Annotated in this window: 43 protein-coding genes and 14 pseudogenes (2 of these 57 cut by a window edge); 55 read left to right on the forward strand and 2 right to left on the reverse strand. The window is 32.0% G+C overall.

From position 1 onward, the window contains the following. The 6 genes and pseudogenes from DYE57_RS01210 to DYE57_RS01235 form a co-directional block, all read left to right on the forward strand. Positions 1-436, forward strand: partial view of an Ig-like domain-containing protein gene (locus tag DYE57_RS01210; protein ID WP_115312568.1) — the 3' portion only. Its footprint begins 332 nt before the window's first position; the window shows 436 of its 768 coding nt (coding positions 333-768); its start codon lies beyond the left edge, outside the window; it ends in the stop codon at positions 434-436. A 35-nt stretch (positions 437-471) separates the two neighbouring features. Beyond that, on the forward strand, positions 472-555 hold the full coding sequence (locus DYE57_RS12775) for a fibrinogen-binding adhesin SdrG C-terminal domain-containing protein (protein WP_420802093.1): 84 nt from the start codon (positions 472-474) through the stop codon (positions 553-555). Positions 556-618: 63 nt separating this feature from the next. After that, positions 619-1,044 (forward strand): hypothetical protein, encoded by a 426-nt coding sequence (locus DYE57_RS01220; protein ID WP_115312569.1) that lies wholly within the window; start codon positions 619-621, stop codon positions 1,042-1,044. Between the two features lie 106 nt (positions 1,045-1,150). Beyond that, a complete protein-coding gene (locus DYE57_RS01225) occupies positions 1,151-1,909 on the forward strand; it encodes an alpha/beta hydrolase (RefSeq protein WP_115312570.1) in 759 nt (252 codons plus the stop codon). A gap of 281 nt (positions 1,910-2,190) precedes the next feature. Next, positions 2,191-3,353 (forward strand): annotated as a pseudogene (locus tag DYE57_RS01230) (CapA family protein). A 346-nt stretch (positions 3,354-3,699) separates the two neighbouring features. Then, on the forward strand, positions 3,700-4,089 hold the full coding sequence (locus DYE57_RS01235; protein ID WP_238394097.1) for a serine O-acetyltransferase: 390 nt from the start codon (positions 3,700-3,702) through the stop codon (positions 4,087-4,089). 63 nt (positions 4,090-4,152) lie between these two features. On the opposite strand, the gene DYE57_RS01240 is transcribed toward DYE57_RS01235, so the two are convergent. After that, positions 4,153-5,796: an alpha-keto acid decarboxylase family protein gene (locus DYE57_RS01240; protein ID WP_115312572.1), complete on the reverse strand. Its 1,644-nt coding sequence runs from the start codon at positions 5,794-5,796 to the stop codon at positions 4,153-4,155. A 173-nt stretch (positions 5,797-5,969) separates the two neighbouring features. On the opposite strand from DYE57_RS01240, the gene DYE57_RS01245 reads away from it, so the two are divergent. The 22 genes and pseudogenes from DYE57_RS01245 to DYE57_RS01350 all read left to right on the forward strand — a co-directional run bounded on the left by DYE57_RS01245 (position 5,970) and on the right by DYE57_RS01350 (position 27,645). Beyond that, positions 5,970-6,416, forward strand: a complete 447-nt coding sequence (locus tag DYE57_RS01245) for a MarR family winged helix-turn-helix transcriptional regulator (protein ID WP_115312573.1) — start codon at positions 5,970-5,972, stop codon at positions 6,414-6,416. 208 nt (positions 6,417-6,624) lie between these two features. Further along, positions 6,625-7,954: pseudogene (locus tag DYE57_RS01250) on the forward strand (poly-gamma-glutamate hydrolase family protein). Positions 7,955-8,200: 246 nt separating this feature from the next. Beyond that, positions 8,201-8,728, forward strand: coding sequence for a poly-gamma-glutamate hydrolase family protein (locus DYE57_RS12145; protein WP_232619703.1), 528 nt, complete (start codon positions 8,201-8,203; stop codon positions 8,726-8,728). Beyond that, positions 8,722-9,060, forward strand: coding sequence for a poly-gamma-glutamate hydrolase family protein (locus DYE57_RS12150; RefSeq protein WP_232619702.1), 339 nt, complete (start codon positions 8,722-8,724; stop codon positions 9,058-9,060). The genes DYE57_RS12145 and DYE57_RS12150 overlap by 7 nt, the downstream gene beginning before the upstream one ends. Before the next feature lie 291 nt (positions 9,061-9,351). Then, positions 9,352-9,453, forward strand: coding sequence for an SE2200 family small protein (locus tag DYE57_RS01260; RefSeq protein ID WP_115312574.1), 102 nt, complete (start codon positions 9,352-9,354; stop codon positions 9,451-9,453). Between the two features lie 194 nt (positions 9,454-9,647). Then, positions 9,648-11,117, forward strand: a pseudogene (locus tag DYE57_RS01265) (NAD(P)H-binding protein). Positions 11,118-11,504: 387 nt separating this feature from the next. Next, complete coding sequence (locus DYE57_RS01275) at positions 11,505-12,167, forward strand: Wzz/FepE/Etk N-terminal domain-containing protein (RefSeq protein WP_115312576.1); 663 nt, start codon at positions 11,505-11,507, stop codon at positions 12,165-12,167. Positions 12,168-12,179: 12 nt separating this feature from the next. Then, on the forward strand, positions 12,180-12,872 hold the full coding sequence (locus DYE57_RS01280; protein ID WP_115312577.1) for a polysaccharide biosynthesis tyrosine autokinase: 693 nt from the start codon (positions 12,180-12,182) through the stop codon (positions 12,870-12,872). A gap of 2 nt (positions 12,873-12,874) precedes the next feature. Continuing rightward, the gene (locus tag DYE57_RS01285; RefSeq protein WP_115312578.1) at positions 12,875-13,642 is read left to right on the forward strand and encodes a tyrosine-protein phosphatase; all 768 of its coding nucleotides are present in this window, start codon (positions 12,875-12,877) and stop codon (positions 13,640-13,642) included. Positions 13,643-13,669: 27 nt separating this feature from the next. Continuing rightward, positions 13,670-15,481 carry a polysaccharide biosynthesis protein gene (locus DYE57_RS01290; RefSeq protein ID WP_115312579.1) on the forward strand — a complete coding sequence of 604 codons (1,812 nt, stop codon included), beginning with the start codon at positions 13,670-13,672 and terminating at the stop codon, positions 15,479-15,481. 1 nt (position 15,482) lies between these two features. Beyond that, on the forward strand, positions 15,483-16,856 hold the full coding sequence (locus tag DYE57_RS01295) for a hypothetical protein (RefSeq protein ID WP_115312580.1): 1,374 nt from the start codon (positions 15,483-15,485) through the stop codon (positions 16,854-16,856). A gap of 3 nt (positions 16,857-16,859) precedes the next feature. After that, positions 16,860-18,230, forward strand: a complete 1,371-nt coding sequence (gene wzx, locus DYE57_RS01300; RefSeq protein WP_115312581.1) for an O-unit flippase-like protein — start codon at positions 16,860-16,862, stop codon at positions 18,228-18,230. 29 nt (positions 18,231-18,259) lie between these two features. Then, positions 18,260-19,444 carry a glycosyltransferase gene (locus DYE57_RS01305; protein ID WP_115312582.1) on the forward strand — a complete coding sequence of 395 codons (1,185 nt, stop codon included), beginning with the start codon at positions 18,260-18,262 and terminating at the stop codon, positions 19,442-19,444. Positions 19,445-19,446: 2 nt separating this feature from the next. Further along, positions 19,447-20,325 carry a glycosyltransferase family 2 protein gene (locus DYE57_RS01310; protein ID WP_115312583.1) on the forward strand — a complete coding sequence of 293 codons (879 nt, stop codon included), beginning with the start codon at positions 19,447-19,449 and terminating at the stop codon, positions 20,323-20,325. A gap of 3 nt (positions 20,326-20,328) precedes the next feature. Further along, on the forward strand, positions 20,329-20,832 hold the full coding sequence (locus tag DYE57_RS01315) for an acyltransferase (RefSeq protein WP_115312584.1): 504 nt from the start codon (positions 20,329-20,331) through the stop codon (positions 20,830-20,832). A gap of 45 nt (positions 20,833-20,877) precedes the next feature. Next, positions 20,878-21,879 carry an NAD-dependent epimerase gene (locus DYE57_RS01320; protein WP_115312585.1) on the forward strand — a complete coding sequence of 334 codons (1,002 nt, stop codon included), beginning with the start codon at positions 20,878-20,880 and terminating at the stop codon, positions 21,877-21,879. Positions 21,880-21,893: 14 nt separating this feature from the next. Further along, a complete protein-coding gene (locus DYE57_RS01325) occupies positions 21,894-23,168 on the forward strand; it encodes a nucleotide sugar dehydrogenase (RefSeq protein ID WP_115312586.1) in 1,275 nt (424 codons plus the stop codon). A gap of 17 nt (positions 23,169-23,185) precedes the next feature. Continuing rightward, the gene (locus tag DYE57_RS01330) at positions 23,186-24,322 is read left to right on the forward strand and encodes a glycosyltransferase family 4 protein (RefSeq protein WP_238994482.1); all 1,137 of its coding nucleotides are present in this window, start codon (positions 23,186-23,188) and stop codon (positions 24,320-24,322) included. A gap of 16 nt (positions 24,323-24,338) precedes the next feature. Further along, the gene (locus DYE57_RS01335; protein WP_115312588.1) at positions 24,339-24,935 is read left to right on the forward strand and encodes a sugar transferase; all 597 of its coding nucleotides are present in this window, start codon (positions 24,339-24,341) and stop codon (positions 24,933-24,935) included. Next, positions 24,932-25,552, forward strand: coding sequence for an acetyltransferase (locus tag DYE57_RS01340; protein ID WP_115312589.1), 621 nt, complete (start codon positions 24,932-24,934; stop codon positions 25,550-25,552). Before DYE57_RS01335 ends, DYE57_RS01340 begins: the two co-directional genes overlap by 4 nt. A 5-nt stretch (positions 25,553-25,557) precedes the next feature. Further along, positions 25,558-26,700: a DegT/DnrJ/EryC1/StrS family aminotransferase gene (locus DYE57_RS01345; protein WP_269780153.1), complete on the forward strand. Its 1,143-nt coding sequence runs from the start codon at positions 25,558-25,560 to the stop codon at positions 26,698-26,700. 3 nt (positions 26,701-26,703) lie between these two features. After that, positions 26,704-27,645 carry an LCP family glycopolymer transferase gene (locus DYE57_RS01350; protein WP_115312590.1) on the forward strand — a complete coding sequence of 314 codons (942 nt, stop codon included), beginning with the start codon at positions 26,704-26,706 and terminating at the stop codon, positions 27,643-27,645. Between the two features lie 251 nt (positions 27,646-27,896). Here the strand turns inward: DYE57_RS01350 and DYE57_RS01355 are convergent, their stop codons facing one another. Next, positions 27,897-29,381, reverse strand: a complete 1,485-nt coding sequence (locus DYE57_RS01355) for an alkaline phosphatase (RefSeq protein ID WP_115312591.1) — start codon at positions 29,379-29,381, stop codon at positions 27,897-27,899. 321 nt (positions 29,382-29,702) lie between these two features. On the opposite strand from DYE57_RS01355, the gene DYE57_RS11790 reads away from it, so the two are divergent. The 27 genes and pseudogenes from DYE57_RS11790 to DYE57_RS01490 form a co-directional block, all read left to right on the forward strand. Beyond that, a complete protein-coding gene (locus DYE57_RS11790) occupies positions 29,703-29,858 on the forward strand; it encodes a hypothetical protein (RefSeq protein ID WP_165417837.1) in 156 nt (51 codons plus the stop codon). Positions 29,859-29,885: 27 nt separating this feature from the next. Continuing rightward, positions 29,886-30,551 (forward strand): response regulator transcription factor, encoded by a 666-nt coding sequence (locus tag DYE57_RS01360; protein ID WP_115312592.1) that lies wholly within the window; start codon positions 29,886-29,888, stop codon positions 30,549-30,551. 5 nt (positions 30,552-30,556) lie between these two features. Beyond that, the gene (locus tag DYE57_RS01365) at positions 30,557-31,450 is read left to right on the forward strand and encodes a sensor histidine kinase (RefSeq protein WP_115312593.1); all 894 of its coding nucleotides are present in this window, start codon (positions 30,557-30,559) and stop codon (positions 31,448-31,450) included. Between the two features lie 110 nt (positions 31,451-31,560). Next, positions 31,561-32,310 (forward strand): ABC transporter ATP-binding protein, encoded by a 750-nt coding sequence (locus tag DYE57_RS01370; protein ID WP_115312594.1) that lies wholly within the window; start codon positions 31,561-31,563, stop codon positions 32,308-32,310. A 1-nt stretch (position 32,311) separates the two neighbouring features. Beyond that, complete coding sequence (locus tag DYE57_RS01375; protein ID WP_115312595.1) at positions 32,312-34,324, forward strand: FtsX-like permease family protein; 2,013 nt, start codon at positions 32,312-32,314, stop codon at positions 34,322-34,324. 107 nt (positions 34,325-34,431) lie between these two features. Continuing rightward, positions 34,432-34,841, forward strand: a pseudogene (locus DYE57_RS01380) (DUF4064 domain-containing protein); the annotation flags it as partial. 476 nt (positions 34,842-35,317) lie between these two features. Then, a complete protein-coding gene (locus tag DYE57_RS01385; protein ID WP_115312597.1) occupies positions 35,318-36,910 on the forward strand; it encodes a solute:sodium symporter family transporter in 1,593 nt (530 codons plus the stop codon). Between the two features lie 135 nt (positions 36,911-37,045). After that, positions 37,046-38,226 (forward strand): annotated as a pseudogene (locus tag DYE57_RS01390) (5,10-methylene-tetrahydrofolate dehydrogenase). Next, on the forward strand, positions 38,226-39,335 hold the full coding sequence (locus DYE57_RS01395) for a 5,10-methylene-tetrahydrofolate dehydrogenase (RefSeq protein WP_115312598.1): 1,110 nt from the start codon (positions 38,226-38,228) through the stop codon (positions 39,333-39,335). The pseudogene DYE57_RS01390 and the gene DYE57_RS01395 overlap by 1 nt, the downstream one beginning before the upstream one ends. A gap of 176 nt (positions 39,336-39,511) precedes the next feature. After that, a pseudogene (locus DYE57_RS01400) lies at positions 39,512-40,813 on the forward strand (PrsW family glutamic-type intramembrane protease). Between the two features lie 5 nt (positions 40,814-40,818). Then, a pseudogene (locus DYE57_RS01410) lies at positions 40,819-41,591 on the forward strand (zinc-ribbon domain-containing protein). A gap of 147 nt (positions 41,592-41,738) precedes the next feature. Beyond that, positions 41,739-42,164 carry a MarR family winged helix-turn-helix transcriptional regulator gene (locus tag DYE57_RS01415; RefSeq protein WP_238394118.1) on the forward strand — a complete coding sequence of 142 codons (426 nt, stop codon included), beginning with the start codon at positions 41,739-41,741 and terminating at the stop codon, positions 42,162-42,164. A gap of 25 nt (positions 42,165-42,189) precedes the next feature. Then, positions 42,190-43,527 (forward strand): annotated as a pseudogene (locus tag DYE57_RS01420) (dihydrolipoyl dehydrogenase family protein); the annotation flags it as partial. Between the two features lie 18 nt (positions 43,528-43,545). Continuing rightward, positions 43,546-44,019, forward strand: a complete 474-nt coding sequence (locus DYE57_RS01425; protein WP_115314107.1) for a glutathione peroxidase — start codon at positions 43,546-43,548, stop codon at positions 44,017-44,019. Positions 44,020-44,206: 187 nt separating this feature from the next. Further along, positions 44,207-44,943 (forward strand): annotated as a pseudogene (locus DYE57_RS01430) (phosphoadenylyl-sulfate reductase). Between the two features lie 319 nt (positions 44,944-45,262). After that, a complete protein-coding gene (locus DYE57_RS01435) occupies positions 45,263-47,122 on the forward strand; it encodes an assimilatory sulfite reductase (NADPH) flavoprotein subunit (protein ID WP_115312602.1) in 1,860 nt (619 codons plus the stop codon). Between the two features lie 19 nt (positions 47,123-47,141). Beyond that, a pseudogene (locus tag DYE57_RS01440) lies at positions 47,142-48,751 on the forward strand (NADPH-dependent assimilatory sulfite reductase hemoprotein subunit). 20 nt (positions 48,752-48,771) lie between these two features. After that, positions 48,772-49,549: pseudogene (gene cobA, locus DYE57_RS01445) on the forward strand (uroporphyrinogen-III C-methyltransferase). A 92-nt stretch (positions 49,550-49,641) separates the two neighbouring features. Further along, the gene (locus tag DYE57_RS01450) at positions 49,642-50,253 is read left to right on the forward strand and encodes an NAD(P)-binding protein (protein WP_115312603.1); all 612 of its coding nucleotides are present in this window, start codon (positions 49,642-49,644) and stop codon (positions 50,251-50,253) included. A gap of 19 nt (positions 50,254-50,272) precedes the next feature. Next, positions 50,273-51,101: pseudogene (locus DYE57_RS01455) on the forward strand (sulfite exporter TauE/SafE family protein). Positions 51,102-51,143: 42 nt separating this feature from the next. Continuing rightward, a pseudogene (sat, locus tag DYE57_RS01460) lies at positions 51,144-52,303 on the forward strand (sulfate adenylyltransferase). A gap of 15 nt (positions 52,304-52,318) precedes the next feature. Beyond that, a pseudogene (cysC, locus tag DYE57_RS01465) lies at positions 52,319-52,918 on the forward strand (adenylyl-sulfate kinase). A gap of 364 nt (positions 52,919-53,282) precedes the next feature. Beyond that, positions 53,283-54,038, forward strand: a complete 756-nt coding sequence (locus DYE57_RS01470; RefSeq protein ID WP_115312604.1) for a CHAP domain-containing protein — start codon at positions 53,283-53,285, stop codon at positions 54,036-54,038. Positions 54,039-54,236: 198 nt separating this feature from the next. Continuing rightward, positions 54,237-54,542: a hypothetical protein gene (locus DYE57_RS01475; protein WP_115312605.1), complete on the forward strand. Its 306-nt coding sequence runs from the start codon at positions 54,237-54,239 to the stop codon at positions 54,540-54,542. A gap of 219 nt (positions 54,543-54,761) precedes the next feature. Beyond that, complete coding sequence (gene nrdD, locus DYE57_RS01480; RefSeq protein WP_115312606.1) at positions 54,762-56,612, forward strand: anaerobic ribonucleoside-triphosphate reductase; 1,851 nt, start codon at positions 54,762-54,764, stop codon at positions 56,610-56,612. Further along, on the forward strand, positions 56,609-57,142 hold the full coding sequence (gene nrdG / locus DYE57_RS01485) for an anaerobic ribonucleoside-triphosphate reductase activating protein (RefSeq protein WP_115312607.1): 534 nt from the start codon (positions 56,609-56,611) through the stop codon (positions 57,140-57,142). Before nrdD ends, nrdG begins: the two co-directional genes overlap by 4 nt. A gap of 351 nt (positions 57,143-57,493) precedes the next feature. Beyond that, positions 57,494-57,671: the 5' end (the start) of an anaerobic C4-dicarboxylate transporter family protein gene (locus tag DYE57_RS01490; protein ID WP_115312608.1), read on the forward strand. 1,121 nt of this gene lie beyond the right edge of the window; the window shows 178 of its 1,299 coding nt (coding positions 1-178); it begins with the start codon at positions 57,494-57,496; the stop codon falls past the right edge of the window.

The raw sequence follows: 57,671 nt of genomic DNA on the forward strand, positions 1-57,671 counted from the left end.
TGTAACGGTCAATGGTGATGTAAACTATGAAAAGTTAGGTAATTTAATGAAATTAAAGCCATTAACTAACGCAGACGGGGACGTAGTAGCTACCGGTGTATATGATGTTAATAGTAAAATAGTGAAATACACCTTTACTAATTATGTGAATGATAGAAATAATATTAAAGGTAATTTTAGGCTACCAATTTTTACCGATAGAAAGACTACACCTAATAGTGGTAATTATTATAGTTCCTTTAATGTAGCTGGAAAAGACTATTCAGAGACATTAAATATTAATTATGATTCTCCTGTACAAGGTATTTCTGATGACAATGGTCCTAATATAAGTTCATTTATTACTGATGTTGATCTTCATTCAGGTAGTAATGATTTAAAACAGAGGGTATATGTTAATCCTATGCAACATGATTTATATAATTCAATAGTTTAAACCTTGTCGATGTAACTAACGATTTCAACGGATGGATTACTTATAATGATAATCATTCAGTAAATATTCAGTTTGGCGATATCGATAATGCATATATCATTCAAGTTGAAGGTAAGTAAGAGGCTGAAAGTGGACAGAATGTAAAAACAAGAGTATCCGAAACAAATGAAACTGCTGATGGCGTGGTACGTCAATTCTATTGGGATAACGAAAATATCGTTAAACCTACTGGTGGTTCGGCAGATGGAGATTTAGACCCTGGTAGTGATTCAGGCTCAGATAGTAGTTCAGATTCCGACAGTGATTATGATTCAGCCAGTGACTCTGATTCAGAAAGTGGTTCAGAATCGGACAGCGACTCAGACTCAGAAAGTGATTCCGATTCAATAGGAGTAACGCCACATCATGATAATCATACTCCAAACTCTCAACAATCAGTACGAAATCATGGTGAGCAAGCACATCACAATCAAAATCATAGACAAAATCTTCCTGATACTGGTGATAGTAACGACATAGCTCATAATGGTACACTATTTGGCGGTTTGCTAGCGCTTCTAGGATTGTTATTTCTCTACAGAAACAGACGAAAAAACAAAAATGATTAACTCGAATTTTAGTCATTAGCCCAAGCATACTAAGCTCGGTTTTTTCTATGAAAAAATAAAGAGTAAAGGTAAAATAAGAGGTAACACTATAAAGGAGTGAAGCAATATGGCTTTAATGACATTAAATTATAGTTCACCAACGATAGGTATGCATCAAAATTTAACGGTCATCTTACCAGAAGATGCTACGTATTTTGATAGTTCAAAACCTTCTAAACAACTTAAATCGCTCTTACTATTGCATGGTTTATCTAGTGATGAAACAACGTACGTAAGATATACCAGTATTGAACGTTATGCGAATGAGCATCAACTCGCTATTATCATGCCTAATGTTAATCATAGCGGTTATTCCAATATGGCGTATGGTCATAGTTACTATGATTATATTCTTGAAATTTATGAATATGTGCATCAAATTTTTCCACTATCAAAAAATAGAGAAGACAATTTTATTGCTGGTCACTCAATGGGAGGCTATGGCACTATTAAATTTGCGCTTACTCAAAGTGATAAATTTGCTAAAGCTGCGCCACTTTCTGCTGTATTCCAGGCCCAACATTTTATAGATTTAGACTGGATTGATTTTTCAGCCCAATCTATTACAGGCGAAAACACTAATATTAATGGAACAGAACTAGATACATATCATCTGCTTAATAAAGCGGTTGAAAATCAAGTAGAAATTCCTAAATTACTTATAATGTGTGGTAAAGAAGACTTCCTTTACGAAGATAATATAGAATTCATTCGTAATTTAGATGAAAAGAAAATACCGTATACATTTGAAGATAGCTCAGGCGAGCACAACTATGCCTATTGGGATAAGGCGATAAAAAGAGCTATTGAATGGTTTGTAGAATAAAAAATTTTTAATGAAAAGGGTAAGATATAAAGCTTTTATTTATGACACTAAGCAACAGTGTTCTAAAATCATAAGCTCTTTCGTCTTACCCATGTTATTTTAAGATTTGAGGCTATTATATTTTCATACATTATATTACTCTTGATTTCATAATTTATTAATATTATTGAGTGAATAAATGTTTTTAAGAAACTAAAAAATAAAATTTTACTTTTTTAAAAAATATAAATAAAGATATGATTGGGATAAATAGTTATATTAAGGGAACTTAACTCAACGGAGTGATAGCAGTGTTTAAATATTATGTTTATTCAATCTTATTATTTTTGGTTTTGTTGATTATTGGTGGATGTTCGTTTAATCAAAATTATGGGAGTAATAAAAATTTAAGTCAAACAGTGAACGTCGTTGCAGTGGGAGATAACTTGATTCATCCAGAATTTTATGAAGATGCTCAAACAGGTGAGAATAGCTATAATTTTAAACCCATGTATCAACCTATTAAAACGGATATCCAGAAAGCTGATGTTGCTTTTGTTAATCAAGAGTCCCCTTTAGGTGGTGATGACCGACCATATTCAGGTTTTAGAAATTTCAATACACCTAGTAGTATTGCACATGACTTAGTGGATACAGGTTTTAACTTTGTGAATGGTGCTAATAATCATGCATTTGAATCAGGGAGAAGAAGGCGTTAAAAATCATATTCATACTTGGGATAAATTTAGAAATAAAGTTTTATTTACGGGCGTTTATTTATCTACAAAGGAACAAACAAGGTTCCAACTATGACAGTTAATGGGGTCAAAATTGCTTTATTAAGCTATACATTTGGTTTAAATAATATGACTACTAATAACTACACCGTAAACACCTTTAATGAAAGTAAGATAAAAAAGATGTTAAAAGAGCTAAGCAACAATCCGATGTAGTCTTTGTTTGCGCGCATTGGGGAAATGAAGGAAGCCATCAACCTAATCCTACTCAAAAAAAGTATGCGCAAATTTTTGCAGATGCTGGGGTAGATGTGGTGTTTGGCACGCACCCGCATGTGATTGAGTCAGTTAAATGGGTTAAAGGAAAAGAGGGAAATCAAACACTTGTCGCTTATTCGTTAGGCAATTTCTTGAATGGTCAATCAACAGGAAATGAAAGTAATGACCTTTTGGGACGTATAGATTTTCAGCTAGTAAAAAAACCTACAGGTGTACATGTTCAAAATGTGAAATGGAGAAGCATGGTTAATCATTATGAGTTAGCAAATCCTTACAATAAACATTCTAAAACTAAATTTAAAGTAAAATTGTTAAATGATTATACAGACAAAGAAATTCAAAAACATGGTCGACGTTATATTAATGGTATGAATATGACTAAAAAACGATTACGAGATATCACTCAATCAGTGATTGACCCACAATTTTTAGATGATAAAAGTTTTTAACATAGTCAATTTATTCAGACTTGAAAATAAAATACAGATTTCAGTGGTAAATAATACTAAAGTGTTTCACGCGAAACTGAAATATGAATTCTAAGATAATTGTTTTTAGATCAGTATTTATTGAAATAATCATAAAGTTTGTGAGAGGAAGACTTGTCAAACAAGATGAGGGAGAACAAATTTTAGAAGATATTAATTAGTTTGGTGTGTAAATTTTTATAATAGAAATAAATTTGAAACTCGATATAACTTTAAGGTAAATTTTAAATGAATACGATAAAGTGTAGTTGAAAATATACTGTAGAGGAATGAGAATATGTCACTAATGAATAAATCTGTTTTTTTAATGACCAAATTATACTCTAAGAATGTGCCTTTCGTTCCTAGATTTATGCAGCAGTTAAATCGATTGATATTTGCCACAGATATACCTAGATCAGTTCAGATTGGGCAAGGTACAAAATTTGCTCATAGTGGTTTAGGATGCGTGATACACGAAAAAGCTGTTATTGGAAAAAATTGTAAATTACTACAAAATGTAACTGTTGGGGGAAGAGGTAAGCATGGTACGCCAGTTATAGGTGATAATGTTCTTATAGGCGCTAATGCCACCATAGCAGGAGGCATAAAAGTAGGTAATAATGCTACAATTGGAGCTATGAGTTTAGTTATAGAAGATGTTCCAGAAGGTGCTACTGTGGTAGGTATACCTGCTAAACCAATTCAAACTAGATAAAATTCATAAATAAAAATTCCATTTAAGTGACATAATCATTTAAATGGAATCTTTTTGAAATAATTATTTATTTTGTGACGCGAATGCTTTAGCGATATTATTTAATTTAGCAGGGGCGTCTTTAACATCCATTTTTACTTCTACAAAGCGCATGCAATCATTATTAGATTTAATAGATTCAAATGCATGCATTAACTCTTCTGAAGTATTTACATCGTGAATTTCTACATGATCTCCGCCGAAAACAGAAGGTAACGCTTTGTAATTCCACATGCGAATATCATTATAAGGTTCTTTCATCCCATGAATCATTCTTTCAACCGTATAACCATCATTATTAATAACGAAAATAACTGGTTTTAAATTTTGACGAATAATTGTTGATAGTGATTGAACTGTTAATTGTAATGAACCATCACCAATGAGTAAGACATTTCTACGTTTTGGATTGGCAATTTGTGTACCTAAAGTTGCAGGTAGAGTGTAACCAATTGAACCCCATAATGGCTGACCAATAAATGTGTTGTCTTTATATAGCGCTAAATCATATGCACCAAAGAATGATGTACCTTGCTCTGCAAGTAGAACATCATCAAGTTGTAAGAAATCTTGCATCATATTAAAGTATGTTTCTTGAGTTAGAGGTTTATCATTTAATTCATAGTTATGTGCTTGCGGTCTTTGATATTGAGGATAATCATTTTCATTAATGTAATGAATTCCATCCTTTAATCCATTTAACATATCCGGTAGTGAGATATCGTTAACGACTGTATCATTTATTTTAAATTGTTTGTGATTAATCATGATAACGTCGTCAATATCAAAATTGTATGAGAATCCAGCTGTTGCTGAGTCAGTTAATTTAGCACCAATATTTAAAATGACATCACTTTGGTTAACATAATCTTTAATGTGAGGTTCGGCAATTTCGCCATCAAATATACCTATATAGTGTGGGTTTTCTTCGTTAAAAGCACCTTTCCCCAATGATAATTGCGCCACTGGAATGTTTGTTTGATTAACGAAAGTTTCAAGTTCCTTATGCAACATAAAGCTATTAATCTCATGACCTGTAATAATGAGTGGTTGAGAAGCTGTTTTTAATTTTTCTTCTAACATATCTCCATATTGTTGAACATCTTCATGTTGTTTTTCTTCTGGTTTAAATGATTCAGAAACTTCTATTTCTGCTAGTGCTACATCAATAGGTAAGTGAATATGCACAGGTCGACGTTCAGCAAGTGCTGCATTGATTACTCTTGGAATTTCTATTGTAGCATTTTCAGTTGTGATATAGGCTTGAGCTGTAGTAATGGGTTCAAACATTTTTCTATAATCATCAAATGAACCTTCGCCAAGTGAATGGTGAACAAATTTGCCTGCTTTTTCAACAGCACGAGTCGGTGCACCAGTAATCGCAATAACAGGGACTCTTTCAGCATAAGAACCAGCAATTCCATTAACTGCACTTAGTTCTCCAACTCCGAATGTAGTAACCATAGCACCTATCCCATTGACACGTGCATAACCATCAGTGGCATAACTTGCGTTTAATTCGTTAGTATTTCCGATCCATTCGATATGATCATGTGAAATTATATCGTCTAAAAAGGGTAGGTTAAAATCGCCTGGTACACCGAAAACTTTGTCGGCACCTGCCACATATACCGCGTCCATTAAATATTGTCCTACGCGTTGTTTCATAGTCTAACTCCACCTTTATCTTTTTATTGATATTACATTTACGATCATATACCTATTTGAAAATAAAGTCAATTAACTTGACCTAATTTAAAAGTGAAACCTTTCTGAAATGGATGACTAATAGTAGAAAGTTTATTATAATGACAGTATTGAACGGAAAAGGAAAGTGTCATATGTCAAAGAATAAAAATGATTATGAACATATGTTGTTTTACTTCGCATATAAGACTTTTATTACTACTGCTGATGAAATTATTGAACAATACGGAATGAGTCGTCAGCACCATCGTTTTTTATTTTTTATCAATAAATTGCCAGGCATTACAATTAAAGAACTTTTAATCACATTAGAAATTTCGAAACAAGGATCTCATGGGACTTTACGTAAATTGAAAGAAGAGGGCTTAATTATTGAACAAACCTCAGAAAAGGATCGACGTGTGAAAAAGTTGTACCCTACAGAAAGAGGGAATACACTGATTCTTAAACTGAATAAAGCTCAAGATGAATTGATTCAACATACCCAACAAAAAGTAGGAAACGATTGGTATGCCATAATGGAAGAATTAGCTAATTATCGCGAAGGATTTAAAACAATTGAACATTTGAAAGAAGACTAACAAAGAGTCGATACTCAAAGTATCGGCTCTTTATTAATGTTTATAAAATATCTCTTTAGTGTAAATGATGAGTGACATCAATATTCCAACATCATTAATATTATGTAAAAAATTAAATAGTGTCTCACAACTTAATAAAAAACTGTTGATTTTTTTCATAAATGAGTTAGTATAGTTTTTATATTAATAATTCATAAGGGGAAATGATATGAAAGTTAAAAGTAGTTCACGTTTCTTTTCGATGAAGAAAGTGACGCTAAGCTTCGTTACTGTATTTATTGGAATAGGGACAATAGGTTCATTAAATCAGTATGCTGATGCAAGTACGAAAACACAACAAACACATGTAACTACGTCATCGCCAACTAAGAAGACGACGCACACTGTTAAACGTTCAGTTAAATCGACAACTGTTAAATCTAGAACAATATCAACGAAAAGAGTTAAGTCACCTACAACTCAATCAACGAAAAAAGCCACAACGACTAAGAAACCCACAACTTTAAATAAAACTCGCACAGCAACTAAGACTCTGCCTACCACTCGCAAGATTTCATCAACATCAACACGTTCTAAAACAACACCTACTTCTGTGAAACGTACAACTTCTCATAAAATAATTACTGTGTCGCCAATCTCTAAAGCGAAAGCATCAACAAAATCGCAACAACCAACGAAAAGTCGTACAACTTCAGTTAAGAAAAGTACTACAAAACCAAGCAAGATAAAATCTACGTCAACATCAACACGACCTAAAACCGTTCAACCCTCTAAGACAAAGACTCAACCTACTTCATCGACTCAAATTAATACAACAACAACTAAAGCAAAGCAACTTTCAACGCAAACAACTTCTAAAATTGATAGTAGTAAAGAATTAGTAGGTGTGGCACCTGCAGAACGTAAAACAGATAAATACCAATCAATGACGCAATTAGAAAAAGAAACAACTGAAGGTGTAGATTGGAGAAAAGGTACTAAAGATACTGGAAATCAAGTGCTTATTGTGGGCTCCGTATGGCGGAAGTATTGAACAAGGCACAACAGAATTAACTAAAGCATTAGCCAATAAAGGTAATTATGATTATTATTCATTTGAAGGAATTCAACCTAAAAACAACTCTGAATTACATGTCACTTCTACGCATTATGATGATCCAACATTAAATTAAATGATTAAAAATCGCACTGCCACTGTTTCGATTCACGGAGCATCAGGTAGTGAGGAGATTGTCTACCTTGGTGGACCTCGTTCAGATTTAAGAAATGAAATAGAGAAGCAACTTGTTGGACGTGGATTTACTGTAAAAGTACCACCTGAATATCTTGGAGGACAAAATAATAATAACTTTATTAATAGAGAAGATAATAACATTGGCGTTCAGTTAGAATTAACAACTGCATTAAGAAAAGCTTTCTTTACGAATGGTGATATAAGCACTAAAAATCGTACAAATGAGAAAAATTGGACATCTAAAATGTACTCATTTATTAATGGATTATATGCTGGCATACGCAATACGTATTCGAGTAAATAATTTTTATTAAAATGAATTACTACCAATTTAATATTTTTGAAACCTAACAATATTGTTATAGTTGTCATAATAGGGCTAAAGGATGATTCCGTTAGCCCTTATTATTTTTTATATTAATAAAGATAGAATAGAGAGATGTTACGTATAGTCGTTAGATTTTAAGTATCATATGTACGATTGTCCCCTTAACTCTATTTAAAAAATAGCTATCAAATTCATTAATAAGTAAGAAGGGAACTGTTTGATTTGAAAGATAAACAATCACTGAGTTCCTCTAGAAAAAAGAAATCATTGTTGATTATTGCTAGTTTAATAACATTCATAGGAATTGGAAGCGGATATGAATATGTACATTCAAATGAAGAACCTACTAATGAAATCTCCAGTCACCGTCATTTATTTTCGCATTTAATTCCAGGTTTCAATCTTAATACAGACAAAGAAGGGTCATCATATGTCAATTTAGAATCGTCCGATACAGTACAAGAGGATATCCATCATAAAGATTATTTTAAATCAATGACTCAATTGTTGATGCACATAACACAAGGTGTAGATTGGAAAAAAGAAATAAAAAAAGTTGGTAGTCATGTGCTTATTATTGCTCCTCATGGTGGTAATTTAGAAGCAGGAACAACAGAACTAACAAAATATATTTCCAACCATCATCATTATGATTATTACTCATTTACAGTGTTAAGAAAACACCATGTTGAAGGTTTACATGTTACTTCAGGACATTATATAACGATCCGCAACTTCTTAATATGGTAAAGTCAAAAGATTTTGCAGTGTCAATTCATGGTGCTAAAGGGAGTCGTCCTATTGTTTATATTGGTGGCTTATATGTATCTCTCAAAGATGCACTTAAACAACAACTGACGCGTCACCATTTTGTAGTGAAAAATGCACCTTCTTATTTAGGGGGAGATTTAAAAAAGAATTTTATTAATAGAGACCTTAAAAGTAAAGGTGTACAACTTGAACTAACAACGGCTTTAAGAAAATCAATGTTTGTGAATGAGAACTTATCACATCAGTCAAGGAAAGATAAAAGTAATTGGTCATCGCCGGTAATGTATCGATTTTCAGATGCGATTCATTAAGCGATTAAAGAAGTAGATGATTCTGGTAAAGACAGATAAATATCTCAATGATTAGCGTCACTAAATTTAAGAATTTAAGGTGATTGTTAAAAGGAAAATATCTTAAATCAAAATGTGTAGACTTAGTGTCCTTATCATAAAAGTGAATAATAAGTATTAGAAAATATGAAAAAATTACGTTATTTTGAAATTCAAGTTTTTAAAAATATCTATAAAACGTGTATAATAGTAATTAACTATTGAACAAGTTAGATGTTCATAATATATCATCTTAGAAAGGAGTGTTATAAGATGAAAAAATTTGCAATTATTTTTGCATTAGCTGGTGCAGCATTTTATGGTTTCAAAAAATACCAAAATCATGTTAACCAAGCACCAAACATTGAATACTAAGATTGACAACTTGACTACTAAAGTGAGCATCAAATAGTTAAGACAAGGTCTGTTAAGATCTTGTCTTATTTTTTTATTTTCGGGTAAATAAAGTGGTATATGAGGAGGTTAGGTAGAGATAAGCTAGATTAAATATAGTCTTTATTTAAAAACGACTCTATGGTGAATAAGTATGTAAACTAGGGGTGTAACAAATGTCTAAAATATTATTAACTGGTGCATCGGGATATATTGGTGGTCACCTTAAGGATAAATTAAAAAAAGAACACGAAATTATTGCAATTTCTAGAAATATAAGTAACAAGGACAATGAGCAAAATGTGACATGGAAAGCTGCTGACTTATTCGATTTAGATGAAATTACCAAGGTTATGGAAGGGATTGATACGGCTATTTATTTAGTTCACTCAAAGATGCCTTCAGCTAAACTAACTCAAGCTAATTTTGAAGATATGGATGCATTGTTAGCAGATAACTTTGCACGAGTTGCAAAACAACAAGGAGTTAAACATATCGTGTTTATGAGGGGCCTTATACCAATTGTTGATCGATTGTCAGCTCATTTAAGAAGTCGTCTCGAATGTGAAAAAATCCTTGGAGATTAAGGAATACCTGTAAGTACATTACGCGCTGGTTTGATTATTGGGGCTAAAGGTAGTTCTTATCCTATTCTTAAACGTTTAGTTGAACGTTTGCCAGCAATGATTTTACCTAGTTGGGCTTATAACAGAATTTCTCCTGTAGCGATTGAAGATGTGATAAATGGTTTAGTAGCAATGGTTGATTGTTCTCCAACAGAAAATGAAGCCATCGATATCAGTGGGCCTGAAACAATGAACTATAAGGAATTAATCCTAAGAACTGCTCAAGTTTTAGATAAACCACTACCCATGCTCGATTTACCAATCATACCTATTATAGTCAGCCGTTATTGGGTACAATTGATTTCAAATGTGCCGAAAGAGATGGTATATCCATTAATGAATAGTTTAATTCATAATATGGTATCTCATGAACAACGTATTGTTCCAGAAATATCGATGGATCGTATTACTTTTGAAGATAGTGCTCAAAGGGCACTTGATGAAGAGTAGAACGTAGCTAAGAAAAAAGAAGGGCCATCTGCTCATCGATCGTCTTCAGCGAAGGCAAAGCAACCAGAAATTAAAGATGTACGTGCCATTACGCGTTTTGATATACTAAAAAGTCATACAAATTAATGATGTGACAAAAGAGTATGCAAAATTTATTAACAATATAACCTTACATTTAGTTAAAGGTACGATGAATGAACAAGAATTCAATATGAACTTACCTTTGATAAATAAATTTATTTTAAAAATGCAACGTGATGAAAGGGATTCAACAGATGAAATGGTAGTATACAGAATAGTTGGTGGAGGTTTAGCTCATGCTAATAATGGCGGAAATGCACGTTTTGAATTCCGCAGGCGAAAGCGCATAAAATGGTTATGAATATCTTTAAAAACAAAATGGCGCATTTAGCTTTCAAAGAGAGTGAGAGTGGTAGACGACGTAAGTCTAAGAACATTTTTATCGGCGTTTCAGTTGTAGGAGCGACTGTCACAGCAGGATTAATAGGGCTTAAACGCATCAAGCGTAATCAAATTAAAAAGCATAGTATGTCAAATGCAGAATTATAGGAAAAGTATAATCTTCCAAGCTTTTCTAATAGCAGAAATAATAAATAAATTAACTTTTCCTTATACAAAACTTTTTTAAAGTATTATATAATGTCATCAATAAGCCGAGTTAATCTTTTTTGATTAATTGGGCTATTTTGTGAAAACCTTTACACAAATAATCTTTTATATTGTAATACTACAAAAATTTACATGCTTTTTACATTAAATTAAAAGCAAATTCTAAAAAGAGGTTTATTATGAATTAAATAGGTTGATAATGTAAAAAATTAACAGAAATTTAAACATTACATTTTAACTTATGATAAATATTTGTTAATTAAGGTGTTATTTTGTTAACCACCATCAACTTTAATAGATAAATTAATTGCATTTTTGGAGGGAAATATGGAAAATTCAGTAGATTTAACAAAAATATGGGAGATTATTAAAAAGAATTGGAAACTCTTAGTCATCATTCCAATAATTTTCATACTAATAAGCACTTTATTAACGTTCTTAGTGTTTAAACCTAAATATGAAGCAACGACACAGATATTAGTTAGTCAGAAAGAAAAAGAATCGAAAATGATGGCGCAAGAAGTCCAAAGTAATATTCAATTAGTTAATACATATGCGGAAATTATCACTAGTCCTAGAATTTTAGACGATGTTTCAAAAAAGAATAAAAAGTATTCTTCAGAAAAATTATCAAAAATGATAACCGTCAATACTGAAGCGGACTCTCAACTACTAAATGTTGGCGTGAAAAGTAAAAATAAAAAAAAATCTGAAAAAATAGCTAATGATGTTGCAAAAGTATTTAGCAAAGATGTGCCAGATATTATGAGTGTAGATAATGTTTCTGTGTTATCAAAAGCAGATGGTACAGCTGAAAAGGTATCTCCAAGAACAATGATGAATTTACTAGCGGGATTGATTTTAGGACTAATCGTTGCGATTTTAATTATTACATTTAAAGAAATTTTTGATAAACGTATTAGAACTGAAGAAGACGTAGAAAAAGAACTAGGTATTCCAGTTTTAGGTTCAATACAAAAAATTAAATAAAGGAGAACGACGATGGCTAAGAAAAGAAAAAAACTTGAAAATCCACTTTTTGTTAATGATAAACCGAAGTCAATTATTAGTGAGAAATTTAGAGGTATAAGGTCCAACATAATGTTTTCAAGAGCTAATGATGAAATTACTAGTATTATAGTTACTTCAGAAAAGTCCGCTGCAGGTAAAAGTGTCGTTTCGGCAAATATAGCTACAACATATGCACAAGCAGGATATAAAACATTAATTATTGATGGAGATATGAGAAAACCGACTCAAAATTATTTATTTGAAGAAGCAAATTATGATGGATTATCAAATTTAATTATAGGTAAGTCTGATTATGATAAGGCAATTAGAACTACAAGAGTGAATAATTTAGACTTGTTAACCTCTGGTCCCATTCCACCTAATCCGTCTGAATTAATCGATTCTGAAAGATTTTATGAAATTTATAATGAGTTAGTTCAAAGATATGACTTTGTTTTAATTGATACACCACCGGTTAATACCGTAACTGATGCACAAGTGTTTATTCAATACGTGGGAGATACAATCATAGTTATTGATTCTGAGGATAATAATAAAAATGAAGTGAAAAGAGCAAAATCTTTAATTGATAAAGCTGGTGGTAAAGTAATTGGAGCAGTTTTAAATAAAACACCTAAAGATAAATCTTCAAGTTATTATTCTTATTATGGAGAAGATGAATAGTTATGATAGATATCCACAATCACATACTTATTAATGTCGATGATGGCCCGAAGAGTAGGGAAGAGATGCTTAATTTATTAAAACAAGCTAAATCTGAGGGTGTAACCGAAATTATCGCGACACCTCACCACTTAAGTTCTGCTTATGATAATGACAAACAACAAGTGCTTTCGAAAGTTGAAGAGTTACTGTCTATGAATGAAGTTCAGGAAATAGGCATCAAAATGTATCCTGGACAAGAAATTAGAATCACTGATCAAATTCTTCCAGGCTTGGAAGATGGCAGTATATTAAGCTTAAACAACTCAAAATATTTATTAATAGAGCTTCCTTCAGGTGGTGTTCCACATTATACTGAAAGATTGTTTTACGAATTATTATCAAAAGGGTATGTACCAATTATTGCGCATCCAGAAAGAAATAAGGGCATTTCTCAAGATTTGGATAAGTTATATCAATTGGTTAAAGCAGGTGCTTTAAGTCAATTAACGACATCATCACTTTTAGGTGAAAATGGTAAAAAAATTCAGAAGTTATCAATTCAGATGCTTGAGAATAATTTAACACATTTTATAGCTTCAGATGCACATCATAGTGAAATTAGGCCGTTTAAGATGAATAGTTTATTTAAGGATAAAAAATTAAATAAATTTGAAAAAGATTTAGAAAGCTTTTTGAAGAATGCCGAATCTGTAGTTAACAATACAGATATAGCTAAAAAACAACCAACTCAGAATTACAAAAATAAGAAGTTTTTTGGACTATTTTAGTATTTTGAGAATGTGAGGGATTAAGACGTGGACAAACTAAATGCAAGAAAACGTCTGATTATTTTATTGATTATAGATTCTTTAATTGTCTTCTTTTCAGTGTTTATGTGTTATGAAATCTTGGAACCTTATTTTAAAGGCTATTCAATAGATATTTTGATTGTTTCTGCTATCGTGTTGCTCGTGTCACATCATGTTTTTGCATATCTGTTTAATCTTTATCACCGTGCCTGGGAATATGCTAGTGTGGACGAGCTTTTCCTTATTGTAGAATCTGTAACATGTTCTATATTAGCTACAGTTCTAATTGTTCCTATTTTTACAGGACGCCCATCATTTTTAAGATTGTATTTAATCACATGGATGATGCATTTAATATTAATAGGTGGTTCTAGAATTTTTTGGAGAGTAAGTAGAAGATTCTTAACAAATGGCAATAAACCTAAGAAAAGACCGACGTTAATTGTTGGCGCCGGTAGAGGTGGCTCTCTATTAATAAGACAAATGCTACGAAGTGACATGGGGCTTGAGCCTGTTTTAGCAGTTGATGATGATCCAGATAAAAGAAAATTAGTTATTGCTGAGGGCGTCAAAGTTCAAGGGACAATTGAAGATATTCCTAACCTTGCAAATAAGTATAAAATCAAACGAATTATAATTGCTATTCCAACATTGAACCCCTCAAGATATAAAGAAATTAATGATATCTGTAATAGTATAGGGATTGAATTATTTAAGATGCCGAGCATAGAAGATGTGTTATCAGGAGAGTTGGAAGTAAATCAACTCAAAAGAGTTGAAGTAGAAGATTTACTTGGACGAGAACCAGTTGAATTAGATATGGCGATGATTTCTAAAGAATTAACTCATAAAACCATTTTAGTTACCGGTGCGGGTGGTTCAATCGGTTCTGAAATTTGTAGACAAGTATGCAAATTTGAACCTGATAGAATTGTCTTACTAGGGCATGGAGAAAATAGTATCTATTTAATTAACCAGGAATTATCTAATATTTATAAAGATAAAATAGATATTATACCAGTTATCGCCGATGTGCAGAATAAAGACCGTATTGAGAAGATAATGAAACAGTATAAACCGTATGCGGTTTATCATGCAGCTGCTCACAAACATGTTCCGTTAATGGAATATAATCCTGAAGAAGCTTTTAATAACAATGTTATAGGGACACAAAATGTAGCTAGAGCAGCTAAAAGTGCAGAAGTTCAAAAGTTTGTAATGATTTCTACTGATAAAGCTGTGAACCCACCAAATGTGATGGGAGCCTCTAAACGTGTTGCTGAAATGATTATCCAAAGTCTAAATGATGAAGATGGTAAAACTGATTTCGTTGCAGTAAGATTTGGAAATGTACTTGGGTCGCGTGGTTCTGTTATCCCATTATTTAAGAAGCAAATTGAAGCAGGGGGGCCAGTTACTGTTACACATCCTGATATGACAAGATACTTTATGACTATACCTGAAGCTTCAAGATTAGTACTACAAGCTGGTGCATTAGCACATGGAGGAGAGGTTTTTGTTTTAGATATGGGTGAACCTGTAAAAATAGTCGACTTAGCACGAAACCTAATACGGTTAAGTGGTAAGAGTGAAGAAGAAATAGGTATTAAATTCTCGGGAATAAGACCTGGTGAAAAGCTCTATGAAGAGTTACTCAATGAAAATGAAGTACATCCTGAACAGGTTTATCAAAAAATATATATAGGAAAAACTTCATTTATTTCTCAAGAAGAGCTAGACTCTACAATTAAAGATTTACTTATCAATACGGAAAAAATAAGAGATGCTTTATTAAATTTAGCTAACAGGAAGTTTTAAAATGACACTATTTTATAGAATTGTTGTGGTATCTTTATCTATTGTTGCAATCATATTAGATATGATCAGCGTCAAAAATGTGCCAGGAAACTTAGTTTTAGTTCCATTTGTATATTTAATTTTATTTATATTCATCCCTTCATTTAGTAAATACATGTTTAGTAATTTAGGGATAACAATATTTAATTTTACAACGTTACTGAGATATATAATCTCACCTCTACTAATGGCACTGTATGGCACTAACCTTCAAATTGGTTCAAATGTGCCATTAGAAATTGAAAAAAATTCTGTAAATCTCATGGTTTATGAGATGGTTGCAGTTTTTGTTACTTTTGGAGTTTTTCATAAATATTTTTACTCAGATAAATTTAAAATTCAAAGCATTAAAGCTAAATCAAATATATTTGGTTGGTTGTTCGTTGGATTTGCTATATTAATTATTCTAACGCAGCCGTCAGTTTTAGAAAGATATTCATTTATTTGGTCTGCTAGTCAACTTAAATCTGATTCTGTAAATGAAGATGTGACGTTATTTGCATTGTTTATACAATTAGCCCAAATTGTTTTTACTGTAGGGATTCTAAATATTATTTATAGATTTTACGAAAAAAGACCGAATATTATTTATCTTTTTTTATCTATAGCTGTCATTATTGTTTCAGCATCATTTATAACCGGTACAAGTCGATCAAGTATAATTATTCCATTAGTTACTGGTTTGTTTACAATTCTAGTATTGTATAAAAACTATAGAAAATTGATATTAGGTGCATCGGCTATTTTGAGTGTACTAGTAATAATTATTTCTACTGTATTAAAACAACAAACTAATATGTCAGTTTCAACACATTCACTTTACCATTCAGCAGGACCGTTAGAAAACTTTAATACTGACATTCAGATTTACTTTTCTGGTTTAACAAATGTTGGACATGCATTAGAAGAAGCGTTCGTATTTAAATCGTTTGATTTGAGTTCGATTATGAGCGATTTAACACATTCGGTCGTATTTATTAACGGTTTTTTTCAAGACCGTCACAGTGCTTTAACTTTATTTAATAATATGTTTTATAAATCAACAGGATTGAATGACCAAATTATACCAATGATAGGTCAAGGATATTTATACTTTGGTCCAATATTAGCTCCTATCCTATCTGTAATAGGAATTTTAATTATCATGTACTTAGACAGAATGATATTTAACACAAAATCGGTGTTTAGTTTATATATTTTATCTTATTTTTGTCTAAAATTTTCACTATTCTTTATGTCAAACGCGACGATACTTATTTCTTTCTTTACTAACTTTATATTAATTCTATTACTTATTGCTTATTTAAATAATAAAGTAAGTTATAAAAAGGAGTAAATTATGAATATAGGTAGAAAAGATGTTGCTTGGAGTTATTTAAGTTTATTAATGGTTCAAGGTATTAATATCATATTACTCCCAGTAATCGTCAGATATTTAAATACTATAGAACTAGGTTTATGGTATACGTTTACATCGCTTTATGGATTAGCAATGTTAATAGACTTCGGTTTTCAAACGATTATTTCTCGAAATGTGAGTTACTTATGGTCTGGTGCGCAAAGTATTAAAAGCAAAGGATATGAACTAGCGACAAGTAAAGATTCACAAATGAATATTCCTTACTTTGCTAGAGTCTTATCAACAGTTAGGTTTATATACACTTCAATGGGAACAATCATATTTTTATTATTTAGTACATTTGGCACGTGGTATATGTTTAGTATCAATGATAATCAAATTGATATTAAAATTATGTTGATTGCATGGGTTTTTTACATGCTTTCAATTGTTTTAAACATTAGTTACTCATATTGGAACTCGATCCTAAAAGGCATTGGAGCAATCAAAACATACAATCAAATCTTAGTTGTAACTAAATTAACTCAACTCATCTTATCTATTATTTTACTCATACTTGGTTTTGGACTGATTGGGGTTTCTGTAGCATATTTTATTTCTGTTATTGTTAATAGATTAATGCAATCCATTAGTTATTATAATTACTCAAATGAAACTAAAAAGACAAAACATCAACTTAAAGTTAAATATGACAAAGAAATATTTGGAGCAATTATTCCTAATACATTACGAACGGGCTCTATATCTTTATCAAACTATTTAATTATTAATTTCCCTATTATTTTAAGCTCTTATTTCTTATCTTTAGAAGTTTCAGGGAGATTTGGTTTTATTAATCAGATAGTAACTTTAATATTAATGCTTTCTAACTCATATTATAATACCTATCTTTCAAAATTTAACTATTTTAGAGTTAAAAATAAATATAATGAGCTAATCAAATTATTTAGAAAAGCTATTATTACAAGTTATGTGTTTAATATAGTCTCCTTTATTTTATTTTTACTGTTAGGTAATTATATTTTAGAAATTATAGGGGCAAACTATAGATTATTTAGTCTAATAACTATGATAATTATTTTGTTATATAGATTTTTATATAATAATCAAATTTTATTCACCAACTTTTTATCAACAAAGAATCTCATACCTCATCATAAATCTTTTTTAATTTCAGCAATTACTACTGTACTTGTACAAATAGTGATTTTAAAATTTTATAGCCCAAAACTAATGTGGCTTATATTACCATTACTATTTGTTCAATTAGCTCATAATAATTGGTATTGGGTTGCATATGTAATTAAAGATATTAAAAAAGATAAAATTGCTTTTCAAGCAAATCAATAAAATCAAATTGTTTGAGTAAGGGGTAAGATATGAAAATTTTATTTGTAGTTAACAATTTTAATTTTGGTGGACCTCAAAAGAGTTTGCTAAATTTATTATATGAATTAGAGGAAACAGACATTGAAATAGATTTAATGATTTTGAATCAACAAGATGAATTGACTAAGTATCTACCTTCTTATGTGAACGTTAAACCGGTTGATAGTAAGTTTTCAGTACTAATGTTAAATAAAAGCAATTTAATTCGTTCTATTTTTAAAAATTTGAATCATCCAATTCTTGTATGGAAAGCGTTAACTTTTGTTTTGAAAAGTAAATTAAATCTTCATGATAATACTAAAGCAAAACAGCAATTCTGGGTAAAGAACAAGTGGAAAAACAATAAAATAAAGAAACATTATGATTATGCAATCGGTGTTTCAGGAGGGCATTCAGTTTATTTTATAGAAGACTATATTAATGCAGATTATAAAATAGGCTGGATACGAACAGATTATAGAGTTTTAAAACGAAATCATAAAATCGATCAAAAATATTTTAATAAAATGACCGGAATGTTAGCTGTATCATCTATGTGTGCAAATATATTTAAAGATATATTTAATATAGAACCCCTTGTATTTTATAACAGTTTGCCGATTAAATTGTATGCCAACTTACCTGATGAGAATTTTATTATTAATTCAAAAACGTTAAACATAGCTACGATATGTAGACTTGATAATGGCAAAGGTTTAGATTTACTTATCGAAACGGCAACTATATTGAAAAAAAGAGGTCTCCAATTTAACTGGTATGTAGTTGGAGATGGAAAGTTAAAAGATTGGTTAGACAATGCTATCAAGGATAAAGAACTTGAAAACAATGTCATTCCACTAGGTTTTCGATTTAACACTGGAAGTATTGTACAAAAAATGGATATATTAGTTCATCCTTCAAGATTTGAAGGGAAATCTAATACCATTGATGAAGCATTGTATTACAACATACCTGTAGTGGCCACGAATTTTGAAACGGTTTATGAGCAAATCACTGATGGTCAGACTGGATTTATTGTAGAAATGAAACCAGAGTTTATTGCGTCAAAAATTGAAATGCTTAGCCAACATCGTGCTAAATTAATAGAGATTAAAAATAATTTAAGTGGTCAAAGTAAAGATCAGGTTAGTAAAGGACAAGAATTTATAAGTACGATTAATAAGGTGGGGAATTAATAATGTTAACAATTTTTACACCTACATATAACCGCGCGCATACTTTACCAAGATTATATCAATCTTTGGTAGCACAGACAGATTTTAATTTTGAATGGTTAATTGTAGATGATGGCTCTCAAGATGAAACCGAATCAGTAGTAAAAAGTTTTAATCAAAAACATTTTAATATTCGTTATATAAAACAACAAAACAGTGGTAAACATATTGCTACAAATGTAGGTTTAAAGGCTGCTAATGGTGAATTATTTACTGTTTTAGATAGTGATGATTGGTTTTATTCAGATGCAGTAGAGTTTTTTAATACTCAATTTAGAAAGAATAAAGATATGAAGGCACTCATCACATTAGATACATATGAAGATGGAACAGTGATAGGAGAAACATTGCCGACATTAACTAAAGTTAATTGGGTAGATCTAAGATATAAATATAAGGTAAGACATGATAAATGTTATGTATTTAGTTCACATGAGATAAGTCATATGACTTTTCCACAACATGGGAAATCAAGACATATGCCACCATCATATCAATGGTTTGAATTTAGTCAATTATATGATTGTCACTTAGCTAATAAAAGTACTAAATACGTGGAATATCAATCTGACGGTATTAGTAGTAAAGTTAAATCTAATTATTTTAAATCAGCAGAGAATTATTGTGAATATCGTAAAATTGCTCATAAACAATTACCTACATTAAAAGATAAAGTAATTAATTTTATGCTGTATGATATATCATGGATTCACACTAAGCTAAATCCTAAATATAGGTTTAAGGATTCTGAATTATTTTTAAATTCATTAATCTTTTTGCCTCCATCTTTGATTCTTTACATGTTTTATAAATTATCCTTTAAAAGGAAAGGATGGATATAATATATGAAGCTTACTCATAGATTAATTAATTTAATGCAAATACCATACAATAAGTTATCCAAAAAAATGAACGACTTATTATGGACTATCTTTTCAATAAGTGACTCTAAGATAGCCCTAACGACTAGGTATATGTATTTAAATAAATACGCAAGATTTTTAGGCAATAATATTTATATAGGTAAATATGTTTGCATTAAAAATATTAATAGATTATCTATTGGAGAAAATGTTAGTATTCATTCTTTTTCATATATCGATGCATTTGGGGATATAGACATAGGGAATAACGTATCAATTGCTAATCATTGCACACTTATATCATCAGATCATACATGGGAAGATAGTTTAAAATCTATAAAATGCAACAAAGTGGCTCCTAAACAAATAGTGATAGAAGATGATGTATGGATTGTTGCTGGAGTAAGAGTACTTGGAGGCACAACGATAAGTAGGCGCAATGTTATTGGTGCTGGGGCCGTATTAAAAAAATACACAACCAAATAAATTATACGTGGGTGTTCCTGCTAAAAAAATTAAGGAGGTTTAACTATGAAGGTTTTGATTACTGGAGTAGCTGGTTTTATTGGCTCGCACTTAGCCAAAAAATTAATCAGTCAAGGATATGAAGTTGTAGGTATTGATAATATTAATGATTATTATTCAATTCAACTCAAAGAAGATAGATTAAAGTCAATTGGTAAAGATAATTTTACTTTTTATAAAACTGATTTAGAAAATACTAATAAGGTTAATGAGATTTTTAGTAATGAAAAACCAGAAGTAGTTGTTAACTTAGCAGCACAGGCTGGAGTAAGATATAGCATTGATAATCCTAGAGCATATATCTATTCAAATATTGTAGGTTTTCTCAATGTTCTAGAAGGCTGTAGGCATCATAAAGTACATAATTTAATATATGCTTCATCAAGTTCAGTTTACGGTGCGAATACAAATAAGCCGTTTAAAACAGTTGATAATATCGACCATCCGTTAAGTTTATATGCAGCAACAAAAAAATCAAATGAATTGATGGCGCATACATACAGTGATTTGTATAACCTACCGACTACGGGACTTAGATTTTTTACAGTATATGGACCATGGGGTAGACCTGATATGGCATTATTCAAATTTACTAAAGCTGTAGTTAATGATGAAACTATTGATGTGTATAATCATGGCAAAATGATGCGCGATTTTACTTATGTGGATGATATTGTAGAGGCTATAAGCCGTTTAATTAAAAAGCCAGCTAGACCGAATCCAGATTGGTCTGGAGACAATCCAGATCCAAGTTCATCATATGCACCGTATAAAATCTACAATATCGGAAACAACAGTCCTGTGCGTTTAATGGAGTTTGTAGAAGCAATTGAAAATAAATTAGGAAAACCTGCGAAGAAAAACTATATGGATTTACAGCCAGGAGACGTTCCAGAAACATATGCAAATGTTGATGATTTATATAGAGACATCGATTTTAAACCTCAAACATCCATACAAGATGGCGTGAATAAATTTATTGATTGGTATGTAGAGTATTATAAATAAAGGAGATGCTAAATATGAATAGAAATATAGCAGTTGTAGGATTAGGTTATGTAGGTTTACCAGTAGCAGTAACTTTTGGAAAAAAATATCCGGTTATAGGCTTTGACATTAATGATAATCGGATTAAAGAATTAAAAGAAGATTATGATAGAACAAATGAAGTTACTACACAAGACTTAAAAGAAACAAATATTAATTTCATTTCTAATGCAGAAGATTTAAAACAAGCGGATTTTATTATTGTAGCAGTACCTACACCGATTGATAAAAATAACAAACCAGATTTGACACCACTTCTTAAGGCAAGTGAAACAGTAGGTAAAGTTTTGACTAAAGATACGATTGTTGTTTATGAATCAACTGTTTATCCAGGTGCTACTGAAGAAGACTGTGTACCTGTATTAGAAAGAGAATCAGGCTTAACTTGTGGAAAAGATTTCTTTGTTGGTTATTCTCCAGAAAGAATTAATCCAGGTGATAAAGTGCATACCTTTGAAACAATTACAAAAGTCGTTTCTGGACAGACACCTAAAGTGTTAGATATTGTAGCTGACGTATACGGCTCTGTGGTAACTGCTGGTGTGCATAAAGCATCATCTATCAAAGTAGCTGAAGCGGCTAAAGTTATTGAAAATACACAACGTGATGTCAATATAGCATTAATGAATGAATTAGCACTTATTTTTGATAAATTGAATATTGATACAAATGAAGTGTTAAGAGCTTCAGGGACTAAATGGAACTTCCTCAATTTTAAACCTGGTTTAGTAGGTGGTCATTGTATTGGTGTCGATCCTTACTATTTAACGCATAAAGCTCAAGAAGTAGGTCATCATCCAGAAGTCATTCTAGCTGGTCGTCGAATTAATGACGATATGTCGAAATTTATTGCTTCAAACGTAGTGAAAGGGTTATTAAAACAAGGATTAGAAGTTCAAGGTGCAATAGTAAATGTTTTAGGTTTAACTTTCAAAGAAAATTGTCCTGATTTAAGAAATACTAAAGTTATTCATATTATTGAAGAATTAAAAGACTATGGTTTAAACGTACATGTAAACGATGTCGAAGCAGATAGTAATGAAGCAGAAAAATTTTATAACATTAGTTTAGAAAACAAATCTCATTTGTCTAAAGCAGATGCGATAGTTTTTGCAGTAGCCCATAAAGAATATCTTAAGAATATGCAAGAGTATTTAAACTTAGTTAAAGATAATGGAGTTGTTTTTGATATAAAAGGTGTTATTCAAGATGATGAAATCAAAGCAAATCAAGGACTATGGCGCTTATAAAAAGAGTATTTATGTAGGTGAAGAAATTGAATAATAAAAAAATCTTCCATTTAGTGACAGTATCAAAAAGTATTCCTCTAATGAAAGGTCAAATAGAATATTTAAGAGACAAAGGTTTAGATGTTCATATCGTTTCATCAGAAGGGGAAGAACAAAAGATTTATCCCTCTAACATTGTACATGTAATTAACATGGAGAGAGAGATTTCTATAAAAAATGATATAAAATCGTTATATAATATGATTAAGTTATTTATTAAAGAGAAACCTCAAATTGTTAACTCAGGAACACCTAAAGCCGGGCTAATTGGAACATTAGCTGCTTTTATTACTAGAAGACCTGTTAGAATGTACACAGTCAGAGGCTTACGTCTTGAAACTGTCACAGGTTTAAAATATAAAATTCTCTATGCTATGGAAAAGTTAGCTATGTTTTGTGCTACTGATGTTATAGCAATCTCCGAAAGTTTGAAAAAAAGAATCGTTTCTTTAGGGTTAGAAAAAAAAGAAAATATTTCAGTTTTAGGATATGGTAGTAGTAATGGTATTAATCTAGACGATTATAACAAAAACGATGATTATATTCCTGTTACTATTGCTAATCAATTAGAGAATCACTTTGTTATAGGGTATGTTGGAAGAATAGTTAAAGATAAAGGAATCAGAGAAGTAGTGGAAGTATTTAAAATTCTTAAGCTAAAAGGTTATCTAGTAAAACTTTTGGTAGTAGGCGAAATTGAAGAAGACGATTCTATAGATAAGAAATACTTTAATTTTTTGGAAAGTAATGACGATGTTATTCTTACAGGGCAAGTAAATAAACCTGTCTGTTACTATAACCATATGGATGTTTTACTTTTCCCAACTTATAGAGAGGGGTTTGGTAACGTTAGTATTGAAGCGCAAGCTGTAGAAGTGCCAGTAATAACTTCAAATGCAACTGGGGCTCAAGATACTGTCGATGATGAGCAAACAGGGTTTATTGTTGACATTGGAGATTACAAAGCTATGGCTAACAAAACAGAAACACTAATGAACAATGAAATTTTAAGACAACGACTCGGTACAAATGCAAGAGTAAGGGTGGCTAAGCGATTCAAAAGTGAAATAGTATGGAAGCATTTAGAAACAATTTATAGAAATAAAAACTTTTAGAAAAGAGTGTTAGACTATGCTTAAACGTGCATTTGATATTATGGTTAGTGCTACCGGATTAATTTTATCTTCACCTATCACTTTAGGAGCATCAGTTCTTATTGCTAAGAAGCTAGGCAAACCAATACTATTTAGACAAACAAGACCAGGTGAAGGTGGAAAGCCATTCCAAATATATAAGTTTAGAACGATGACTGATGACAGAGATGATAATGGAGAATTACTACCAGATGCTCAAAGAATGACTCCATTGGGATCTTTTATTAGAAAATCAAGTATTGATGAATTACCTCAGCTGATTAACGTTTTAAAAGGAGATATTAGTTTAGTAGGACCTAGGCCTTTGTTAATGGAATACTTACCATTATATAACGATGAACAAAAAAAACGTCATGATGTTAAACCGGGTATAACTGGATGGGCTCAAATTAATGGTAGGAATGCTATTTCGTGGGATGCAAAATTTAAGCTTGACGTATGGTACGTAGAGAACCAATCATTTAAACTCGACCTGTACATCATCTATAAAACTATTGTTAATACAATAAAAAAGAAAGATATTACTGCACCTAATCATGTTACTACAGAAAAATTTAAGGGGAATTTAATATGAGTAAACCAGTTCTATTAATTGGTATGGGCGGACATTCTAAAGTAATTAAAGATATTATAGAGAATGATGCAAAATTTTATGTAGCTGGTTACCTGGATGATGCAATTAACAATTATCACAAAGAACACCAATTAATTTATGATAATTTAAAACGCATTGATAATTATAAAAATGATTATTATTTTGTTATAGCCATTGGTGACAACTTTGTTAGAGAAAAGATTTTTATTAAATCTCATATTTCAATTGAACAATTTCCAGTATTAATACATTCGACTGCTTGTGTAAGCCCTAGCGCTTCAATTGGTTATGGAACAGTTGTAATGCCTTTAGCGGTTGTCAATGCTGATACCACAATTGGAGTTCATTCTATAGTTAATACTAGTTCTGTTATCGAACATGATAATGTGATTGGAGATTATGTTCATATTTCGCCTAATGCTGTTTTAGCAGGTGGTGTTGAAGTAGGTGCATTTACTCACATCGCTTTAAATACTACAGTGTTACCCCAAGTAAATATTGGAAAAAAATGTGTTGTAGGAGCAGGTTCGACAGTAATTAAAGATGTAAAATCAGAATCAACAGTTATAGGAACGCCAGCAAAAATTAAGGAGTGAAAAAATTGGAAGAAGAGAGAATTTTCTTATCTAGACCACATATGGGTGGAAGTGAACAAAAGTATATACGAGATGCATTTGATAAAAACTGGATTGCACCATTAGGAGAAAATGTTACAGAATTTGAAAATAGCGTAAAAGATTATGTGGGTGCAACTTCGGCATTAGCTGTTGGCAGTGGTACTTTTGCGATTCACTTAGCTTTGATTGAAGCTGGCGTTCAAAAAGACGATATTGTTTTCTGTAGTTCATTAACATTTTGTGCTTCAGCAAATCCTATTATTTATCAAGGAGCCAAGCCTGTATTTATTGATTCAGAAACAGCCTCTTGGAATATGTCTCCTTCAGCTTTAAGAAAAGCATTCGATAAATATAAATCTCAAGGAATTAAGCCTAAAGCAGTTATAGCAGTCAATCTTTATGGGCAATCCGCTAGAATAGATGAAATTAAAGAAATTTGTGATGAAAATAATGTATTGCTCGTTGAGGATGCAGCAGAATCACTAGGTGCTGACTATAAAGGTCAAATGAGTGGAACATTTGGGCATTTTGGAACGTTTTCTTTTAATGGTAATAAAATTATTACTACAAGTGGAGGAGGCATGTTAATCTCTAATAATCAAGAAGCTATTAACCATGCATTGTTTTTATCGACTCAAGCAAGGGATAGAACACTACATTATCAACATAGCCAGTTAGGTTTTAATTATAGACTAAGCAATATTTCTGCTGGTATAGGTAGAGGTCAAATGGAAGTACTTGATGAACGTATTCAACGACGACGTGAAATTTTTAAAACTTATGAAAAAGAACTATCCCCATTAGGGGGGGTTAATTTTCAACCTGAATTACCAGACTCACACTCAAATCGATGGTTAACTGCATTAACAATTGATCCTAACAAAACTGGTTTTACTGCTACAGATTTAATCGAAAATTTACAAGAAAATAATATTGAAGCTAGACCTGTTTGGAAACCAATGCATTTACAACCATTGTATAAAGGGTACGATTGTATCTACGAAGGTGAAGATAATGGTGCATTTTTATTTGAAAATGGTGTATGCTTACCTTCAGGATCAGATATGTCTGACAAACAACAAATGCGTGTGATTAATATTATTAAAAAAGCACATAAGAGGGGGTAGCTTATGGCCAAAGAGAAGAAAAAGAAATCTTTAGTCTTAAAAGTTATTGTAACTATATTAATCATTTTAATTGTTTTAGCGATTGCCATTGGGATTTATGTTTTTTCTAAAGTTAATTCATTGAGCAATGCTATACACAATCCGTTAGATAGAGATAAATCTGAATTAAGAAAAAAACCTGTTGGTGATGGGGATCCGGTATCAATCGTTATTTATGGTATCGATGAAGATGCTAAACGTAAGCAACAAAATCTTGGGCAACGAACTGATTCGATTGTCATGATGTCTATTAATCCTAAAGATCATAAAACAGTGATGGTAAGTGTACCACGTGATACTAGAGCAAAAATCGTTGGTCGAGGTACAACTGAAAAAATCAATCATGCTTATGCATATGGTGGCCCTGATATGGCAGTAAAATCCTTAGAAGAATTGACAAATGTACCAGTCGATCATTATGCAGCTATTAATATGGATGGCGTTAAAAGTGTTGTTGATGATTTAGGTGGAGTCGATATTACAAGTAATGCAACCTTTAATTTCCACGGTTATCAGTTTAATAAAGGTCAAAAATACCATATGAATGGAGATAAGGCGCTTACTTACATGAGAAGTCGTGAACAAGAAGGTGCTGGTGGTGACAGCGGTCGTCAATTGCGCCAACAACAAGTGATTGAAGTGGTTGCTAAAGATGGATTACAATTAGGTTCACTAACTAAAATTGATGGGATCTTTAAAGCAGCTGAAGATAATGTGAAAACGGATTTAAGTTTAACACAGTTAAATAAAATGCGTGAAAATTATAATGATACTCAAGATAATGTTAAACTCTATACAATTCAAGGTGAGAATAAAGTAGGTAATGATAACCTTTGGTACTTCTATCCTGATGATAATAGCCTAAATGATGTAATGAAAAAATATAGAGATAATTTAGATTTATAAAAAAGCAACCCGTTAGAACGTTAGAAGCATTCTAACGGGCTATTTTAATTTTAAAAACAGCCTGGGACATCATTGCCTCAGGTTGTTTATTGGAAGTCGATGACTGAATTGAAAATGCGCTTATATCAGACTTCTTCAACAATAGTCCGATACCCCAATAAAGAGAATTTCAGCCGGATATCCCACATACAATGCAAGTTGGACCAGCGAATTCAATATGATTTCCCAATCTCTTAGCTTTAAACACCTAATTATTGTTGATTTTGATTTGATGTAATATCTTTTTTAAAGAAATCAAAGATGTTTTTAGCACTTTGTGTATTTTCCATGTTACCTTTAAATTTGCTTGAACCTGGCCCGTAAGCGTAAGTATTCACGTCTACTCCTGTATGTCCATTTGTCGTCCATCCAGTGTGTGATTCATCGTTAATTGGTTTTTGGATGGCATTTTGTAATTTTGTAGTTTGTGCTACTACTTTTTCATCTTTTTCGCCTTTACCTTCTTTTGGAAGTTTGTGTAATTCTTTAGCAGCTTCTTTCACTTTATCCAATTGTTGGCTAGGAAAATTAATGCCGTACCCTTCGTTAATTACCTTTTCAGGGTCTTTTCCAGCAACAATTTGTTTAGTCATATACATACCAGAATGCTTCATTTTATGAATAGCTTCTGGATTCCATTTATAATCTTTGCCTTTCGCAATAGATAAGCCACCAGTTGAATGGTCAGCTGTTGCTACAACCAGCGTATCTTTGTGTGTTTCAGCATAATTAATGGCATTATCGAAAGCGGTTTCGAAACCTGACATTTCTGACATAACTCCAGTGATATCGTTAGGGTGTGCAGCTTTATCAATAGATGCACCTTCAACCATTAAGAAGAATCCTTTATTGTTTTTGCTTAATTTGTTTAAAGCACTATTTTCCATATCTACTAGTAATGGATTTGATTTTGGTGCATCAATTTGTAATGGCATATCTTTTTCTGAGAACGTACCTAGCACTTTGTTACTTTGCGAGTTATTTAATTCACTCTTATTAGAAACTAAATCATAGCCATCTCTTTTAAATTTTTTATCAAGGTTACCATTGTTTTTACCAAAGTATTTAGAACCGCCACCTAACATAACATCAACTTTGTGTTGGCCATTAATTCTATCTTTATAAAATTGTTGTGCGATATCATCTTTTTTATCTCGAGAATCAATATGAGCTGCATACACTGAAGGTGTTGCGTCAGTTAATTCAGTTGTTATAACTAATCCAGTAGATTTACCTTGTTCTTTTGCTTGTTCAAGTACAGATTTTACAGGTTTTTTATTTGTGTCAACACTAATTGCACCATTGTATGTTTTGTGACCAGTTGCAAAGGCTGTACCACCAGCAGCTGAGTCTGTTACATTTTCTTTAGGATCATTTGGATAAGTGCGGTTTGTTCCTTTTAAGTATTTATCAAAAGCAGTAGGTTTTAGTGTTTTAGCACCTGATTTGTTTTTGTAATAGCGATAGGCTGTATTAAATGATGGTCCCATGCCATCGCTAACCATGAAAATAACATTTTTAGGATTTTTTGTGTTACCGAAGGCAATCGCTCTGTCTTGTCCTTGTTGGCCTTGGGCATTTTCATCTAGACTTGCACTGCTATCTGATGCAAATGATACATTCGCTACACCTAATATTGTCGCTGCTACCATTGAAGTAGCTATCGTAGTTTTACCAAATTTGTTTATCAAACGCATAATTAAATTGCCCCCTGATATTTAAATATGTATTACAATGTCAGTATAGAATACGAGTTTTGACTAAAAGTAACGTTTAAGTAAATTAAATGTAAATATATATTATTCGAAAAATAATTTAAAAACATATTGCATAAAATTGGTTAGAACTTAGTTTTGAATTTAGGCACAATTTATAAAAATTGAACTCGACAGAAGTTTAAAATATTGTTAAATAGTGTGTAGTCAAAAAATATATTTTCCTGAGTTAAACATGTAAAATAAAGGTAAACAGTTTTTACTATTATTAGTAGTTAATATTTCTAAAAGAGGGTGAGCAAAATGATTATTATAATGTTATCTCCGCTTTTAATTGTTTTGTTTATTGTATTAAGTATTTTAGAGGAGAAACGTAGAAGTAAAAAGAAACAAAATGAACAAGACCAAATTGATAAAGATAAAAATAAAGTTTATGATTCAAAAGAAGACAAATCATAAAGATAATAGTGTGAAAGGTGAAAGTATATGAAGATTCTCATAGTAGAAGATGACCTAGTGATTGCAGAAAGCTTAGAGAATGAGCTTTCTAAATGGAATTATGAGGTAGTTGTTGTAGACAATTTCGAGCAAATTATGGAAGATTTTCATGAAGTTGCACCTCAACTTGTTTTGTTGGACATTAATTTGCCGACACTCAATGGTTTTCATTGGTGTCAGGAAATGCGTAAAGAATCTAATGTTCCAATTATGTTTATTAGTTCTCGTATAGACAATATGGATCAAATTATGGCTATTCAAATGGGTGGCGATGGTTTTATTGAGAAACCTTTCAATTTATCTTTAACTGTTGCTAAAATTCAAGCACTTTTACGTCGTACTTATGATTTATCTCTATCTAGAAACGAACTTGAAGTAAAAGGGTGCAAGCTAATCTTAGATGAAGCAAAAATTATAAATGGTGATGACACTGTGCAGCTATCTCTGACAGAGCTGCAGATTTTAAAGCTATTGTTTCAAAATGAGGATAAATATGTGAATCGTACAGCGTTAATTGAAAAATGTTGGGAATCTGAAAATTTCATTGACGATAATACACTTGCTGTAAATATGACTCGATTGCGTAAAAAACTGCTTTCCATAGGATTAACTGACTTTATTGAAACTAAGAAAAATGTTGGATACAGGGTTTAAGTGATATGAAATTAGCATTTATTAAATCAATTCGTAGTGAAATTATAATCATTTTAATGACCTTTTTATTGTTTGCATTGATCTTTTATTTATTTTCCCTACCATTTGAAGCATATGGATTAACTTTAGGAATTATATTACTGATTATCACCATTCGTTGGTGGATAAAATATTTAGGGTTCAAGGAAGAAGATTTAAGAGTTACAGTTCAACATTTGGAAAATGAATTAACACATGTCAAAAATCAACAAATTGAATATCGGAATGATGTTGAAAGCTACTTTCTCACGTGGATACATCAAATCAAAACACCAATCACTGCTACACAACTTTTATTAGAAAGAAATGAAGAAAATGTCGTCAATCGTGTAAGACAGGAAGTTGTTCAAATTGATAATTATACGAGCTTAGCACTAAGTTATTTAAAATTGTTGAATGAAGAGTCAGATATGACAATTTCAAAAGTTAAAGTAGATAACCTTATTCGACCATTAATTTTAAAGTACAGAATTCAATTTATTGAACAACGCACAAACATTCATTATAAAAAAGTTGAAGAAGATATTTTAACTGATGCACAGTGGACGTCAATAATGATTGAGCAAATTTTAAATAACGCTTTAAAATATGCTAGAGGTAAAGACATTTGGATAGACTTTGATGCCACACATCGGATTTTAAAAATTAAAGATAATGGTGTAGGTATTAGTAAAGCAGATGTGCCTAAAATATTCGATAAAGGTTACTCAGGGTATAATGGTAGACTCAATCAAGAATCTAGTGGTATCGGCTTATTTATTGTTAAACATATTGCAAATCATTTGAATTTGGATGTATCAGTGGACTCAGAACTTGGTGTGGAGACAACATTTACAATACATTTTCCTCAAGAGGATTAAGTTAACTTTCAAAATTGTAAGGTTGCCAATGATATTTGTAAGAAATTATAAATGTGATTGGCAATTTTTTATTTTATGATAGTAGGTAAGACGAGAAGGGGGCTTTCGTGATGTTATTAGAGGTTAAAAATGTTAAAAAAGTTTATGGCAGAGGACTCAATACAACGACAGCTTTAAATAATATGAACCTTAAAATAGATAAAGGTGAATTTGTTGCTATCATGGGTGAATCAGGTTCTGGTAAATCCACATTACTAAATCTTATAGCAACTTTTGATCAACTCACTGAAGGTTTTATCACGCTTGATGACACATCTTTTAATCAATTAAGAAATAAGGAAATTGCACGTTTTCGACGAGAAACGATGGGGTTTGTCTTTCAAGATTTCAACGTCTTAAATACATTGTCCAATAAAGATAATATTTTAATGCCACTTGTACTTGCCAATGAACGTTCATCAGTGATGCATCAACGTTTGACTGAATTGAGTGGGCAATTGGGGATTTCAGACTTACTTGAAAAGTATCCCTACGAAATCTCAGGCGGACAAAAACAACGTGTTGCTATTGCACGTGCACTTATTGTTAAGCCAAAGTTACTTCTAGCTGATGAACCAACAGGAGCCCTTGATTCAAAAACTTCTAAAAAACTTATGAAACTATTCAGACAAATCAATCAAGGCTATCAAACCATTTTAATGGTAACACATTCAAATATTGATGCTTCGTATGCAGAGCGTGTGATTTTCATCAAAGATGGTCGTTTATATCATGAATTATATCGTGGAGAAGAATCACAATCAGATTATCAAAAACGTATAGCCGATAGTTTAGCAATGTTGAATGGAGCAGGTGAATAACATGACCTTCAAGATACTGTGGAACATGATTAAACGAGATTTTGTCATTCAACGTCATGTAATCATCCCCTTTATTATTGCCGTTAGTATAATGTTTGGCAAAGAATACATATTGCTATCATTAACGACTAATATTTATTTAAGTCAGCATAACCCAGAATTAAAAATATCAGCAATCATTGGTATCATTTTTATGACAATACTTACATTTATATTTGTCATTTATGCAAATAATTTTGTGATTAATCATAAAAAAAAAGAATTTGCATTAAATATGATTTTAGGTATGGAAAAGAAACATATAAGATTAATTATTTTTATTGAGCTTGCAATTCAATTTTCAATATCTGCGGTACTAAGCATCGTTGGAGGTTACTTATTTGGTGAGCTCTTTTTCATGATATTAAATAAGTTAATCAATGCGCGTTATTCACATTTGTCCGCATATCCTTTTGATATATTATCAATGACTATTACATTAATCATGTTATTTACTTTGATGTTGTTATTATTCATTATTAGTAATTTTAAGATTACATTTAAAAAGTCCTTACAATTAATACGGAGAGGTAAAGAGACAGAGCGACATACATCTAATATTGTTTTAAGTACTCTTTTAATTGTAAGCATACTACTTACTGCTCTAGGTTACTATTTAGCATTAAAGCCTAATACTGCAATTGGTTCAATAGGTATTTTGTTTATAGCAATACTAGCTACTTTTATAGGCACATATTTACTTTTTATTAGTTTAGGAACAATGATTTTAACGGCATTACAAAGAATCAATCATTTCTATTATAAGCCTAATAACTTCTTTTTTATTGCTGGGCTCAATTCTAGAGTGAAATCAAGCGCCATTGGTTTAGCAACGATTTCATTGATTTGTACATTTCTGCTCGTTACTTTTAGTATGACAGTAACTACTTATCGTGATATGGACGAAAGATTCGATCAAGCTTTTAAAAATGATTTTACAGGATATTATAACGGTGACTTTCATCATAATAAAAAGCTCAAACAGAAGATAATAGAGTTAAAAAGGGACATTCACAAAAAGGTACCAACAGACCAATTTAAAGTATTTACTCAAGGTATTATAAATGCAGAGTTACAGGGCGGTGCTTATCATAAAGTATTAGAAAAGCAAACTGTTTCAAATAACTTGTTTAATTTTAGTAGTGGACAACGGCTAAATACGTTTATTTCTATATACAATAAAGAGGACTATAATCAATTTAATAAAAAGATACGGTTAGCGGATAATGAGGTGGCGATGAGTACACATGTTAGCTTATTTAAGAAGATAGAGACATTGAAAATATTCAGCAAAACGTATCATGTGAAATATATTGATGATAGCCTTACAGACAATATTATGTATGTGGATGGCATTAATTTAATTGTTAAAAATCAGCAACAAATGAATCAATTAGTTGATTATTTTGCGAATAATAAGTATGAAGATGTCATCTCAACCCCAAAAAATATTAAAACCACTGTAGAATTTAACGTACTTAATGAAAAAGATAAATCCAATAATTATATAGCTAAGGTGGGTCAGCAACACGACATTGGCTTACAAGCTAAGAAAGATTACTTAACTATATGGAAACAAATTAATTCCAGTTTAGTATTTGTCGGAAGTATAGTTTCTTTGGTGCTACTGATTGGTGTCTTTTTAATGATGTATTATAAACAGGTGTCAGAAGGATATGAGGATAGAGAAGAATATCAAGTGATGAAAAAGGTTGGGTTAGACGAAGCGTTAATTAAAAAAACGATTAATAAGCAAGTTGTTTGGGTATTTTTAATTCCTGTTATAGTTGCAATCATTCATACATTAGTTGCCTCTCGGATTATTTATGCAGTGTTAGGGATTATTGGTCAATACAATTTAGGCTTGTTTGTCTCAAGTTATATGGGTGTGATTGTAACATTTATTGTTATCTATTCACTAATGTATTGGGTTACTTCTCGCATTTATTATATGATGATTAATAGTAGACGCTAATTAGTTTTTGATTAATCAAAAATGACTTCAAAAAAAAGTCTATATAAAATATACTTTTAATTAGTAAGTAAATGAATTCAGCCACTTATAGAGGAGGATACTAATATATGATTCAACGTAAAGGTGAGAAAGTGCTATCTTGGATAGGTATCGTACTAAATTTTATGTATACCGGATTTATTGGATTAATGATTACGATGATGTATCAATCAGACTTTAAAAAGGAGATTTTAACTGAGGCTATCAATCAAGATCCAGATGCGTCAGCACAATATTATCACTCGTATAGTATCATAATGAACATGGGTACAGGATTTATCATATTCCTAATTGTATTGCTAATCATCGCGATTGTGGCAACAATTATAATAAATAAAAATCCAAAACTTGCAGGTATTTTATTATTAATCATAGGTATTATATAGGCATAGTTATAAGTCTTATTGCAGGCATTTTATGGATTATTGCAGGTATTATGCTATTAGCTCGTAAACCACAGAATGATAATGATGACCTCGTTGACGTAGAAAACTGGCAATAAAAATCATCGTCTTGTCATTATTTGCAAAAAGGTACTATCAGCTACGTATCATTAACGATCCAACACCTCAGTTGGGTCGTTTTTGTTTCTTTGAAATGTGTTACTTACTAATTATGTAGTATGAATTTTGAAACAGAATGTTATGAAAAACGAAATTTACATCAAAATATTGAAAGTATAATCTTGCCAATTTGAAATATTACGATGCGCACAACACAATATTTCTTTAAAAATGAAGTTTTAAAAATTATATTTTAGTCTATATATATGTTGCAAACAAAATGACAGGTCAATCATATGAGATTTAAAAATAATACGTTTTTTTATATTTCCTCCATAGATTAAAGTTTATTAAGTGTATTAACATACTCGTTACTGTTGTTTTAGAAATGCAGATTTAATTTTCACAATCATCCAAATCACAAATTTTAAAAAAGGAGGCGCCTTAAAGGATGAATTGGATATCGATCATTTTCTTTATATTAGTTGTATGTGGTATTTCATTATATGCATATATACAATCTAGAAAGGTTAAAACTAATAGTTCGGATGGTTACTTTATGGGAGGTAACAGTCTTACAGGATTTACAGTCGCTTCAACGATTATAATGACTAACTTATCAACTGAACAAATCGTTGGTCAAAATGGACAAAGTTATTCACAAGGTATGGAAGTCATGGCTTGGGAGGTAACAGCAGCAGTTGCAGTGGTGTTATTGGCATGGGTCTTCCTACCGAAGTATCTTAAATACGGTGTGAATACTATTTCAGAGTTTCTTGAATTACGTTATGACACATTTACTAAACTATTTGTATCTATTCTATTTATCTTTACTTATGTAGTGTCATTCCTACCAGTTGTACTTTATTCAGGATCATTGGTCTTTAATAAGATGTTTAAAGTGGATGAATACTTAGGCGTAAGTAGTTCTACGGCTGTCATTATTATTTCCTCAATTATTGGTATTATAGGCATCATCTATTTATTTGTAGGTGGTTTATCTTTAAGTGCATTCAGTGATTCTATTTACGGTATGACTTTAATTATTGGAGGCCTTGCAATTACCATTCTAGGATTAGGACATCTAGGGGACGGTAATTTCTTGCATGGCTTCGACAAAATGGTTCAAGATACACCGGAGAAGTTAAATGGTTTCGGTAAAATCGATTCTGACATCGTACCTTGGCCCACACTATTCTTTGGTATGTTCTTTAATAACTTATTCTTCTGGTGTGCTAATCAAATGATTGTACAAAAAGCGCTAGCTGCAAAAAACTTAAAAGAAGCTCAAAAAGGTGCTATTTACTTGAGTCTCTTTAAAGTTTTTGGTCCATTATTTACAGTATTACCTGGCGTAGTTGCATTTAATTATTTCAATGGCAATATAAAAACTTCAGATAATGCTTATCCAGCGCTTGTTACTTCAGTATTACCTGAATGGACATTTGGTCTGTTTGGTGCCGTTATTTTTGGCGCTATATTAAGTTCTTTTGTCGGATCACTCAACAGTACGACGACATTATTAACTTTAGATTTTTATAAACCAATTTTCGGTAAAAATAAATTAGATAAACATATCGCACGTGTCGGTCATATCGCTACTATTATTATCGGTGTGATAGTTGTTGCACTTGCACCAGTAATTTCATTATTCCCAAGTGGACTATACGCAGTTGTTCAACAATTTAACGGTGTATATAGTATGCCAGTATTAGCACTGATTCTTGTTGCGTTCTTCTCAAAACGTACATCTAAATTAGGTGCTAAAGTAGCACTCTTTACACATATTATTTTGTACGCCATCATTAGTCTTGTATTCACACAAATTAATTATTTATATACGTTCAGTATGTTATTCTTTGTCGATTTATTTATTGTGCTTATTTTCAATAAAATCAAACCTTCAAGTGAATTTGATTTAAAAACGCATCAAGCAAAAGTCGATATGACACCTTGGAAATATCGCTATGTATCAGGTATTATTGTTTTAATTTTAGTAGTTATTAGCTATATTATCTTTTCACCACTCGTTCTCGCAAAATAAATGTTAAAATTAGAAATTAATAGTTGAATGAGTAAAAGTGTACGCTAAAAAACGTTTTGTACGTGTAGGCGTGTACTTTAACTATAATTAAATTTATTTTTAAGTAAATAAACAAGAAGGGAGGTAACACAAACGATGCAAACAGTTGGTATCATACCCTCACCCGGTGTTGCGCATGGACATGTAAAAAAGATTGTCCCTCAAATTAAACAGTTGCTTACTGAACGTATTGATTATAGGCAGTGGCATTTTGAAATTAAAGTAGATTTAATGATAGGGTCAGCTAAAGATGTACATGAGAATGTTGATAAAGCTTCTCAAATTAAAGATCAACATGAATGTGATTATGTGATTTGTTTAACTGATCTACCCAGTATTTCAGATAACAAAGTGGTGGTCAGTGATTTTAACAGCGACAAACAAGTCGCTATGCTCTCTTTACCTGCATTAGGGTTTATTGATCTTAGGCGTAAATTAATTAGTACAATGACATCACTCATAGAACAACTCTATTACGAAACGCCCAAAGAAAAGAATGCTCCTCATCCGCTAGTGCGCGTTAAATCAGTTGAGCCTGAAGAGGATACAACTTCCAAGCAACGTTATATCAATGTGTTATTTATCATGAGTTGGCTTCAATTAATAGGAGGACTTACACGTGTGAATCAACCTTGGAAAACATCTTTAATTTTAAGAAGATTATTTCAGTAGCCTTTGCTACAGGCACATATATTTCTATTTTCTCTATGCCTTGGGAATTAAGTGTGATTTATTCTCCGTTTAGACTAATTTTGTTGATGATTGTTTCCATATTGGGGATGTCCGGATGGCTATTTTATGCTCATCAATTAATAGAAAAGAAAACTGCTAAATCTCAACGTGTTTATCGCTACATTTACAATTCAACAACGCTTGTAACATTAAGTGTGATTACCTTAATCAATTACGTTATTTTATATCTCTTATTAATCATTAGTATCACTTTATTTGTACCTGTAGAACTTTTTAATAGTTGGACATGTGCAAAAGTACAGTTCACTTTCACAAATTATGCGCGTTTAATTTGGTTTGTAGCTTCATTAGATCTTTTAGCAGGAGCTATGGGTTCTACAGTTGAAAATGAAGAAAAAATAAGACGTATTACCTATTCATATAGACAATACCATCGCTATAAAGAAGCAGAACAAGAACAAAAAGAGCAAGAAACCTCTCAAGATGCCTCTCAGCAACAAGTTGAACAACAAACGTCAAGTAATGAAAGTGATAATGAACAATATAAAGGTCAGAAACAAGAACATAGAGAGGAGGATAACTGATGGGGCTACAAAAATCAATTGGACTTGTTGTTGCTCTTGGAGTAACAGAACGCTTAGCTGAAAATCTTCTTAAAGAATTACCAGATATGTTGTCACAGGAATACGATAATCAACAAGAATGGGTCTTTGATTTAGTCACGGATCCGCTTACTGGTTTTGCAGAATCTGTTAATGAGATTTTTAAAAAAATTGCCGATTATCATGATTATCGGCAGTGGAATTACGTGATTTCAGTTACAGATTTACCTATGTTTGCGAATCAACAGGTCATGGCTTTAGATATTAACATGGACAATGGAGCAGCAATCTTTTCGTACCCAGCATTTGGTTGGCGTCCAGTGAAAAAAAGATTTAAACATGCAATCTTTAATATTATTCGAGAATTAAATGAAGCTGAGCTTCTTAAACGTGACTATGATGATAATCATCGAATTGAAAAATCTGTTAAACAACAGTTTCCATTCTCTAAAATTGATAAAACGACAGTATACTTAAAAGAAATAAATTCCTACCATCTAAGATATTTATCAAGTTCACGTTCAAGAGGTATGTTCAGACTTGTCAGTGGAATGACGTTTGCGAATAATTCTTTAAATATGATGGCAAGTTTAAGTAACATTGTAGCCATTGCCTTTACAACCAGTGTATTTGGACTTGTGTTTACAACTATGTGGCAAATGGCGCTTAAGTTCTCGATGTGGCGTTTGTTAGGAATTTCAGTCATCGCAATAATAGGAATGCTGATTTGGATTATGATGTCACACGACTTATGGGAGTCTGTCAAAAATAGTAATCATCAACGTATTACATGGTTGTATAATCTAACAACTATAATGACGTTAGTGATTGCTATTATTATCTACTATATTATTCTTTATCTATTATTCTTAATTGCAGAATTAGTACTCTTACCAGCTGATTTCCTTGGACAGCAGGTAAGTCTAAATGGTCCAGCTGGTCCAGATTTATATTTAAGCATCCCTTGGTTTGCAGCTTCAGTTTCAACAGTGGCTGGTGCTATTGGTGCAGGATTACTTAATGATGAATTAATTAAAGAAAGTATGTATGGTTATCGTCAACGTATTCGATATGAAAAACATCGTCGGTAAGCGCTTATGCTTTTGCCGATGATTTTTTATATTTAAAAACCATGTAAAAAAAGAGTGTTTATCCATGTTAAAGATATATAATTTTTATAAAAAGTATTTTAAAATATTGATAGCAACTTTTAATAGCGATAACTTGAAAGTAGGGATGGAAATGAATTGTTCTAATTGTGGAAAAAATAGAGGGAAATGATAAGTTTTGTGTTAACTGTGGTCAAAAGCAACAGTCTGGACATCATAATACGACATCAGAGAGTATGACAAAGATGAAAGAAGTAAAATGTCCAAACTGTCATGAACAGATTGAAAGCGAGGATAAGTTCTGCATGAATTGTGGTTATCATCTTCAAGATACCACATCACAAGTTCATCAAAGTGTGGAGGCACATACATATTCTGATACTGCACCCAAGGTTGAAAAGGAAGTTGCAGAAAGTATTAATCTTACAGAAGAAGCTAAAAATCTTTTCAATAACACAACTAAGTCTATTGGCAAACTCGCAGGTAATGAGGAGAGTTTAAAACTGAATCTACGAGATATGTTTTCAGAAGTTTTTAAATCTCATACAAAAGATGAGTCTGATGCAGTATTTATTGCGGGAACTGAAAGTACAACGCCGCATATTAATGAAGTTTCTGAAGAATGGGGAAGACCATAGGTATTTTCTCGCGTATTTCTAGCATTAGGAATTACATTTTTAGCGTTATGGCTTTTAACAAATGTTTTTGTTAATGAAAAGGCAGTACCTGGGATGATTTTTATTGGTGCATTAACAATTCCTATATCTGGATTAATCTTCTTCTTTGAATCAAATGCTTTTAAAAATATTAGTATCTTTAATGTCATGGAAATGTTCTTTATCGGAGGTGTTTTTTCACTTCTTAGTACAATGATACTTTATAACTTTGTGACATTTAGCGAAGAGTCACAGTATTATGGAGTGATGACAATTAGAGATGCTTTCTTAGTTGGATTAGTAGAAGAAATGGGCAAAGCAGTGATTGTCATTTTATTTGTAAACTATTTAAAAACAAATAAAATTCTTAATGGTTTACTTATAGGTGCGTCAGTTGGCGCTGGATTTGCTGTGTTTGAGATAGCAGGCTACATTTTGGAGTATAGTTTATCATCTTATGATGAGCTCAGTGCTATGACGGAATTAATTGTGGCAAGAGGTTGGACTTCTTTAGGTGGTCATTTAGTATGGGCCGCTATTGTTGGTGCTGCAGCAGTGATAGTTAAAGAAACATGAAACTTTGAGTGGACAAATATTATAGATAAACGTTTCTTATTTTTCTTTTTTGTAGCCGCTGTGCTTCACGGAATATGGGATACAGATATCACTATTTTGGGTAGCTTGAATTTGAAATATATCTTGCTAATTGTGATTGCTAGGATATTTATTTTTATACTAATGAAATCAGATTTGACACAGGTAAATAAACTGCGCAAGGAATACAATAGCATGGAAGAAGGTTGATTTTTATGAAATTTTGTCCCAATTGTGGAAACCCATTAAAGGAAGGTCAATCATTTTGTAACAAGTGTGGTTCAAAGCTACAGAAAGCTCAAGGTAAAAGCATTGACAAATGCCTCACGACATAAGGTCATCAACCCAATCGTCAACAGTGTCCATATAAGGACCAACAGCAAAGAAATAACATGTATACTGAATCTTATAGAGAAAAGAAACATACAGGTTGGCTTATTATGTTATCAATTATTTTTATATTGTTGATAGCTACACTTTTATACGGAGCTTATTATGCTACGACCATTATATTAAAAGAGATGATAATCAACATCAAACGACTCAATTTAACCAAACGCATGAGAAAGATAGTAGTGATGTGAGTAAAAACTCAAATAGTCCTAAAATTAATATTTTTAGTAGTGATTTCGATATAGGCTATATGAAGTCTGCTTCTACGAATGGCTATCATGGTGTCTATAAAGGGATGACTCGTCAAGAAGTTGAAGATAAATATGGAAAGTCTGACGGTAAAGTTGAAAGTTTAAAATGGAAGTATGAAAAATATGGTGATTTAGCGGTAGCTTACGAAGATAATGAAGTTATACAAGTTGGTGTTGCGCCAAAGAATTTGACTGAAGACAAATTCATAAGCACATATCATGAGCCAGATAATAAAAATTCAGATCAACTTATTTATGACAATAATAAAGATAACGGCTTTTCTGTTCTAGTAAATGTGAAAAACGGTAACTTTACAGTTATCGAAAATGTAAATCAAATCTAAACAGATTAAGAAATTAGCCATTCAATGCTTAAGTATCTAACATTGAATGGTTTTTTAAGCATTATTTTTGAAATATAATCATTCATACAATATACTACAATCAATCGCGCACGATTGAAAAGAGGTGAATGTGTGAATAAAAAAGATATGGTACTTGCAAACCAGTTATGTTTTTCAGCATATAATGTAAGTCGTTTGTTTGCGAAATTCTATGAAAAAGAACTTAAACGGTTTGGTTTAACCTATTCACAGTATCTCGTGTTATTAGCATTGTGGGAAAATGACAATCAAACTCTAAATGCCATTGGTAAGCAATTAGAGTTATCTAGTAACACGCTAACCCCATTATTAAAAAGGCTCGAACAAGCAGGATGGGTTAAAAGAGGACGATCGAGAGAAGATAAAAGACAACTTATTGTTACTCTTACACATAAAGCGTATCGGCAACAAGACGCAGTATTTAAAGCTATTTCTAGCTGTATACCACACGAATTTAACTCAACAGAATATTTTAAAACGAAAGAAGTATTCGACGAACTAGAATCAACGCTGAAAGCACTCATACAAAAATAATAAAAAGGATCAGGGAATATGAAACAAATATGATGCAGTATTTCTAGGAAGTGGACACGCAGCATGGCATGCAGCACTTACTTTAAAACAATTTGGTAAATCTGTAGCAATCGTAGAAAAAGATACAATCGCAGGAACATGTACGAACTTTGGTTGTAACGCTAAAATTTTACTTGAAGGCCCCTATGAGGTATTAGAAGAAGCAGCTCAATATCCAAATATTATCAATACACAAAATCTTGAAGTGAATTGGCAAAGTTTAATGGACTATAAAAAAGAATTTATTAATCCAATGTCTGGTTCTCTTACATCATTGTTTGAAAATCAAGGTATTGATGTCATTATGGGTAAAGGTACTATTTTAGATGAACACAGTATTGATGTAGAGGGAGAAACAGTTGGTGCAGAATACATTGTTGTGGCAACAGGACAACATAGTAATAAATTAGGTATTGAAGGTAAAGAATATACGAATGATAGTAGAGATTTCTTATCAATGGAGTCTCTTCCTAATAGTATTACTTTCATTGGAGCAGGTATCATAAGTATAGAATTTGCTTCTATCATGATTAAATTAGGTGTTGAAGTCAATGTGGTTCATAATAATAATGAACCTTTAAAAGGCTTTAATGAAGCACATATCGATAAATTAATAGAAAAATTAAAATCAGAAGGTGTCAATTTCTATTTCAATGAAAATACTCAATCAGTTCAACCATCAGGTGAACGTTTTGTAGTAACTACTGAATCTGGATTATCACTTGAAACGGATTATGTACTAGATGCAACAGGTAGAAAACCTAATGTTCAAGATATAGGTCTAGAAAAAGTAGGTATTAAATTTAGTGGTAGAGGTATTGTAGTTGATGAACACTTAAGAACAAATGTGAAAAACATTTTTGCAAGCGGTGATGTACTTGATAAAAGTATTCCTAAATTAACACCAACTGCAACATTTGAATTTAATTATATCGCTGCTTATATTCTTGGATTGAATCAACAACCAATACAATATCCTGCAATTCCTTCAGTATTATATTCACTACCAAGATTATCTCAAATAGGTGTGACAGTAAGTGAAGCTCAAAACAACGATGATTATACAGTAAAAGATATACCATTCGATCAACAAATGGTATTTGAATATCAAAATGAAACTGAAGCGGAAATGTCTATCGTACTAGATAGTAATAAACGTTTAGTTGGTGCCGAAATTTATGGTAATGAAGCAAATGATTTAGTGAATTTATTAGTATTTATTATTAATAATAAAATGACTGTTCAAGAACTAAGTCAAAATATCTTTGCATTCCTTGGAGCTTCTAGTGGCGTTATTGATTTGTTAAAAATTGCAATGATGTAGGGGGATGTCCCAATGAATATGAGTGTTTATGATATAGAGGTTGAAAATTATAATGGTTCTACTTATTTTTTAGAAAAATATAAAGGAAAGGTTCTTATTATCGTAAATACTGCAACTAATTGCGCATTGAATGATCAATTAAAAAAATTAGAAACGATTTATAGAAAGTATAATAAAGATGGTTTAGAAATTTTATGTTTTCCATATAATGATTTTGACAATCAAGAACCGGGATTAATGAAAAATATTTATCGAAAATATCGTCATGATTTTGGTATAACTTTTCCCATTCATTATAAAATTAGTGTAAATGGAGACAATGAGCATCTTTTATATACTTTATTAAAATTTAAGCAACCGGGATTATTTGGTTCACAAATCAAGTGGAACTTCACTAAATTTGTGATAGATCGAGAGGGGAATGTTGTCAAAAGGTATTTACCTTTTGACAAGCTTGAACAAATTGAAATATATATTCGACAATTATTATGAGCCATAGTTAGGATTAGACGCATGCATCTAATCCTATTTTTATGTAAAAATTAACGGTAGAACTTTACAACCTCGTCTTGACTTTCAATATGAAAATAGTTAAAGTATAAAACATAATTATTCTGACAATTAATATATGTTTTGTTGTATTGGATTAATTTATGTATTGAAGGGGGACCATAGATTAATGTCAGTAGATACAATCACTTATGACAATTTCGTTGGTGATCCATTTATTAATGAGGTTAATACTGATAATGAAACAAAAGGTACGTATCACATCATAAAGTGGGCTTACCAAACTTATGGTGACACCATTGTTTACTCATGTAGCCTTGGAGCAGAAAGTATGGTGTTAATTGATTTAATTTATCAAATTAAACCAGATGCACAAATTGTCTTTTTAGATACAGACTTACATTTTCAAGAGACGTATGATTTGATTGATAGAGTGAAAGAAAAGTATCCACAATTACGTATTAATAAAATGAAAAAGGCAGAACTTACATTAGACAAACAAGCGGAGAAATATAATCCAGCTTTAAGGAAGAATAATCCTAACACCAATGTTGTTACATACGCAAGATTAAGCCATTAGAAGAAGTGTTGTCTGGAGCAATAGCTTGGATTTCAGGGTTAAGAAGAGATCAGTCTCCTACATGTGCACATACTAATTTTATAAATAAAGATGAACGTTTTAATTCAATTAATGTGTGTCCATTAATTTATTGGACTGAGGATGAAGTATGGAATTATATTAAATCTTATAATTTACCTTATAATGAACTTCACGATCAATACTATCCAAGTATTGGTTGTATTACTTGTACGTCACCAGTGTTTGATTCTAATGATTCGCGTGCAGGACGTTGGTCTAATTTTAACAAAACTGAGTGTGGTCTGCATGTTGCAGACAAATCATAGAAGATTGACAAAAATTTTTAAGATTAAAACATGGTAATCCTATAAGTTATTAAATCATTTAGACGTATTATTTTTTTCAATAGACTTTAAATACGTTTGACTTTCACTTTAATAAATTTTCTTAACAACGATACTTACTTTATAAGTTGAAATAGCAAGTTATTGCTTATGTGATAACACTAATACAATGTCCAGTATATTTAATTTACTGTTAAGAGTATTTGGTACATACTAGAAATGAAGATATTAAAAATGGTTTTTTAAAATATTATTTACTAAATGTTAATGTCAGGATAACAAAGTTAAGAGGTGGATATGATTGAACTTAAGTGTCACAAATAGTCCTTTTACTGAAGGACAAGCATCACAAATTAATGAATTACTTCAAACCTTAACGCCTAATCAAAAAGCATGGTTAAGTGGCTATCTAATGGCAAACCAACAAACAATTACAACATCAGACAGTGTAGCGAAGAATGAAACATCTCCACAAACTTTAAATAATAATACTGAAGCTATGTTGCAACAAAATGGGCCTTCAGTCACACCTGAAAAACGTTCGATAGCGGTTTTATATGGCTCGGAAACAGGAAATGCTCAAGGTTTAGCAGAAATATTTGAGCAAAGACTATCTGATATTGGTAACAATGTAACATTGAAATCTATGGATGCATTTAAACCCAAAGATTTAAAGAAAGTAGAGGATTTATTTATTGTTACTGCAACGCATGGTGAAGGAGATCCACCAGATAATGCTGTGGAATTGCATGAATACATTCATGGAAGAAAAGCACCTAAATTAAATGGCGTAAGATTCTCAGTTCTTGCGTTAGGGGATCAAACCTACGAATTCTTTTGTCAGACTGGCAAAGACTTTGATAATCGTTTAGCCGAATTAGGAGCAGAAAGAATTTATAATCGTGTTGATTGTGACGTTGATTATGAAGAAGCTGCTGAAAAATGGATGGCTAATGTTATCAGCGCTATAGATTCTACGCCAGCAGGTACAGAAAGCGAACAAATTGTAAGTGAATCTATTAAATCAGATAAAGAAAAGAAGTATTCTAAGTCTAATCCTTATGAAGCGGAAGTACTGACAAATATTAATTTAAATGGTAGAGGTTCTAATAAAGAAACGAGACATATTGAGCTTCTTCTTGATAATTTTGGCGAAGAATATGAGCCTGGAGATTGTCTTGTTGTATTACCTCAAAATGACCCAGCTTTGGTAGATTTATTAGTAAGTACGCTAGGTTGGAGCCCAGATACACAAGTGTTGATTAATGAATATGGAGATACTTTAAATCTTGAAGAGGCTTTAACCTCTCATTTTGAAATTACGAAGCTAACTAAACCACTTTTAGAAAATGCTGCTATGTTCTTTGATAATGATGAATTAACTGAAAAAATTCAAGATAAAGCATGGATTCAGAGTTATATAGAAGGTCGTGACTTTATCGATTTATTAAATGACTTTGCGACGACTGAATTGCAACCAGAAAATCTACATCAATTATTAAGAAAGCTACCACCAAGAGAATATTCGATTTCTAGTAGCTACAAAGCTACACCAGATGAAGTGCATATCACTGTGGGTACTGTAAGATACAATACACACAGTCGCAATCGTGCGGGCGTGTGTTCAGTTCAATTTGCAGAGAGAATCCAAGAAGGAGATACCGTTCCAATATATTTAAAAAGAAATCCTAATTTTAAATTTCCTAAAGATGATTCGACACCTGTGATTATGATAGGTCCAGGTACTGGTGTTGCACCTTTTAGATCGTATATGCAAGAATGTGAAGAATTAGGTTTTGAGGGCAATACATGGCTATTTTTCGGTGAACAACATTTTACAACTGATTTTCTTTATCAAACTGAATGGCAAGAGTGGCTTAAAGACGGTACTTTATCAAAGTTAGATGTTGCATTTTCTAGAGACACTGATCAAAAGGTATATGTTCAACATAGAATTACCGAAAATAGTGAGCAATTTAATCAATGGCTTGAAAACGGTGCAGTGATATATATTTGTGGCGATGAAAGTAAAATGGCTAAGGATGTTCATGAAGCGATTAAAAGTGTACTAAAGAAAGAACAAAATTTATCTGATGAGGATGCAGAAGTATATCTAAAACAGTTAAAACGAGATAAAAGATATCAACGAGACGTGTATTAATAGAAAGGATGGGGGATACATGGCTAATTCATATAAGTATATTTCAGAAGAACTTGATAAAAATTTTGATGAAATGGAATTCTTAAAAGCCGATAGTAACTTTCTACGCGGAACGATTGAACAAGGACTTGCTGATCCAATTACGGGCTCAATTACGCAAGATGATGCTAAACTATTAAAGTTCCACGGAAGTTACATGCAAGATGATAGAGATTTAAGAGATGAACGTCGTAAACAAAAGCTTGAACCAGCTTATAAATTTATGATTCGTGTTCGCGTACCGGTGGGTAAAGCGACACCGGCACAATGGATGATATTTCAAATCAACATGCCAATCATACAAGTAAACTAACTACACGCCAAGCTTTTCAATTTCATGGAATTCTCAAACATGACTTAAAGAAATCAATGAAAAAAATTAATGGTTCGGTCCTAGATTCTATTGCAGCATGTGGTGACGTTAACCGTAATACAATGTGTAATCTAAATCCATATCAGTCTCGCGTTCATAAAGAAGTTAATGATTATGCGACGACTATTAGTAACCATTTACTTCTAAGAACAGGAGCATATCATGAAATTTGGTTAGATGGTAAAAAAGTTTTGGATTCTAGTGAAGAAAAAGAGCCTATTTATGGTAAGATGTATTTACCACGCAAATTTAAAATCGGCATAGCAGTACCACCTTCTAATGATATCGACGTCTACCTGCAAGATATAGGTTTAATTGCAATTGTTGATAAGGATAAGTTAGTTGGATTTAACATCATAATAGGGGGCAGTATGGGAATGACACATGGAAACACAGATACTTACCCTCAATTAGGTCGCTTAATTGGATTTATACCTAAAGAGAAAGTCATAGAAGTGTGCGAAAAGCTGCTCACCATTCAACACGTGATTATGTTAATCGTGAAAATCGCAAAAATGCACGTTTTAAATATACAGTAGACCGACTTGGAGAAGAATGGGTGACTGAAGAATTGAATCGTCGTTTAGGATGGGAGATTGAAAATGCACGTGACTTTGAATTTAAACATAATGGTGACCGATTTAGGGTGGATTGAAGGCGAAGGGAATTGGAACTTTACTCTATTTATTCAAAATGGTCGCGTTAAAGATACCGTAGATTATAAATTGAAAACGGCGTTGAGAGAAATTGCTGAAATTCATACAGGTGATTTTAGATTATCACCGAATCAAAACTTAGTGATTGCTAATGTAAAACCTGATAAAAAAGATGATATTCAAGCAATTATTGATAAATACAAGTTAACTGATGATAAAAATTATCCAGGTTTACGTAGAAATTCAATGGCATGTGTAGTCTTTCCAACTTGTGGTTTAGCCATGGCAGAATCAGAAAGATATTTGCCATCTTTAATCTCTAAAATTGAATATTTATTAGATCAAGCTGGAATACAAGATGAGGACATAACCATTCGCATGACTGGTTGTCCAAATGGGTGTGCAAGACCAGTGTTAGCTGAAATCGCATTTATTGGTAAAGCTCCAGGTAAGTATAATATGTATTTAGGTGGCAGCTTTAAAGGTGAACACTTTGGCGATTTTGTTATTCGCACTGGAGTTGTAGGCAAAGTACACGATGGTCGAGACTTCCATAGCTAAATAAAGGGGGAATGGTTCATATGGGTAAGATATTTTTAGTGGGAGCTGGACCCGGTGATCCAGAATTTTAACAATTAAAGGTTTGAAGGCAATTAAAGAGGCCGATGTGATACTGTATGACAGATTAGTAAACAAAGATATCTTAAGCTATGCATCTACTTCTACAAAATTCTTCTATTGTGGTAAAGATCCCAATAGTCATTCTTTACCACAAGAAGCCACAAATAAAATGATGGTTACATTAGCAAGAAAAGGACATACGGTGACGCGTCTTAAAGGTGGGGATCCATTCGTCTTTGGTCGTGGGGGAGAAGAAGCGGAAGTATTAGCAAGTAATAAGATTCCTTTTGAAATTGTACCTGGCATTACGTCGGGGATAGCAGCACCGGCTTATGCTGGTATTCCAGTGACTCACCGAGATTATAGTTCATCAGTTGCCTTTGTGACTGCAGTCAATAAACTAGGAATGGACAAAGATAGATATTGGGAACATCTGGCAAATGGTCCTGAAACATTATGTGTTTATATGGGAGTGAAACGTCTTCCTGAAATTTGTGAATTATTGATGCACCATGGACGTTCAGAAGTGAACCAGTAGCACTTGTACACATGGGAACATCTCAACAACAGATTACTGTAGTTGGCACACTGAATTCAATCTTAGATAAAACGCATCATATTAAAAATCCGGCTATGATTGTTATAGGGGAAGTTGTAAAAATGAGAGAAAACATAAACTGGTTTACAGAGCAAACGATAGAATCTGAAGTGACGTTAACTCAGATAACATCTACCTAGTTGACTAGAATTAAGAGTTACCATGTATTGAGTTATTTATGTGAAGGATTATGAAATAATAGATAAAGTAACAAATATAGGAGGAGATCATCGTGAATATACCATTAATGGTTGATTTAACTAAAAAAAAGATAATCATCGTCGGGGGAGGAAAAATTGCAACTCGCCGTGTTCAAACATTGTTAGATTATACGAATAATATTCACGTGATTAGTCCAACTATTACAGAAACAATAGAAAAGTTAGTAAAGACTGGACGTATTTCTTACTCGGAAAAATGTTTTGAGTCTAAAGATATTGAAAAAGCAGATTTAGTGATTGCAGCTACAAATCTTGAAATGGTTAATAATCAAGTTAGATTATCAGTGCCAAGCCATGCATTATTTAATCATGCCGGACGTGCTGAGTTGGGAAATATCACTTTTCCAAATGTTTTTAAAAGAGATAGATTAACAATCAGTGTTTCTACTGGAGGGGTAAGTCCTAAATTAGGGCAGCGTATTATTAAAAGTTTAGAAGATACTTATACAGAAGATTATGCAGACTATGTTCAGTTTTTATATGAAAGTAGAAAGTACATTAAAGCACTCAAAATAGGGCCATCTGATAAACAAGCGTTACTTGAAGACATTTTATCAGACACATATTTAGATGAGAAGAAGCAACATGTATTCATCCGATGGCTTAAATCACAAGTCAAATGAAGAACGGGGCATTTAATATATGCGCAAAGTGTTAATTTTTGCAATCGCAGGATTCTTAGCTCAACTTGTAGATGGATCTCTAGGAATGGGATCTGGCGCTTCATCATCATCTATTTTATTAACTTATGGTATAGCACCAGCAATTGTATCTGCTACGTTTCACTTTTCAGAAATTGCGATTACAGCTGCTTCAGGTACGTCGCATTGGAAATTTGAAAATGTACATAAATCTACCATGTTAAAGCTTGCTATACTAGGTTCAATTAGTGCTTTTATAGGAGCGGGTGTTTTAACTTTTATTCATGGTGATTATATCAATTTTTATTCAAACGTGCACATGAGCATCATACACATGTAGGTGATTTAAATAGTTTCAAAGTGATTCCTCAAGGAGCAATTGCAGGATTTTAGATGCAATCGAAGGTGGTGGTTGGGGACCTGTAAATACACCACTTTTACTTTCAAGTAAAAAGATTCAACCTCGCTATGCTATTGGTATAGTATCAGCAAGTGAATTTTTTGTAACATCTTCGGCAGCAATTAGTTTTATTATCTTTTTAGGGTTAACTCAAATCAATTGGTTTGCTGTCATAGCGTTAAGTTTATGTGGCATGGTTGCTGCGCCTATATCCGCTTATTTAGTTAAGATTTTACCAATTAATATTTTGGCTATTTGTGTAGGTGGTTTAATTATTTTTACAAATAGTAATGCGTTACTGAGTTATTTTGTTCATGATGCAACCATTTCAAATACAATAAGAAGCATTATATTGGTAGCAATTACTGTTTTACTCGTTGTTCAGATGATTCGAAACAAGAAATTGTCTTTTTCTTACAAGAAAAACTGAGTAAACAAATATAATTAATTGGATAAAGGAGCTTTTGAGATAATGTCTAATAATGAAGAAGTAATCAACTATACAATTCAACCACATGGAGGCGAACTAATTAATCGCGTTATTGATGGCGAACAAAGAGAACGATTGATTGAAGAGGCGGCTGCGTACAAATCAATTACTTTAAATCCGTGGGAGATTTTTGATTTAGAACTTTATCGGTATTGGTGGATTCAGTCCTTTAACTGGATTTTTGAGTGAAGCATATTACACTAAAGTGGTCGAAGAAGCCCATTTAGAAAACGGATTAGTATGGAGTATTCCAATCACTTTACCTGTAACTGAAGATGAGGCAGATCAACTTAACATTGGTGATAACGTTGCTTTATATGGTGAAGATGGTAAGTTGTACGGAACGCTTAAATTAGAAGAAAAATATACCTATGATAAAGAAAAAGAAGCAAGATTAGTCTATGGAATAACTGAAGATGAGCACCCAGGTGTCAAGAAAGTTTATGAAAAAGGGAATATTTATTTAGCTGGACCTATCCAATTACTAAACCGTCGACACATGATGAATTCTCGGAATATCATTTAAATCCTTTAGAGACAAGACAGTTATTCCATGATTTAGGATGGAAGACAGTCGTAGGATTCCAAACTCGAAATCCTGTTCATCGTGCACATGCATACATTCAAAAATCAGCACTAGAAATCGTAGACGGTTTATTGTTAAATCCTCTTGTAGGTGAGACTAAATCAGATGATATACCTGCTGATGTTCGTATGAAAAGTTATGAAGTAATACTTAAACATTATTATCCAAAAGAGCGAGCACGATTAGTTATTTATCCGGCAGCTATGCGCTATGCTGGACCACGTGAAGCCATTTTACATGCAACAGTTTGTAAAAATTATGGTTGTACACACTTTATAGTTTGACGTGATCACGTTGGTGTAGGCGATTACTATGGCACATATGAAACTCAAGAATTGATATCTCAATTTGAAGATGAATTAGAAATTCAAATTTTATTGTGAGGCATGTGGTAATATGGCAACAGCTAAAACATGTCCGCATGATGCGTCTCAACACTTACATTTAAGTGGTACAAAAGTGAGAGAAAAGTTGCGTAATTGTGAATTCATTACCAACGAAATTTTCTAGACTAGAAGTTGCTGAAGTTCTTATCAAAGGATTACGAGGTAAATAAGAGAGGAGTGTAAATATGAGTAAATCTAATAATATTACTTGGCATGACTCTGAAATAACAAAGGAAGAACGACAACAACAAAACGGTCATAAGAGTGCAGTGATTTGGTTTACAGGATTATCGGTTTCCGGTAAATCGACGGTTTCCGTTGCGTTAGAGAAAGTACTATTTAATCTAGGTAAGTAAACATACCGTTTAGATGGCGACAATATACGTCACGAGTTAAATAAGAATCTTGGTTTTAGTCCTGAAGATCGTTCGGAAAATATTCGACGTATTGGAGAAGTAGCTAAACTGATGGTCGATGCAGGCGCGTTGACTATTACTGCTTTCATTTCTCCCTATAAAGAAGATCGTGATAATGTTAGAGTACTTTTTAAAGAAGATGAATTTATAGAAGTCTACACGAAGTGTAGTGTTGAAGAATGTGAGAAAAGAGACCCTAAAGGTTTATATAAAAAGGCAAGAGCAGGAGAGATACCTGAATTTACAGGTATTAGTGCACCATATGAAGCGCCTGAACATCCTGAAATTGTTATAGGTACTGAAAATCAGACCATTGATCAGTCAGTTGAACAAATTATTCAATATCTTAAAAGTCATCAATATCTCTAGTATTTAATGTAGAACGTGTGTAGCTTTTGAAGTTGCACACTTTTTTTGCGTTATACATTTATTTTTTTCTTATAAATTGTCAGATAAATTACAATCTATGAAATAGCTATATTGAATATCACACTTTAAAAATTATCATCACAGTATTTTAGTTAATGTCATAAATTCAGTTGTTTTTTACAAGCTACGTCACATTATTATGATTCATTTACAAAGTATTAACATTCCCCAAAAAAGGTTGTGTATCTGTTAGAGTGAGTCTTGTCGTTAATTAACGAGAAAAAACTAAAGTAAGTTTAAGATTCAATTGAAGGTAGCCACGAGATAGTTAAAAGTTTTATTCACTATTAGGAGGATATTAATTATGAAAAAGATCGCTACAGCTACAATCGCTACAGCAGGTATCGCAACTTTAGGATTTATGCAACATGATGCAGATGCAGCAGAAAATAATAATGGATATAACCCTAACGATCCATATTCTTATAGCTACACTTATACAATCGATCAACAAGGTAATTATCATTACCAATGGCAAGGTAACTGGAGTCCAGACCAAGCTCAACAAGGATATAATTATTCATATGGTAACCAAGGGACTCAAAACTATCGTTCATATCACAATTACAACACAAACAATAATTATCAAAATCAATTATATACATCAAACAACAACCGCGGTGGCTTAAGTGCAAGTTACTCAACTTCAGACAGAAATGTTAAGGTTACTACGCAATCTGCACCATCTACAAAAGCTAAAAGTCAATCTTCAGTAGCATTCTCAGGTCAAGCGTCTTCAGGTTCAAACCTATATACTTCAGGTCAATGTACATATTATGTATATGACAAAGTTGGCGGTAAAATTGGTTCAACTTGGGGTAATGCAAATAACTGGGCTAACGCAGCTACAAAAGATGGCTACACTGTAAATAATACACCTAAAAAAGGTGCAGTGATGCAAACTTCACAAGGTGCATTTGGACACGTTGCTTACGTTGAAAGTGTTAGTAGCAATGGTTCAGTTAAAGTATCTGAAATGAACTATAATGGTGGTCCTGGTGTTGTATCAACACGTACAATTTCAGCAAGCCAAGCTAAATCATATAACTATATCTCATAATTAGATGAGTATGTTATGTCACGAATCGGTATATGTTCGTGACTTTTTTTATCTTTTTATAGACTTGCTAACTACATAAAATAAGATAGTTATTAGCTATACTGTGATTGAAATGCTATAGAAAAGGGAACATACATACTAAGAGAGAAAAGTATTAATGAACTCTTAACAGAGTGACTTAAAGGATGGTGACAAATAATGGCATTTAATATTTGGATGTGGATTTTGCTCGCATTAATTATCATCGTAACCATTGCAGTTATACTCATATTAACCGTAGGATCTGTTTTAGAAGAGCGGTCTTACGATCATCGTTCTGAAACTGAAAAACGGCAAAATACAGAAAAAAATCTTGAAATGGCAAACGATCACACAGATGAAGATGATGAAGTTGATTCTATCGTTAATAATCAACCTAAAGAAATGAAGTCCCATATTAAGAAAAAGAACTTACAAGATGCTCATAGCCATGATTATCATGTCACTCATGATGATTCTAAGTAACATATTTAAATTAATAATAGACAACCTTTAACCCTTAATGTTTGAAAAGACAGTTAAGGGTTTTTATATTGTTTACAACAATATGCATAAAATACATAGAGTTCACTAAACGTTAAAAATCTTTATGACATTTTAGTTAACGACATGCTTATTCATTGTAATACTATATATAGTGTTTTATTTTAAAATTAGATACTATATATAGCGAAGGGTGATGAAATGACTACTTTAGAAACATCGATAACACGATTAATAACGAAAGATCCAACGATATTAAACGAAAACGCAAATAAAGATAGTAATACATTTTCAACAATGAGAGATTTAACTGCAGGTACGGTATCTAGATCATATGCACTTGAACATTTACTTCCTAAGAATGTTGCGCAAGCACATCAATCTGGAGATATTCATTTTCATGATTTAGATTATCATCCATTTCAGCCATTGACGAATTGTTGTTTAATAGATGCTAAAGATATGTTAGAACAAGGATTTGAAATTGGAAATGCTCATGTAACAACTCCAAAATCAATTCAAACAGCGTCAGCTCAACTTGTACAAATTATTGCTAATGTTTCTAGTAGCCAGTACGGTGGATGTACTGTAGACCGCGTAGATGAATTGCTTAGTACATATGCAAAAATTAACGAACAACATCATAGAGAAATGGCCAAAGCATTCGTTCAAACTGACAAACTTGAAGAATACGTTGATACACAAGTGACAAAAGATATTGGTGATGCCATTGAGAGTTTAGAGTACGAAATTAATACACTTTATACATCAAATGGGCAGACACCATTCGTTACATTAGGATTAGGGCTTGGTACAGATAAATTGAGTCGTAAAATCCAACAAGCTATTTTACATACAAGAATTAAAGGTCTAGGTAAAGAACGTATGACTGCGATTTTCCCTAAACTTGTTTTTTCAATAAAAAAAGGGGTTAACTTTAGTCCGGAAGATCCTAATTATGATATTAAGCAACTTGCATTAGAATGTTCAACTAAACGTATGTATCCAGATATTTTAAATTATAATAAGCTTGTTGAACTTTTAGGTGATTTTAAAGCGCCGATGGGTTGTCGTTCGTTTTTACCTAGTTGGATGAATAATGATGGAGAATTTGAAAATAATGGTCGTTGTAATCTTGGCGTTGTAACTTTGAATGTACCGAGAATTGCTATTGAATCAAATGGAGACATGGAACAATTCTGGAATATTTTTGAACAACGAATGGAATTAATGCACGACGCTTTAGTTTATCGTATAGAAAGACTTTGTGATGCTATTCCAGATAATGCGCCAATTCTTTATAAAAGTGGGGCATTTAAAAATAAACTTGATTCAGAAGATAAGGTGGAATCTTTATTTACAAATCAACGTGCTACGATTTCAATGGGGTATATAGGATTGTATGAAGCAGCAACAATGTTTTATGGTCCAGATTGGGAACAAAATCCAGAAGCTAAAACATTCACATTAGATATTTTAAGAGAAATGAAACAGTATCAAGTCGCATGGACCAAACAATATGATATTTGGTTTAGTATATACAGTACTCCGAGTGAATCATTGACGGATAGATTTTGTCGTTTGGATAAAGAACGTTTTGGTGCTATCCCAGATATTACAGATAAAGGCTACTACCAAAGTTCATTCCACTATGATGTACGCAAGGATGTAACGCCATTCGAGAAATTAGACTTTGAAAAGGATTATCCATATTATGCAAGTGGCGGATTCATACATTATTGTGAATATCCAAAGTTAAATCACAATTTAAAAGCCTTAGAAGCGGTTTGGGATTATTCTTACGATAAGGTTGGCTATCTAGGTACAAATATTCCTATTGACCATTGTTATCGTTGTGATTACGATGGTGACTTTGAAACAACTGCTAATGGATATAGATGTCCACATTGTGGCAATGCAGATCCTAAAACAGTTGATGTCGTTAAACGTACGTGTGGCTATCTAGGCAATCCAGTTCAAAGACCTGTAATAGAAGGTCGTCAAAAAGAAATTTGTGCCAGAGTAAAACATATGAAGGAACCTCGTTCATGAGTATTTTAGAAATTAAGAAGGGGCAAAACCATATCGCTAAAATTGAAAGTCAAAGTTTTGTTGATGGCGAAGGGGTACGATGTAGCGTGTATGTTTCAGGCTGTCCTTTTCAGTGTGAAAAATGTTATAACGTCAAAGCACAAAACTTTAAATATGGAGCGTCGTTTCAAGAGGAAATGATTAAAGAAATCTTAGGTAATTGTGCACCTTCATATATCGCTGGTTTAAGTATTTTAGGCGGAGAACCATTTTGTAATTTAACCATTACTCTTAAATTAGCGCATACGTTTAGACAGCGTTTTGGACATAGTAAGACGCTTTGGATATGGACAGGATTTTTATATGAATATTTAAAAAATCAAACCGATGAACGTAAGGAATTATTAAATCTAACTGATGTGTTAGTAGACGGCATGTTTATACATCATTTATATCGTCCTAACCTTCCATATAAAGGATCACTTAACCAACGAGTGATTAATGTAAGGGACTCTTTACAACAAAATCATCTTATCGAATATGTATCCTGAGAATAAATAAGAATAGATGTTGCATTTTTAACTGTCGACAAGGTTAATCACCTTGTGAGCAGTTTTTTCGCTATACTGTATGGGGTTAAAAAAGATAGCAATCATTATGATATATTAAGCGTAGATGAATCGTTACTTTTAGAAATTAAATAAATCTCCAAGTAGCGAATTTAAAGCCTCACTACTTTTTTAAAAATTATGAATGAAATGTATCAATTTGAAGACTGAAAAGTGACAATAGTTAAACATTGTAAAAAGTATAATAAATAATATTCCACGTATATATATACTTTTTACATCTTTAAGTGATAATGGTAAAAAATTGATTGGTAAAAGTAAGGAGATCCTTTCATGTTATTGTTTATCATAGAAATCATCATTATGATTCTAACGATATTATTAGGACTAAGAACAGCTGGAGCACTTGGATGTGGGATTTTCGCCATCGTAGCTCAGCTTATTATGATATTTGTTTTCCAATTACCTCCAGGTTCAGCCCCTGTTACGGCAGTATTAATCATCCTATCCA

It is taken from the genome of Staphylococcus saccharolyticus, from assembly GCF_900458815.1.
Classification (GTDB): Bacteria; Bacillota; Bacilli; order Staphylococcales; family Staphylococcaceae; genus Staphylococcus; species Staphylococcus saccharolyticus.

Bases quoted from the DNA above. Each gene is read 5' to 3' on its own strand.
- DYE57_RS01225 (WP_115312570.1), top strand. From the start codon at position 1,151: ATGGCTTTAATGACATTAAATTATAGTTCACCAACGATAGGTATGCAT.
- DYE57_RS01235 (WP_238394097.1), top strand. From the start codon at position 3,700: ATGACCAAATTATACTCTAAGAATGTGCCTTTCGTTCCTAGATTTATG.
- DYE57_RS01240 (WP_115312572.1), bottom strand. From the start codon at position 5,796: ATGAAACAACGCGTAGGACAATATTTAATGGACGCGGTATATGTGGCA.
- DYE57_RS01245 (WP_115312573.1), top strand. From the start codon at position 5,970: ATGTCAAAGAATAAAAATGATTATGAACATATGTTGTTTTACTTCGCA.
- DYE57_RS12150 (WP_232619702.1), top strand. From the start codon at position 8,722: ATGGTAAAGTCAAAAGATTTTGCAGTGTCAATTCATGGTGCTAAAGGG.
- DYE57_RS01260 (WP_115312574.1), top strand. From the start codon at position 9,352: ATGAAAAAATTTGCAATTATTTTTGCATTAGCTGGTGCAGCATTTTAT.
- DYE57_RS01275 (WP_115312576.1), top strand. From the start codon at position 11,505: ATGGAAAATTCAGTAGATTTAACAAAAATATGGGAGATTATTAAAAAG.
- DYE57_RS01280 (WP_115312577.1), top strand. From the start codon at position 12,180: ATGGCTAAGAAAAGAAAAAAACTTGAAAATCCACTTTTTGTTAATGAT.
- DYE57_RS01285 (WP_115312578.1), top strand. From the start codon at position 12,875: ATGATAGATATCCACAATCACATACTTATTAATGTCGATGATGGCCCG.
- DYE57_RS01295 (WP_115312580.1), top strand. From the start codon at position 15,483: ATGACACTATTTTATAGAATTGTTGTGGTATCTTTATCTATTGTTGCA.
- wzx (WP_115312581.1), top strand. From the start codon at position 16,860: ATGAATATAGGTAGAAAAGATGTTGCTTGGAGTTATTTAAGTTTATTA.
- DYE57_RS01305 (WP_115312582.1), top strand. From the start codon at position 18,260: ATGAAAATTTTATTTGTAGTTAACAATTTTAATTTTGGTGGACCTCAA.
- DYE57_RS01310 (WP_115312583.1), top strand. From the start codon at position 19,447: ATGTTAACAATTTTTACACCTACATATAACCGCGCGCATACTTTACCA.
- DYE57_RS01315 (WP_115312584.1), top strand. From the start codon at position 20,329: ATGAAGCTTACTCATAGATTAATTAATTTAATGCAAATACCATACAAT.
- DYE57_RS01320 (WP_115312585.1), top strand. From the start codon at position 20,878: ATGAAGGTTTTGATTACTGGAGTAGCTGGTTTTATTGGCTCGCACTTA.
- DYE57_RS01325 (WP_115312586.1), top strand. From the start codon at position 21,894: ATGAATAGAAATATAGCAGTTGTAGGATTAGGTTATGTAGGTTTACCA.
- DYE57_RS01335 (WP_115312588.1), top strand. From the start codon at position 24,339: ATGCTTAAACGTGCATTTGATATTATGGTTAGTGCTACCGGATTAATT.
- DYE57_RS01340 (WP_115312589.1), top strand. From the start codon at position 24,932: ATGAGTAAACCAGTTCTATTAATTGGTATGGGCGGACATTCTAAAGTA.
- DYE57_RS01350 (WP_115312590.1), top strand. From the start codon at position 26,704: ATGGCCAAAGAGAAGAAAAAGAAATCTTTAGTCTTAAAAGTTATTGTA.
- DYE57_RS01355 (WP_115312591.1), bottom strand. From the start codon at position 29,381: ATGCGTTTGATAAACAAATTTGGTAAAACTACGATAGCTACTTCAATG.
- DYE57_RS11790 (WP_165417837.1), top strand. From the start codon at position 29,703: ATGATTATTATAATGTTATCTCCGCTTTTAATTGTTTTGTTTATTGTA.
- DYE57_RS01360 (WP_115312592.1), top strand. From the start codon at position 29,886: ATGAAGATTCTCATAGTAGAAGATGACCTAGTGATTGCAGAAAGCTTA.
- DYE57_RS01365 (WP_115312593.1), top strand. From the start codon at position 30,557: ATGAAATTAGCATTTATTAAATCAATTCGTAGTGAAATTATAATCATT.
- DYE57_RS01370 (WP_115312594.1), top strand. From the start codon at position 31,561: ATGTTATTAGAGGTTAAAAATGTTAAAAAAGTTTATGGCAGAGGACTC.
- DYE57_RS01375 (WP_115312595.1), top strand. From the start codon at position 32,312: ATGACCTTCAAGATACTGTGGAACATGATTAAACGAGATTTTGTCATT.
- DYE57_RS01385 (WP_115312597.1), top strand. From the start codon at position 35,318: ATGAATTGGATATCGATCATTTTCTTTATATTAGTTGTATGTGGTATT.
- DYE57_RS01395 (WP_115312598.1), top strand. From the start codon at position 38,226: ATGGGGCTACAAAAATCAATTGGACTTGTTGTTGCTCTTGGAGTAACA.
- DYE57_RS01415 (WP_238394118.1), top strand. From the start codon at position 41,739: ATGGTACTTGCAAACCAGTTATGTTTTTCAGCATATAATGTAAGTCGT.
- DYE57_RS01425 (WP_115314107.1), top strand. From the start codon at position 43,546: ATGAGTGTTTATGATATAGAGGTTGAAAATTATAATGGTTCTACTTAT.
- DYE57_RS01470 (WP_115312604.1), top strand. From the start codon at position 53,283: ATGAAAAAGATCGCTACAGCTACAATCGCTACAGCAGGTATCGCAACT.
- DYE57_RS01475 (WP_115312605.1), top strand. From the start codon at position 54,237: ATGGCATTTAATATTTGGATGTGGATTTTGCTCGCATTAATTATCATC.
- nrdD (WP_115312606.1), top strand. From the start codon at position 54,762: ATGACTACTTTAGAAACATCGATAACACGATTAATAACGAAAGATCCA.
- nrdG (WP_115312607.1), top strand. From the start codon at position 56,609: ATGAGTATTTTAGAAATTAAGAAGGGGCAAAACCATATCGCTAAAATT.